Raw genomic sequence first — 43936 nt, 5'->3', positions numbered from 1 at the left:
GGATTGCTCTCTCGCGGGGTGGGGGTGGCTGGATTGCTCTCTCGCGGGGTGGGGGTGACTGGATTGCACTCTCGCGGGGTGGGGGTGACTGGATTGCACTCTCACGGGGGAGGGTGGGGGTGGGTGACGGCTTGGCGTCGGCGTGCGCCAGTAGGCTCGTCCCGGTCGCGCCCGCGGCCGGGTGCGCAGCGACGGAGGCTCGATGACCACGCAGGACACGGGGGTGGCGCCGGCTGTCGCGGTGCTCGGCGGTGGGGTCATGGGCGGCACGCTCGTGGCGGCCCTGCGGACGGGCGGCTGGCCCGGGGACCGCGTGACCGTCGCGGACCAGGACGCCGCCAAGGCGGACGCGCTCGCGCGGGAGCACGGCGTGCGCGCCGCCGGCAACCGCGACGCCGTCGCCGAGGCGGACGTCGTCCTGCTCGCGGTCAAGCCGGACGTGGTGCCCGCGGCGCTGGCGGACCTCGCGCCCGTGCTGCGCGACGGTGCGCTGGTCGTGAGCGTCGCGGCGGGCGTCCCGCTGCGGGTCTACGAGGACGCGCTGCCCGCGGGCACGCCCGTGGTGCGGGTCATGCCGAACACGCCGGCGCTGATCGGCAAGGGGGCGAGCGCGATCGCGCCGGGTGCCGCGGCGCGCGAGGAGCACCTGGCGCTGGTCGAGCGCGTGCTCGCGGCGACGGGGCTCGTGGAGCGGGTCGCCGAGAAGCACCTCGACGCCGTGACGGCCCTGTCCGGGTCCGGCCCCGCGTACGCGTTCTACGTGATCGACGCGCTGGCCGAGGCGGGCGTCCTGCTGGGCCTGCCCCGGGACCTCGCCTCCCGGCTCGCGGTCGCCACCGTCGAGGGCGCGGCCGCGATGGTCGCGCAGACGGGCGAGCACCCGGCGGTGCTGCGCGAGCGGGTCTCGTCGCCCGGGGGCACGACGGTCGCGGGCGTCGCCGCCCTCGACGCGCACGCGGTCCGCGCGGGCCTGGTGGCGGGTGTGCGTGCCGCCGCGGAGCGCTCGCGCGAGCTGGGCGCCGGCTGACCCGATGACGGTCGACCCTCGCACGGCGGGTGCCGCACGACCGGCCGCGGCGCACCGCTCGCGCGACGGTCGCCCTCCGGCGATGAACGACGTGGCCGCGCTCGCGGGCGTCAGCCACCAGACCGTCTCCCGCGTGCTCAACGAGCACCCGAGCGTGCGTCCGGCCACGCGGGAGCGCGTGCTCGAGGCGATCGCGACGCTCGGCTACCGGCCGAACCTCGCCGCGCGCGCCCTGGTGACCCGGCGCACCGGGACCCTCGGCGTCATCACGCCGGCGACCGCGCTGTTCGGGCCGACCAGCACGCTCGTGGCGTTCGAGCAGGCGGCCCGCGACGCGGGCTTCTACGTGTCGGTCGCGACGCTGCGCGCCTTCAGCGGGGACGAGGTGGTCGCTGCCGTCGAGCACTTCCTGGCGCAGGGCGTCGACGGGGTGGTCGTGGTCGCGCCGCGCAGCGGGACGGTCGACGCCGTGAGCGGCGTGCACCTGCCCGTGCCCGTCGTGCTCGTGTCGTCGGGCCGGGAGGGGGTCGAGCTGCCGACGGTGTCCGTGGACCAGGTGGCCGGCGGCAGGCTGGCGACCGAGCACCTCCTGGCGTCGGGTCGCCGGTCCGTCCTGCACGTCGCGGGCCCGCAGGACTGGTACGACGCCCGGGACCGGTGGCGCGGGTGGCAGGACGCGCTCGAGGCGGCCGGGGCGCCGGTCCGCGCGCACCCCGCGAGCGGGTGGTCGGCGGCCGACGGGCACGCCGTGGGTCTCGAGCTGCTGCGCGCGGGGCTGCCGGAGGCCGTGTTCGCCGCGAACGACCAGCTGGCGCTCGGTCTGCTCGCGGCATTCGGGCAGGCCGGTGTCCGCGTCCCGCAGGACGTCGCCGTGGTGGGGTTCGACGACGAGCCCGGCACCGCGTTCTACTCCCCGCCGCTCACGACGGTGCGGCAGGGCTTCGACGAGCTGGGGCGTCGTGCGGTGCAGGCCGTCGCGGACGCGCTGACCGGCGGGCAGCCGACCCAGCAGTCGATCGCACCGGAGCTGGTCGTCCGGCGGTCGTCGGCGTCGCGGGAGGCCGCCGACGGCGCCTGAGCGGCTGGCTTCTCCGTCATGTGATCGTTAACATCGGGGCACCGGGTCGACTGGACCCGGTGGCCGTGAGCACGACGCCGGGCGACGACGCCCGGAGAGGGAGCAGCACGCGATGGCGCACCACCACGACGACGCGGACACCCGCCGGGACGCCGCACGCGAGGCCGTCACGCAGGGACGGGCGACCCTCGGCATCGAGCTGGGGTCCACCCGCATCAAGGCGGTGCTGGTCGGTGACGACCACGCCGTGCTGGCGAGCGGCGGCCACGCGTGGGAGAACCAGCTCGACGGGCGGACCTGGACGTACTCGCTCGACGCCGTGTGGGAGGGGCTGCGCGCGGCCGTCGCCGACCTGGTCGGCGACACCGAGCAGCGGTACGGCGTGCGCCCGACGTCGCTGGCCGCCATCGGCGTCTCGGCGATGATGCACGGCTACCTCGCCTTCGACGGGGACGACGACCTGCTCGTGCCGTTCCGCACGTGGCGCAACACGTCCACCGGACCGGCCGCCGCCGAGCTCACCGAGCTGTTCGGCTACAACATCCCGCTGCGCTGGTCCGTGGCCCACCTGCACCAGGCCGTCCTCGACGCCGAGCCGCACGTGCCGGACGTCCGGTTCGTCACGACGCTCGCCGGCTACGTGCACTGGCGCCTGACGGGCCGCAAGGTCCTGGGCGTCGGTGACGCCTCGGGCATGTTCCCGGTCGACCCGGCGACGCACGACTACGACGCCGACCTGCTCGCACGCTACGACGCGCTCGCGGCCGACCGGCTGCCCGTCGACCACCTGCGCGACCTGCTGCCGCAGGTGCTCGTCGCGGGCCAGCAGGCCGGCGTGCTGACCGACGAGGGCGCGGCGCTGCTCGACCCGACGGGCACGCTGCGCGCCGGGACTCCGCTGTGCCCGCCCGAGGGCGACGCCGGCACCGGCATGGTCGCCACGGCGTCGGTGGCCCCCCGGACCGCCAACATCAGCGTCGGCACCAGCATCTTCGCGATGGTCGTGCTCGAGAAGCCGCTCGCGGCCGTGCACCACGAGATCGACCTCGTGACGACGCCCGCGGGCGACCTGGTCGCGATGGTCCACTGCAACAACGGCGCGAGCGAGCTGGGGGAGTGGGCCGGCGTGTTCGGCCGGTTCGCCACCGCGCTCGGGTCGCAGGCCGGGCCGGACGAGGTGTTCGGCGTCCTGCTGCGCGAGGCGCTCGAGGGCGAGGCCGACGGCGGCGGGCTGCTGGCGTACAACTACCTGGCCGGCGAGCCGGTCACCGGGCTGGAGGAGGGGCGCCCGCTGATCGTGCGGACCGCGGACAGCCGGCTGACCCTGGCCAACTTCGTGCGCACGCAGGTGTACGGCGCGTTCGGCACCCTGAGCCTGGGCATGCGGATCCTCGCGGGCGAGGGCGTCGAGGTCGACGCGATGTACGCGCACGGCGGCCTGTTCCGCACGGCGGGTGTCGCCCAGCGGCTGCTCGCGGCGGCCGTGGACACGCCCGTCGCGGTGGGCCGCACCGCCGGCGAGGGCGGCGCGTGGGGCATCGCGGTGCTCGCGGGCTACCTCGCGAGCGGCGCGTCGCAGGACCTGGGCACCTACCTGACGACGCAGGTCTTCGCGGACGCCGAGATCGAGGTCGTCGCGCCGGACCCTGCCGACGTCGCCGGCTACGCCGCCTGGCTCGAGCGCTACGAGGCCGGTCTGGCCGTCGAGCGCACCGCGACCGAGGTGCTCTGAGCGCCTTCCCCCGGACCACGCGCGGTACGACCGCGCACCGGCGCCCGTGCGCCGGACCACCCCGCCCGCCACCGCGGGCACCGATGCAGGAGGCCGGATGACCGCCACAGCACTGGACGCCTACGCGCCCGCCGTCCGTGAGGAGGTGGCGCGCGCCCGCGAGAAGGTCAGCGCGCTGCACGCCGAGCTGCCCCGCTGGGGCCTGGTCGTGTGGACGGCGGGCAACGTCTCGCAGCGTGTCGTCGTCGACCCCGCCGGTCCGAGCGAGCGCGACCTGCTCGTCATCAAGCCGTCGGGCGTGACGTACGACGAGCTGACGCCCGAGTCGATGGTCGTCTGCGACCTGCAGGCGAACCTCGTCGAGGGCACGCGCGCACCGTCGTCGGACACCGCGGCGCACGCGTACGTCTACACGCACCTGCCGCACGTCGGCGGCGTCGTGCACACGCACTCCACGTACGCGACGGCCTGGGCCGCCCGCGCCGAGCCGGTGCCGTGCGTGCTGACGATGATGGCCGACGAGTTCGGCGGGGACATCCCCGTAGGGCCGTTCGCGCTCATCGGGGACGACTCGATCGGCCGGGGGATCGTCGAGACGCTGCGCGACTCGCGCAGCCCGGCGGTCCTCATGCGCAACCACGGCCCGTTCACGATCGGCACGGACGCCAAGGCCGCCGTGAAGGCCGCGGTCATGGTCGAGGAGGTCGCGCGGACCGTCCACATCAGCCGGCAGCTCGGCGAGCCGCTGCCCATCGCGCAGAGCGACGTCGACTCGCTGTACGCCCGCTACCAGAACGTCTACGGCCAGCACTGATGCTGAGCCACGAGGGAGAACGACGATGAGCAAGGCCTACCCCGACCAGGAGATCTGGTTCCTCACCGGCTCGCAGGACCTGTACGGCGAGGAGACGCTGCAGCAGGTCGCCGCGCAGTCGCAGGAGGTCGCCGCGGCGCTCGACGCGTCGGGCGACGTCCCTGCGAAGGTCGTCTGGAAGCCCGTCCTGAAGGACTCCGACGCGATCCGCCGCGCGATGCTCGACGCCAACGGCGACGACCGCGTGCTGGGTGTCATCACGTGGATGCACACGTTCAGCCCGGCGAAGATGTGGATCACGGGCCTGGACCTGCTGCGCAAGCCGCTGCTGCACCTGCACACGCAGGCGAACGTCGAGCTGCCGTGGGACAGCATCGACATGGACTTCATGAACCTCAACCAGGCCGCGCACGGCGACCGCGAGTACGCGTACATCGCGACGCGCCTGGGCCTGGCCCGCACCACGGTGTCCGGTCACGTGTCGAACCCGGCCGTCACCGCGCGCATCGGCACGTGGGTGCGCGCCGCCGCCGGCTGGCAGGCCGCGCAGGACCTGAGCCTGGTGCGGTTCGGCGACAACATGCGCAACGTCGCCGTCACCGAGGGCGACAAGACCGAGGCCGAGATCCGCCTGGGCGTGTCGGTCAACACGTGGGCCGTGAACGACCTGGTCGCCGCGGTGGCGGCCGTGGACGACGCGAGCGTCGACGCACTCGTCGCGCAGTACGAGGACCTGTACGACGTGGTCCCCGAGCTGCGCCGCGGTGGCGACCGGCACGAGTCGCTGCGGTACGCGGCCCGGCAGGAGATCGCGATCGAGGGCTTCCTCACGGAGCGTGGCGCCATGGCCTTCACGACGAACTTCGAGGACCTCGGCGAGCTGCGGCAGCTGCCCGGCCTGGCCGTGCAGCGGCTCATGGCCAAGGGCTACGGGTTCGGTGCCGAGGGCGACTGGAAGACGGCCGTGCTGGTGCGCGTCGCCAAGGTGATGGGTGCCGGGCTGCCCGGCGGCGCCTCGCTCATGGAGGACTACACCTACGACCTCACCCCCGGTGCGGAGAAGATCCTCGGCGCGCACATGCTCGAGATCTGCCCGACCCTCACGACGTCGAAGCCGCGCGTGGAGATCCACCCGCTGGGCATCGGCGGCAAGGAGGACCCGGTCCGCATGGTGTTCGACACCGACGCAGGTCCCGCCGTCGTGGTGTCGCTCGCCGACATGCGCGAGCGGTTCCGGCTCACCGCCAACGTCGTCGACGTGGTCCCGCCGACGGCCGAGCTGCCGAACCTCCCGGTCGCCCGCGCCGTGTGGGAGCCCCGCCCGGACTTCACGACGTCGTCCGAGTGCTGGCTCACCGCCGGGGGAGCGCACCACACGGTGCTGACGACGGCCGTGGGCATCGAGGCGTGGGAGATCTTCGCCGAGCTGGCCCGCACCGAGCTGCTGGTCATCGACGAGTCGACCACCCGCCGCGGGTTCGCCGACCAGGTGCGGTGGAACCAGGTGTACTACCGGGTCGCGCAGGGCTTCTGACGCCCTGAGGTGATGACGAGGGCGGGTGCCCGGCCGTGGCCGGGTGCCCGCCCTCGTGGGTGAGGGTCGGCGCAGGGGCCGGCGAGAACCGGCGAAACGCCCCTGACGTGCGACTTCACCCCGCGCGGTGATGCGGGCGGGTCTGCGTCGACGTAGCGTCGGGAGAGTGCGTCAACGGTGACGCGCGGAAGGGAGCGTCGTCGTGCGAGCACACTCACGGACGCTGGTCTGGGCGGTGCGGGCCCTGCTGGTCTCGACGGTCGCCGTGCTGATCGTCGTCGTCGACGCGGTGCTGAGCAGCCCCTGACGGGGAACGCGTCACGGGACGTCGCGTCAGGTCGGAGCACCGGGCGAGCCCGGTGACCTGGGCCGACGTGCGCACCCGGGCGCCCGGACGGCCCTTCGTCACCCCGGCGGCCGAAAGATGGGCTTTTGGGTGATTCAGGCCGCATACTTGGCTCACGCGCGTTCGAGGGCGACACGCGCCGGGGGAGGAGCCGGGATGCACGCGCACCGGTGGGGACGCGCGGGGACCTGGGTCCTGCGCGCGCTCTTCGCCGCCCTGGGCGGGCTCGTCCTCGTGCTCCTCCAGGTCGCCCTGGGCGGCTCCGCCTCGGCGCAGGCCACCTCGACCGCGGTGGACGGCGACGGAGCGGACGCGGTCGCCGCGGACCGCTCCGGTCCGTTCGGCGAGGCCGCGGACGGTTCCGGTCGTGGCCGACCGCAGGACGTCCCGGCGGCACCCGGCGCTCCCGCCGACCATGACGCGGTGACCAGCGTCGTCGACGAGACGGTGGATGTGAGCGACCCTGCCGGCCCGGTCGAGCCGGTCGACCCGGTCGAGCCGGTCGACCCGGTCGAGCCGGTGGACCCGGTCGAGCCGGTGGACCCGGTGGACCCGGTGGACCCCGTCGAGCCGGTGGACCCGGTCGAGCCGGTCGAGCCGGTGGACCCGGTGGAGCCCGTCGAGCCGGTGATCGTGCCGGTCGACCCCCCGCCGGCGCCCGTCGAGCCCGTCCCCGAGCCCGTCCAGGTGGAGACGGACGACACGGAGCCGACGGACGGCGGGGCGTCCACGACGACCAGCGCCACGACGCGCGCCACCACGCGGTCGGGCGACACCGCCGCCACCGTGCTCCCGGCCACGGTCCCGAGCACGTCGCCCTCCGCCGTCAGGGCCCCTGAGGTCCTGCGCGAGCGTCATGACAGCCTGCGCCAGTTCGGCCCTGCCCCGCGGACCAGCACGCCGCGCGCGGCAGCTGATCCCGTCGCACCACCCGGCGACGTCGCGCTGCCGGCCGTCCCTTCCGACATCGACCCGCCGGATGCCGCGCGCTCGGCCCAGCAGACCCCGTGGGCGCCCACGCAGGGTCCCGCGGGCCCGAAGCCCGAGGCTCCGGCCGTGGTCACGGCCACCTCGTTCGTCGTCGGCGGCCAGGTCGCCGTCGCCAGCGCGACCGTGGCGACGACGACGACGTCGCACTGCTCTGCCACGCCGCACCTCGTCGCGGCGCTCCCCGGCCACGGAGCCCCCGGCACGGGATCGGTCACGCCACGCGCGGGGCCGGACGACGGTCCGGCGCCCGGTCGGCCGGTCGGTCTCGCGCACGCCGCGACCACCGCCGCCTCACCCGACGCCGGCCCGGACGTGCCCGCGCGCGACACCCTTCGGAACCCTGCCTGACCGGACGGACGCGCGCACGTGCTGCGTCGTCCCTCGCCCTCCGGGGCGCTCCGGTCCACAGGCAAGGAGTTCGATGATGTTCACGTTCCTTCGCCGAGCGGTGGCGACACTTCTCGTCGCCGGCGGCCTTGCGCTCGCCTCCACCGGTGCCCTTCTGGGCGCCGACGACTACACGATGCCCGGTGCACTCATGCTCGTCCTGACGGGCGTGGCGGTGCTCCTGATCCGGCACCGCAGCCGTCCGCTGCCCGCGGCGCCCGTGAGGCCTGCCGTCCGTCCGGGCGCGTGGGCGCCGCCGTCGGCGGTCACGCTGCGCGCGGCCCCGCACTGCGCGCTCCCCGCTCCCCGGGCGGCTCCAGAGGTGGACGTCCCTGCCGGTGGCACGACGGGGGCCCCGGCCGCGCCGTGGCGTCCGGCGCGCACGTCCGGCACGCGCTACGGGGTGCGCCACTGCGTGCTGCCCCGGGGCGCGGTGCCGCACCAGCGGCGCGCGTCCGACGGGTCCTGACGGCGACGGGCGGGGCAGCGGTGCCCCGCCCGCCGGACCCTCAGCGGGTCGCGTCGAGCCGGAGCCGCTCTGCCGCCACGTCGTAGTCGGCGACGGGCCAGTCGAGCCGCAGGTCGGCCAGCGCACGGTGGAGCAGCGCGCTCACGGCCAGCCGCGCGTACCACTTGCTGTCGGCGGGCACGACGTGCCACGGCGCCACGTCGGTGCTCGTGCGGTCGAGGACCTCCTGGTAGGCGGCCTCGTACGCAGGGCGTCTGCTGCGCACGTCCACGTCCGACGGGTTGTACTTCCAGTGCTTGTCGGGGCGCTCGAGCCGCTCGCTCAGGCGCTCGTACTGCTCCTCGGGCGAGACCCACAGGGCGACCTTGACGATCGTCGTCCCCGAGGCGGCCACCTGCGCCTCGAACCGGTTGATCTCGTCGTACCGCTTCTGCCACACCTCGGGTGCGACCGTCCCGTCCACGCGGACCACCAGGACGTCCTCGTAGTGCGACCGGTCGAAGACGCCGATGCTGCCGGCGGGGGGCAGCGCCCGACGGACGCGCCACAGGTAGTGGTGGCGACGCTCCTCGGGCGTCGGGACGCCGAACGAGCGCAGTGCGACCCCCTGCGGGTCGACCAGTCCCAGCACGTGGCGCACGATCCCGCCCTTGCCTGCCGTGTCGAGGCCCTGCAGGACGAGCAGGACGGATCTGCCACCGCCGGTGCGGCCGTGGGCGAAGAGCCGCTCCTGCAGGTCGGAGAGCTCCGCGGCGACGCCGGCGAGGGCCCGCTCACCGTCGGCCCGCGAGCCGTCGAACCCCGGGGTCGCGGCGGGGTCGAGGTCCGCGATCCGGAAGCCGGGACCGACGCGGAGCAGGTCCACGACGGCGTCCCGCCGTGCGAGGAGGCCGTCGGCGGCGGCGTGCGCCGCGGCGGCCTTCTTCGCCGCCTTCCGTTCGGCCTTGGCGGCCTTCCGCTCGGCCTTCTTCGCCGCCTTCCGCTCGGCCTTGGCGGCCTTGCGGTCGGTCTCAGCGGCCTTCGCGGCCGCCTTCTTCCCTGCCTTCGCCTCGCTCTTCGCCGTCGCCTTCTCGGCCTTCTTCTTCTTCGAGCCCTTCGCCATTGCGGTCCTCCTCGTTGCCACGTGGGGTGTGGGAGCTGCGGCGTGCGGAACTGCGGCGTGCGGAGCTGCGGCGTGCAGCCGGTCGGGTGCGCTCAGGGGCGTGCCGCGAAGCGCTCGAGCAGGTCGGCGTGCCCGCCGACGATGATGAGGTCGTTGGCCGAGATGCGGGTCTCGTCCGTCGCGTACTGGAAGTCGATGCCCGGCGACTTCACGCCGATGACCGTCACTCCGTAGCGCTCGTGCACCTTGGACTGCGCGAGCGTGAAGCCCTGCGTCTCCTTGGGCGGGCGCATCTTGACGACCGTGAACCCGTCCTCGACCTCGATGTAGTCGAGCATCTTGCCGCTGACCAGGTGGGCGACCCGGGAGCCGGCGTCGGCCTCGGGCAGCACCACGTGGTGCGCGCCGATGCGCTGCAGGATGCGCGCGTGCTCGGAGCTGATGGCCTTGGCCCAGATCTGCGGCACGCCGATGTCGACCAGGTTGCCCGTGATGAGCACCGAGGCCTCCAGGTAGGAGCCGACGCCGACGACCGCGACGGGGAAGTCGCGCGCGCCGAGCTGCTCGAGCGCGTCGGGGTTGACGGCGTCCGCCTCGACGAGGGGGATGCGCCCGGCCCACTGCGCGACGAGCTCGGGGTTCCGCTCGACGGCGAGCACGTCCTGGCCCAGGCGGTCGAGCGTCGCCGCGATGGCGGACCCGAAACGCCCCAGGCCGATGACCAGGACGCCCGAGTCCTTCTTGGGGGTGCGCGGCGCCGTGCGTGGGTCGGCGCCAGCGGAACGGGCCTCGCGGCCGTCCGCGCGCTTGCTGTCAGCCAATGATGGGCCTCTCCTCCGGGTAGCGGATGACGCGACGACGGTTGCGCAGCGCGAGCGCCGCCGCAAGCGTCATCGTGCCGGTCCGCCCGATGAACATGAGCACGACGAGCACGTACTTCGCCGGTGTCGGCAGGGTCGCGGTGATGCCGGTCGACAGCCCGGCGGTCGCGAACGCCGAGATGACCTCGAACAGGATGCGGTCGAGCGTGAGCCCCGTCATGGCCAGCATGAGCAGCGACGCGACGAGCACGATGGTCGCGGAGACGAAGCTGACGGCGATCGCGACCTGCAGCGTCTCGCGCGAGATGCGGCGGCCGAACGCCTCGACGTCGCGGTCGCCGCGGCCCTCGGCCACGATCGCGAGGAGCATGACGGCGAGCGTCGTGACCTTGATGCCTCCGGCGGTCGAGGCCGAGCCGCCGCCCACGAACATCAGGGCGTCGAGCACCAGCCAGGTCCCCTCGTGCATCTGCCCGACGTCGACGGTCGAGAACCCGCCGGACCGTGGCATGACGCCGGCGAACAGGGACGCGAGCGCGGTCCCGCCGGCGTCCAGCGGGCGGAACGTGCCAGGGTTGGTCCACTCGAACGCCGCGACGACCACGGACCCGAACACGACCAGGCCCAGGCTCGTGGTGATGGTCAGCTTCGAGTGCAGGCTCCAGCGGCGCGGCTCGCGCAGGTGGTTCGCGACGTTGAGGATCACCGGGAAGCCGAGCGAGCCGATGAACACGCCGATGATGATCGGCAGGAGCATCCACCAGTCGGAGACGAACGGGGCCAGGCCCTCCGGGGTCGGCACGAACCCTGCGCTGTTGAACGCCGAGACCGCGTAGAACAGCGCGTGCCACGCCGCGGTCCAGACCGGTTCGCCGTGCACCAGGAGCCGCGGGAAGAGCACGATCGCGATGGCCACCTCGAGCACCGTCGAGGTGATGATGACCGTGCGGACCAGGGAGCCGACCTCGCCGAGGCGGGTCACCTTCGTCTCGGACGAGACGAGCAGGCGCTGCGTCAGGCCGATGCGCCGCGACACGGCCATGCCGAGGAGCGACGCCAGGGTCATGACCCCCAGGCCACCGATCTTGATCGCCACGAGGATCACGGCGAGCCCCCAGCCCGACCAGTACTCGCCGGTCGGCACGACGACCAGACCGGTGACGGTCGTCGCGGAGGTCGCCGTGAAGAGCGCGTCGATGAGGGGTGCACGCCGGCCGCTCGCCGTCGCCCAGGGAGCGGACAGCAGCACGGTGATGCCCGCGATGACGAGCGCGAACACGCCCAGGGCGAGCCGGGCGGGTGACTGCCGGGCCGAACGGTCGACGTACTCGCGCACGCGCCACAGCAGGCCGGGCCCCGCCGCCATCCGACCTCCCCCTGCTCACCAGTGTGCCGACAGGCCACACTCTGGCACGAGCGGCCTGCGCGCACGCCCCCGGCGGGGCCCCGCCGGCCAGGTGTCCTGCCGGCTGCGGCGGCCCGTCGGGTCGACACGCGCGCCGCGGCGGTGGGAGCGTGGGCCCCATGACCGCCACCGACGCGACCCCCGCCGCGTCGGGCGGCGGGCCGGTGACGCTGCGCGCGGTGTGGTCCACCGAGCTGCTCGCGTACGACTTCGGGTTCGGTCACCCGATGACGTCGGACCGGATCGACCTGACGATCGCGCTCGCCGCGCAGCTCGGTGTCCTCGACGGGCCCGGCGTCGAGGTGGTGGGCGCCGAGCCGGCGTCGGACGCGTTGCTGGTGACCGTGCACGACCCCGAGTACGTCGCCGCGGTCCACGCGGCGGCCGAGCGCGGCGTGCCGGACCTGGTCCGCGGCCTCGGCACGCGCGACGACCCGCTGTTCCCGCAGATGCACGAGGCCGCGGCCCGCGTCGTGGCGGGGACCGTCGACGCGGCCCTGGCCGTGTGGGAGGCGCGCGCGGAGCACGCCGTGAACATCGGCGGTGGCATGCACCACGCCCGGCCGGGCGCGGCCTCGGGCTTCTGCGTCTACAACGACGCCGCGGTGGCGATCCGCGAGCTGCTCGACGCAGGTGCCGAGCGTGTCGCGTACGTCGACGTGGACGCCCACCACGGCGACGGCGTGCAGACCGTCTTCTGGGACGACCCCCGCGTGCTCACCGTGTCGGTGCACGAGACCGGGCACGCGCTCTTCCCCGGGACGGGGTACCCCACGGAGACCGGCGGGCCGCGCGCCGACGGGACGGCGGTCAACGTCGCGCTGCCGTCGCGGACCGGCGACGCGGGCTGGCTGCGGGCGATCGACGCGGTCGTGCCGGCGGTGGTGCGCGAGTTCGCGCCGGACGTGCTCGTGACGCAGCACGGTTGCGACACGCACCTCATGGACCCGCTCGCGACGCTGCGGGTGTCCGTCGACGCGCAGCGGGTCGTCTCGACGCTGCTGCACGATCTCGCCCACGAGGTGTGCGACGGGCGGTGGGTCGCGCTGGGCGGCGGCGGGTACGCGATCCTCGACGTCGTGCCGCGCACGTGGACGCACCTGCTGGGTGTGGCGGCGCACCGCCCCGTGGACCCGGTGACACGGGTCCCGCAGGTGTGGCTGGACGTCGTGCGGCAGCGGTACGGCCGCGAGGCCGTGCCGGTGATGACGGACGGCGCCCCGGCGACGTTCAAGCCGTGGTCGGGCGGCTACGACCCCGGCGACGACGTCGACCGCGCCGTCCGCGCCACCCGCGGGGCGGTGTTCCCGTCGCTGGGTCTGGACCCCGAACTCGACTGACCGTGCGCCGGGCGGGTGTCTCCTCTTTCCCACCCGTCACAGCCGCCACTACTGTGAGGTCAGCACCCGGTACGTCGGGTGCGCGACGCCGGCGCGCCCCGGCCATCGGGAGGGCCGGAGCATGGACGAGGAGCAGGGCGTGCCGCAGGGCCGCGTGCGGTTCCTCACGGTCGTCGAGGTCGCGGACCTCATGCGGGTCTCGCGGATGACCGTGTACCGGCTGGTGCACGCGGGTGAGCTGCCGGCGGTCCGCGTCGGGCGGTCGTTCCGCGTGCCGCAGGACGCGCTCGACGCCTACCTGCGTTCGTCGGCGACCGTCGAGCCGGAGAGCTTCGGCGAAGGGCGCCGCACCTCCTGAGCGCACCCGTCGCGCGGTGCGCGGTGGCGGGCGCGGTTCGCGGTCGCGGCGCGTGATCGCGTAAGGTGGGTGATCGGACTTCTGCGTGCGTGGGTGATTCGGGTGGGCCCGATGCGCACCGCGCGTCGATCGACCACCAACTCGCGGCCATGTCGGGTCGCGACCGGACACGAGTGAGGACCGCTATGGGCTCCGTCATCAAGAAGCGTCGCAAGCGCATGGCGAAGAAGAAGCACCGCAAGCTGCTGCGCAAGACGCGCCACCAGCGTCGTAACAAGAAGTGAGCTGAGCGCCGTTCGTCGGCGCGCAGTGCACCGCGGGCCCGGTCGTCGACCGGGCCCGACGTGTGTCCGCTGACGTTGCGGCCTGCACGACGACGACGTCGAGAGGGAGGTCCGCCATGGCGACGGCGGCACTGACACCGCCCATGGGGTGGAACAGCTGGGACTGCTACGGGACCACCGTCACCGAGGCGGAGGTGCTGGCCAACGCGCGGTTCATGGCCGAGCACCTCCTGCCGCACGGGTGGGACACCGTCGTCGTCGACATCGACTGGTCCGACCCGGCGGCGCGGCCGCACGGCTACACCGAGGACGCCGAGCTCGTGCTCGACGCCCACGGCTACCCGCAGCCCGCACCGGGACGGTTCCCGTCGGCCGCCGGCGGTCGCGGGTTCACCGACCTCGCCGCGCAGGTGCACGCTCTCGGCCTGCGCTTCGGCGTGCACGCGCTGCGCGGCATCCCGCGTCGCGCCGTCGCGGCTCGGCTGCCCGTCGCGGGCGCGTCCGACGGCGCGACCGCGGCCGACATCGCCGACACGGCCTCCACCTGCCCGTGGAACGGTCACATGTACGGGCTCGACCACGCCCACCCCGCGGCGCAGGTGTGGCTCGACGGCCTCGTGGCGCAGCTCGCGTCGTGGGGCGTGGACCTCGTCAAGGTCGACGACATGCTGGCGCCGTTCCACGCCGACGCGGTCGCGGCGTGGTCGCGCGCGATCGAGCGGTCGGGGCGCGACATCGTGCTGTCGCTGTCACCCGGCACGGCGCTGTCGACGGCGCACCTGCCGGTGCTGCGCACGCACGCGCAGATGTGGCGCGTGTGCGACGACCTGTGGGACCGGTGGGAGGACGTCCACGCGAACTTCGCGCGTTTGGCGCGCTGGGCGCCGTTCCAGCAGCCCGGTGGCTGGGCGGACGCCGACATGCTGCCGCTGGGCCGCATCGGGATCCGCGCCGAGCGCGGTGAGGACCGGGCGTCGCGCCTCACGCCCGACGAGCAGCGCACGCTCCTGACCCTCTGGGTCATGGCGCGCTCGCCGCTCATGATGGGCGGTGACCTGCCGACGTCGGACGCCGCCACGATCGCGCTGCTCACGACGCCCGCCGTGGGGCACGTCCTGCGGACGTCCACCGACGGTCGCGAGCTGCTGCGCGAGCCGGCAGGCGACGGCGACGTCGTCGTGTGGTCGGCGCGGTCCGCGGCGGAGCCGACGCGCTACGTCGCGGTCTTCTGGACGGGCACGGGGACCCGGACCCAGCCCCTCGCGCTGTCCGCGCTCGTGGGTGACGCCGCGGCCGCCCGCCGGTGGATCGTCCGGGACCTGTGGACGGGTGCCCCGCTGCCGGACCCGGCACCCGATCCGGGGCGGCTCGACGCGCAGCTCACGTTCGACGTGCCGTCGCACGGCGTGCGGTGGGTCGCGCTCGACCCCGTCTGACCCGGCGGCGGCACACCTCGGCTCAGAGCGGGCGCTCCAGCACGTAGTCGTCCTCGAGGCGGGTCCCGACCTGGAAGCGCTTGACCCCGACGACGGCGAACCCCTCGCGTGCGTAGAACGACTGGGCGCGGGCGTTGTGCTGGTTGACGCCCAGCCAGATGCCCGCGCCGCCCAGGGCCCGGGCGTGGTCGAACGACGTGCGCAGCAGCGTGGACGCCACGCCGGTGCCGTGGTGGTCGGGGTGGACGTAGCACTTCGAGAGCTCGATCGCCGGGCGGATGTGCACGGCCGCCCGGGCGTCGTCGTCGGTGGGCTCGCCCGCGACGAGCATGGTGTAGCCCAGGAGTTCGTCGTCGGGGGTCGCCGCGACGAGGACCGCACGTCCGGCGTCGGACGTGTGCTGCGTGAACCGCTCGGCGCTCAGGTGCTCGTCGACGAACGCGCGCTGGTCGTCCGCGGTCGAGCCGGGCGGGCACGCGAGGGGGAACGTCACGGCGGCGAGGGACGCGAGCGACGTCGCGTCGTGCGGGCGGGCGGTGCGCACGGCCCAGCTGCTCGTCCTCATCCTGCTCCCATGCGTCGTCGGACCGAGCGGCTGACGGCGCGCACGACGACGGCCACGGCCCAGGCGACCCCGGCGAGGCTCGCGGCGTTGACACCGCGACGCGCCTGGCGGCGACGGGACCGGAACTCGCGCACGGGCCAGCCGACCTCGGCGGCGTGCCGGCGCAGCCGCCGGTCCGGGTTGATGGCGCACGGGTGGCCGACGGCCGAGAGGATCGGCACGTCGTTGGTCGAGTCGCCGTACGCGTGACAGGCGCTCAGGTCGTACCCCTCGCGCTCGGCGAGCGCGCGGACGGCGCTCGCCTTGGCCTCGCCGTGCAGCAGGTCGCCGACCAGCCGGCCGGTGTAGAAGCCGTTCTCGTGCTCTGCGACCGTCCCCACCGCGCCCGACGTCCCGAGGCGGCGCGCGATGAGCTCACCGATCTCCACGGGGGTCGCGGTGACGAGCCACACGGCGTGGCCCTCGGCCAGGTGCGCGTCCAGCAGCGCGCGCGTGCCGGGGTAGATGCGCAGGCTGAGGACCTCGTCGTAGACGTCCTCGGCGATCGCCGTCACCTCGGCGACCGAGTGCCCCCGCATGATCTCGAGCGCACGGCTGCGCAGCTCGTCGATCTGGTGGCGGTTCTCACCGAACACGAGGTAGCGCGCCTGCTGCACCGCGAACCGGACGAGGTCCCGCTTGCGGAAGAACCCGCGCCCGTACAGGCCGACGGCGAGGTGGAACGAGGAGGCGCCCCGGATGATCGTGTTGTCGACGTCGAAGAACGCGGCGACGGTCGTGTTCTCCGGGACCAGCGCGGCCCGCGGGGTCTCGACCGTTGCGGCGACCACGGTGCGCTCGTCAGTACCGTCGCCCGCGTGCATCCGGCCACTCTAACGAGAGGGGCGCCACACGTCGCGGACCGGCGGCACCTGCGGGCGCGTGGCGGTCTAGCGTGGTCGTCCATGAGCGATGCGACGACGGCCCGGGTCGTCCTCTACGGGCGCACCGGCTGCCACCTGTGCGACGACGCGCGGGCGCTCGTGGAGCGCGTGTGCGCGGACGTCGGCGCGACGTGGGCGGAGGTCGACGTGGACCTGCCGGGGCCCGACGGGACGGTCCTCGCGGACGAGCTGGGGGAGATGGTGCCGGTCGTCGACGTGGACGGCGTGCGCCGCGGCTACTGGCGGATCGACGAGGCGCGACTGAGGCGGGCTCTCGCGACGGGCGGCGGCAGGCCCTAGCGTGTGACATCTGGCGCCGGGGCCGTGCCCGGCGCAGTGGGTTCGGAGGCTCGGGTGGACGATCGACGCACCGCTGGGCGACGGGACGGCGAGCGGCGTGCCGGTCGCGAGGGCCAGCCGGTGCCGCCCGCGACGGTCGGCCGACTGCCCGGCTACCTGCGTGCGCTCGAGGTGACGGCGTCGGAGGGTGCCGTCCTGACGTCGTCCGACGAGCTCGCGGCCCGCGCGGGGGTGACGCCGGCGCAGCTGCGCAAGGACCTGTCGTTCCTCGGGTCGTACGGCCGGCGCGGCGTCGGGTACGACGTGGGGCACCTGCGTGAGCAGATCACCGTGGTCCTGGGCCTCGCGGACGTGCGGCGGGTGCTCCTGGTCGGGGTGGGCAACCTGGGGCACGCGCTCGCGAACTACGCGGGCATCGCCGAGCGCGGGTTCGTCCTGGTGGGCCTGCTCGATGCGGACCCGGCGGTGGTCGGCACGACGGTGGCGGGCCTCGAGGTCGAGCACGTCGACGAGCTGCGAGCGGTGGTGCGGCGCACCGGTGCGACCATCGGCGTGCTGACGACGCCCTCGGCGGTCGCCCAGAGCGTGTGCGACGAGCTGGTCGCGGCCGGCGTGGTGGGGATCCTGACGTTCGCGCCCGGGGCGCTGCGCGTGCCTGCGCACGTGGACGTGCGCACCGTCGACGTCGCGTCCGAGCTGCAGATCCTGGCGTTCCACGACCGTGCGCGCAGCGTCGCCGGCGGGGCCTCGTGAGGGCCGTGCCGTGCTGCGGGGCAGGGGTGCGGAGGTCGGCGAGGTGGTGGGCGCGCCGCGAGGGCGCGACCGGTGCGGTCGCGCCCTCGCGGGGACGTGCGTGCCGGCGGCCGCCGGCGGGGCGGGTCAGGCCTTGATGGCGGAGACGTCCAGGTCGATGCGGACCTTGTCGGCGACCAGCACGCCGCCGGCCTGCAGGGCGGCGTTCCACGTCAGGCCGAAGTCCTTGCGCGAGATGGTGACGGTGGCCTCGAAGCCCGCGCGGGTGTTGCCGAAGGGGTCGACGGCGGTGCCGTTGAACTCGGTCTCGAGCTCCACCTCGCGGGTCACGCCGTGGAGCGTCAGGTCCCCGACGATGACGTGGGCCGAGCCGGCCGTGCGGACCGCGGTCGACGTGAACGTCCACTCGCCATGCGACTCGACCTCGAAGAAGTCGTTGCTCTTGAGGTGCCCGTCGCGGTTGGCGTCGCCCGTGTTGACGGTCGCCGGGTCGAGCGTGACGGTGACGGACGACGACTCGAGGTCCTCGCCGACGGTGAGGGCGCCGGAGGTCACCGCGACGGTGCCGCGGACCTTGGAGATGCCCGCGTGGCGGACCGTGAAGGACGCCTCCGTGTGCGAGGGGTCGATGTTCCAGGTGCCGGTGGTCAGGCCGGTGGGCAGCGCGGTCATGAGGTCCTCCGTGGTCAGGGCCGGACGAATCGTTGATTCGACAAGTATGTGTGATTGATATTTCTACTACAGTGGGGTGTCTGCCGCAACCCCACCGAGGAGGACGACGTGCCGACCCGCAGCACGACCGCCGATCGATGGGCCGACGACGCCGCTGCGTCCCAGCGTGGAGCCGCCCCGGCGGTCCCGCAGGCCGACCAGGAGGGCGTGCGTTGGCTCACCGAGCCCCAGCAGCGTCAGTGGCGGGCCTTCCGCGACGGCACCGCACTGCTCTTCGACGTCCTGGCCCGTGAGCTCGACGACGGGAGCGGCCTGTCGCTGGGCGAGTACGAGGTGCTCGTCCGGCTGTCCGAGGCTCCCGGGCACGCCCTGCGCATGTCCGAGCTGGCCGACGACCTCGCGCACTCCCGCAGCCGGCTCACCCACACCGTGGCACGCATGGAGCGGGACGGGATCGTGCGCCGGGAGCCCGCGCGCGACGACGCCCGCGGCGTGAACTGCGTGCTCACCGAGCGCGGCTGGCGCGTCCTCGTGGCGGCCGCTCCCGGGCACGTGGAGTCCGTCCGTGCACACCTGGTCGACGTGCTCGACGACGACCAGCTCGCGGCGCTCGGGACCGCCATGCAGGTCGTGATCGAGCACCTGCGCGCGCCGGCGGGCGGCGACGGCACGGCACCGGCCGACGGCGACGGCACGGCGCCGGCCGGCTGAGGTCGGGCGCACCGGGCATCCGCCAGACTTTGCGAGACTGTGCACATGGTCGCCACGACGGTCCACCTGCTGCGGCACGGTGAGGTCCACAACCCCGAAGGCCTGCTGTACGGCAGGCTGCCCGGCTACCGGCTCTCCGAGCGCGGGCAGCAGATGGCCGAGCTCGTCGCGCGCACGCTCGCGGGCGAGGAGGGCGCACCGGCTCGCGACGTCGTCGTCGTCACCGCGTCCCCGCTCCAGCGCGCGCAGGAGACCGCCGGACCGATCGCCGCGGCGTTCGGGCTGCCCGTCGGGACCGACGACCGGCTGATCGAGGCCGACAACCACTTCCAGGGCAAGAGGTTCGGAGTCGGCGACGGGTCGCTGCGCCACCCCGAGCACTGGCCGCACCTGCGCAACCCGTTCCGCCCCTCGTGGGGCGAGCCCTACGCCGAGCAGGTCGACCGCATGCTCGCCGCGGTCGACGCGGCCCGCGTGGCCGCGCGCGGCCACGAGGCCGTCCTGGTGAGCCACCAGCTGCCGATCTGGGTGACGCGACTCGCGCTCGAGAACCGCCGGCTGTGGCACGACCCCCGACGCCGCCAGTGCTCGCTCGCCTCGCTCACGTCCCTGCGGTTCGAGGACGACACGCTCGTCGGTGTGGGCTACGGCGAGCCCGCCGCCGCGCTGCTGCCCGGTGCGTCGCCCGTCGCCGGAGCCTGACGTGCGACGACGTCCCGCCCGGAACCGGACCGCGGTCGCCCTCGTGACGGCGGGGACCGCGGTCCTGCTCGCGCTCACTGGCTGTGCCGACGGCTCGGGTGACGGCGCCGCGCGGGACGGCGCCGCGCAGGACGTCGTCGACCAGGGCTACCAGTCGGGGGACGGGACGACGACGACGTGGGCGCGCGGCGACCGCGTGGGGCCGCTCGAGATCACGGGCACCGACTACGAGGGCACGGCGCACGACCTGACGCGGTGGCGCGGCGACGTCGTGCTGCTCAACACCTGGTACGCCGCGTGCCCGCCGTGCCGGGCGGAGGCCCCCGACCTCGCGGCGGTCGCGACCGAGTACGCCGACCAGGGGCTGCACGTGCTGGGCATCAACAGCCGTGACGCGGCCGGGACGGCCCAGGCGTTCCAGCGCCAGCTCGAGGTGCCGTACCCGTCGCTCGACGACACCGGCGGCGAGGCGATCGCCGCGCTGCAGGGCGTCGTGCCGGTCAACGCCGTGCCCACGACCATCCTGCTCGACCGTGAGGGCAGGGTCGCCGCGCGTGTGCTCGGCCTCGTCCGGCCCTCGACGCTGCGTGCGCTCGTCGAGGAGCTCCTGGCCGAGGACACCGCGTGAGCGCGGCCGTGCTCGGGGTCGGCTCGACCGTCGTCGAGGGCTCGCTGCTGCTCGCGGTGCCCGTCGCGCTGCTCGCCGGCCTCGTGTCGTTCGCCTCGCCGTGCGTCCTGCCGCTCGTCCCCGGCTACGTCGGGCTGCTCGGAGGGCTCGTCGGCGGGGAACGCCGCACGCCCGCTGCGCTGCTCGGCGTCGTGGACGCCACGGACGTCACCCGCATCGGGGCGCGGCCCGGGCGTGCCCGGACGCGCGGACGCGGCGCCGTCGCGGGGCCCGCAGGGGATGCTGCGCTGGAGGCTCCTGCCGCGAGCCACCCGCTCGCGGACGCGCCCATCGCCGTGCCGCTTCTGGGGGCCGGCGACGCCGTGCCGCTGCCGGTGCCCGCCGCCCGTCGCACGCTCGTGCTCGGCGTCTCGCTCTTCGTCCTCGGGTTCTCCGCGGTGTTCGTGGCCTTCGGGGCGCTCGCGGGCTCCCTCGGTGCCGCGCTCTGGCAGTGGCAGGACCCCGTGAGCCGCGTGCTCGGTGCGCTGACCGTGGTGCTCGGGCTGGCGTTCCTCGGGGCCGTCCCGTTCCTCGCGGGGGAGCGCCGCCTGCGGCTCGCCCCGCGCGCCGGGGTGTGGGGCGCGCCCCTGCTGGGGGTCGCGTTCGGCCTGGGCTGGACCCCGTGCATCGGCCCGACGCTCGCGGCGATCCTCACGCTGTCCCTCACCGGCGGGTCCGCGGGCCGCGGTGCGCTGCTCGCGGCCGCGTTCTGCGTCGGTCTGGGACTGCCCTTCGTGCTCGTGGGCCTCGGCCTGCAGCGGTCGCGGCACGCGCTGCGGTGGCTGCGGCGGCACCGGCTCGCCGTGCAGCGGGTCGGCGGCGGCGTGCTCGTCGTGCTCGGCCTGGCGCTGCTGACCGGCGCGTGGGGCACGTGGGCCGCGTGGCTGCAGGGTGTCCTGACCGGTGGCGACCCGTTCGTGCCCGCGCTGTGAGCGGCGACACGACCCCGGGCACCGTCGGGACGGGCTACCGCCCCGACGGCCTCGACGACGCCTTCACGGACGGCGGCGAGCAGCCGCCCACCGGCGAGCGCGGCTCCGACGCGCAGCTGCCCGCCCTCGGCCTGGTCGGCTGGCTGCGCTGGGCGTGGCGCCAGCTCACGAGCATGCGGGTCGCGCTCCTGCTGCTCGTGCTCCTGGCCGTCGCGGCCGTGCCGGGCACGATGTTCCCGCAGCGTCCCCAGGACCCCGCGGCCGTCGCCGCGTACCTCACGGAGCACGCGTCGACGGGTCCGTGGCTCGACCGCCTCGGGTTCTTCGACGTCTACGCCTCGGTCTGGTTCTCGGCCGTCTACCTGCTGCTGTTCGTGTCCCTCGTCGGCTGCATCGTGCCGCGGGCGCGGGTGCACGCCACGGCGCTGCGGGGCCGTCCGCCGCGGACGCCCCGCCGGTTGGGCCGGTTCCCCGCCCAGGGCGCGGGGACGTCAGCGGACGCGCCGCAGGCCGTCGCGGAGCGCGCCGCCGCGGTCCTGCGCCGCCGCCGGCTCGGCGTCCCGGCGTTCCGCGTCGACGTCCACGACGAGGGTGCGGGGACGTGGTCGGTGTCCGCCGAGCGTGGCTACCTGCGGGAGACCGGCAACCTGCTGTTCCACCTCGCCCTGCTGGGCCTGCTCGTCGCCATGGCGACCGGTCAGATGCTGCACTACCGCGGCCAGGCCATCGTCGTGCAGGGGACCGGCTTCGCCAACGTGCAGGCGTCGTACGACACGTTCGAGCGGGGGGCCGCGTTCGACCCCGCCGACCTCGTGCCGTTCACGATGCGCCTCGACGACTTCGAGGCCCGGTTCGACCCGCAGACCCTGCAGTCGCGCGACTTCACCGCGTACGTCACCGTCACCGAGCCCGGGGGCGAGCCCGAGCAGCGCACGGTCAAGGTGAACCACCCGACGGTCGCCGGCGACGCCAAGGTGTACCTGCAGGGCAACGGGTACGCGCCCGAGCTCACGGTGCGCGACGCAGCCGGTGAGGTCGCGTTCTCCGGCGCCGTGCCCTTCCTGCCGCAGGACGACGTGTACACGTCGCGTGGCGTCGTCAAGGTGCCCGACGTGTCGGGCGACCAGCCGCAGATCGGGCTCGTCGGGTTCCTGCTGCCCACGGCCGTCGAGCCTGCCGAGGGGCTGTGGCGCTCGATCGACCCGCAGCCCGGCGACCCGCTGCTCGTGCTGTCCGTGTGGTCGGGCAACCTCGGGCTCGACACGGGCGTGCCGCAGAACGTGTTCCGGCTCGACGAGTCGCGCATGGAGCAGGCCGTCGACGCGTCCGGCGACGCGGTGACGCTGTACGTGCGCCCCGGGGAGACGGTCGAGCTGCCCGACGGGCTGGGCACCCTGACGTTCGACTCGCTGCCCCGCTTCGTCGCGCTCGACCTGCGGCACGACCCGTCCCTCGGCTGGGTGCTGACGTTCGCCCTGCTCGCGGTGGGCGGGCTCATGGCCTCGCTGTTCGCCCCGCGGCGGCGCCTGTGGGTGCGTGCGACGCCGGGCGGTGCCACGGACGAAGGTCCCGAGGGCGCGACTACAGTGGTCTCGGCTGCCGGTCTCGCCCGGGGGGACGACGTCGGCCTGCAGCCCGAGCTCGATCACGTCCTCGCGGAGGTGCTCGGGGCATCACCGGTCCTGTCGGGCGGCACGACCGCGCACGACACGACCGTCCACGACACGACCGGTGCCGGCACGACCGGGCCCGGCACCCCGCAGGAGGACAGGACATGAACGTCGCCGAGCTGAGCGACCTGTTCGTCTGGTCGGCGGCCACCGCCCTGACCATCACGCTGATCGCGTACTCGGTCGAGCTGGCCCGCACCACCGAGGCGGCCCAGGCCGCGCGCACGGCACGCGAGCTCGTCGCCGTCGGCGGCGGCGCGTCGGGGACGGCCGCGACGACGCAGGTGGAGGAGACGGCCTCGCGCGGCCGGGCCCCGGGCATCGCACGCTCCACCCTCGTGCTCGGCACCCTCCTGCTGCTGGTCGGCATCGTGCTGCGAGGGGTCGCGGCCGGACGCTCGCCGACCGCCAACATGTACGAGTTCACGATCGTCGGGATGTTCTGCGCGCTCGTCGCGCTCGTCGTCCAGCAGCGTCGCCGCCCCATCGCGTTCGTCGGGGTCGTCGTGTCCGGCATCGCCGTGCTGGGGCTCGTCCTCGCGCTCAACGTCCTGCACGTGCAGGCGGACGCGGTGCAGCCCGCGCTGCAGCGGTACTGGCTCGTCATCCACGTCGGCGTCGCGATCATCGCGACGGGCATCTCCACCGTGGCGTTCGCCACGACCGTCCTGCAGGTGCTGCGCGACGCGCGCGACCAGGGCCGGTCCCGGCTCGAACGGCCGTGGGAGCGGCTCGACGGCCTGCGTCAGGCGTTCCACGGTGCCCGCGTCACCGGGCCCGCGTTCGCCTGGCTCGAGCAGGTGCCCGACGCGCGCCGCCTCGAGGCCTCGGCGTTCCGCCAGCACGCGGTCGCGTTCGTCCTGTGGACGCTGACCCTCATCGGCGGGTCGATCTGGGCCGAGGAGGCGTGGGGCCGGTACTGGGGCTGGGACCCCAAGGAGGTCGGCACGTTCGTCACGTGGGTCGTGTACGCGGCCTACCTGCACGCGCGCACCACCCGCGGCTGGGCCGGGCGCCGCGCCGCGTACCTCGTGTTCGTCGCCTACGGCGTCGTGATCGCGAACTTCACGGTCGTCAACCTGCTCCTGCCCGGCAACCACTCGTACTCCGGGCTCTGAGCCGCTCAGGCGGCCGGCGTGCCGTCCGCGGAGCCGGTGCCGTCCGTCCCCTCGTCGCGCGGTCCCTGCCCCTGCGCGCCGTCCTGACGCTCGCGCCGGCGGCGCTCCTGGTCGAGCCGGAACAGGAACTCCGGGTCGTCGTCCGGGGCGACGGGGCCGCCGCCGCGAGCCGCGGTGCCCTGGTGCGGGGTCCCGCGGCTCACCAGGAGCCACACGACGCCGCCGACGACCGGGACCAGCACGACGAGCAGCAGCCACAGCGGTACGGGCAGCCCGCGCCGCCTGCGCTCGTCGCTGCCCACCACGTCGAAGACGCAGTAGACGACGAAGGCGACGAAGAGCACGAGCGGCAGGTACCTGAGCACCTGTCCACCCTAGACGTGACGGCGGGCGCCTACGCTGGGGAGCGTGCCCGTCGTCATCTACTCGCTGCTCCGCGCCGCCCTGTTCCTCGCCGCCACCGGCCTGCTCTGGTGGGCCGGGATGCAGTCGTGGCTCGCGCCCGTCCTCGCCGCCGTGATCGCCTGGGGCCTGTCCTACGTCCTGCTGCCCCGGCAGCGTGACGCCGCCGCGCTGCACCTCGCGCAGCGCGGCGAGCAGCGCCGCGCGCGCGGCGGCCTCGCAGGCCGCGCCCGCGAGGACGCCGAGGCCGAGGACGCGGCGACGGGCGGCTCGGCAGAGGACCGCTGAGCGACGTCAGGACCGGTCGCCGGACGGCGTCAGAGCGACAGCCCCAGGCCGAGCAGCATGCCGAACGCGAGCTCGAGCAGCCCCGTGCCGCCGAGCACGGGGACGAGTGCGATGCCACGGGCACCCGCGAGCACGCCGCCGGCCAGCAGCGCGGCGGGCCCGAGCAGCAGCAGCACGAGCAGCGACCACGGGGCCACGACGGCGCACGCCGCGCCCAGCAGGACGGGCAGCACGACCATCACGGCGTACAGCCGCCGCGCGCGTCGGTCACCGATCCGCACCGCGAGCGTGCGCTTGCCGGCGAGCACGTCGGTCGGCACGTCACGCAGGTTGTTGACCATGAGCAGCGCGCAGGCCAGCAGCCCGATCGCGACGGCGCCGAGCACGGCGGGCCACGTGACGCGCCCTGCCTGCGTGTACGTCGTCCCCAGGACGGCGACCAGGCCGAAGAAGAGGAACACCCCGACCTCGCCGAGCCCCAGGTACCCGTACGGCCGCTTGCCGCCCGTGTAGGTCCACGCGGCGACCACGCACAGCGCGCCGACCGCGGCCAGCCACCAGGCGCTCGTCAGGACGATGAGCCACATGCCGAGCACGCCGGCCACCGCGATCGCCAGGAGCGCGGCGGTGCGCACCTGGCCCGGCGGGGCGGTGCCGGACGCCGTCAGGCGCAGCGGCCCGACGCGGTTCAGGTCGGTGCCGCGGACCCCGTCGGAGTAGTCGTTGGCGTAGTTCACCGCGACCTGCAGCGCGAGCGCCACGCCGGCGGCGAGCAGCGCGCGCCCGCCGTGGGCCGCGTCGACCTGCGCGGCGGCGCCGGTCCCGACCAGGACGGGCGCCACTGCGGCGGGCAGCGTGCGGGGGCGTGCACCGGCGAGCCATTCGGAGGCGGTGGCCATCGTGCTCCTGTCGTGTGAGGGCGTCGAGCGGGGGCCCGGCGGGTGGGTCAGGTGGACGGGGTCATCAGGCGCGTCGCGATCCGTGCGACCTCCCGGCGGTCCGGCTTGCCGGGGCCACGCAGCGGCAGCTCGTCGACCACCAGGACCTGGCGCGGTGCGCTGGCGGGCCCGAGCGCGGCGGCCACGGTCGTGCGGACCTGCGTCAGCGGCGGCGCCGTGCCGTCCTGCGTCACGACGACGGCGACGACCGACTGGCCCCAGTGCTGGTCGGGCACGCCGACCACGCAGACCTCGCGCACGCCGGGCAGCCCGCTGACGACGACCTCGACGGCGAGCGGGTCCACCTTGACGCCGCCGGTGACGAGCACGTCGTCCAGGCGTCCGAGCACGTGCAGCACGCCGCCGTCGAGCCGGCCGCGGTCGGCGGTCCGCAACCAGCGGCGCCCGGCGCGGCTCGTGAACGTGGTGGCGTCGAGGTCGGGTCGGTGCAGGTAGCCCGTCGCGAGGACCGGTCCCGCGAGCGCGATCCGCTGCTCGGCGTCCACCGTGACCGTCACACCGTCCAGAGGGTGCCCGTCGTACACGCAGCCGCCGCACGTCTCGGTCATCCCGTAGGTCGTGACGACGCGCAGCCCGGCGTCCCGCGCCCGCGCGAGCAGCGAGGGCGGGCACGCGGCCCCGCCGACGAGGACGGCGTCGAACGCGCGGGTCGCGGCCGTGGCGTCCGGGTCGTCGAGCACGCGGACGAGCTGCGTGGGGACGAGCGACGTGTAGTGCGGCCCCGGCCCGTCGGTCGCGGCGCGCACCGCCTGGGTGAACACGCGCGCCCGGAACGGGCCGGCGGGGATCGTCGCGAGGGGCCGGTCCGCGAGCAGCGCGCGCAGGATCACCTGGAGCCCGGCCACGTGGTGCACGGGCAGCGCGAGCAACCAGGACCCGGGACCACCCAAGCGGGCGGCCGTGGCGTCGCCGGACGCACGCAGCGCCGCGGCGGACAGCATGACGTCGCGGGGGCGGCCGGTCGATCCGGAGGTGCGCACGACCAGCGCGACCTCCGCGGGCACGTGCCCCGCGGCGCCGGGCGAGGGGTCGTCGAGAGCCCGCACCGCCGGGCCCGTGCCGTCCAGCGCCGCGGTCAGTGCGGGGACGAGCTCGCGCGCCCGAGCGGGCACGTCGCGCAGCGGCCGGTCCACCTGCACAGCGTAGGTCGTCCGTCCCGCCGTCCGCGCCGCCGCGTCCGGGAACGTGTGCCGTGGGGGTCGCGAGAGCCGGTACGGAACGCCGCTGCGGTTCTCGGCGGGCGGGACGAGCGTCGTAGAGTGTGGCGCGATCCGGCGGACCGGGGCGGTTCCGCCAGGGCGCGACGCCGGGTCGAGCGGTGGCAGATCGCCGCGGCGGCGGGGGACGGGAGCGATGATGGCAGCGACGGTGGCACGCAGGGGTTCGATGCGCAGGGGTCCGGTGCGCACGGGTCCGGCGCACGCGTGGCGGGGCCGCGCGGGTGCCCTGGTGGCCACCGGCGCGCTCCTCGCGCTCGCCGCGTGCGGGTCTCCGGCGGCGACGCCGGCACCCACGGTCACCGCGCGCGCGGACGTCGCCGCCGACAAGCAGGCCGTCCCCGCGCCCGAGGTGCCGGCGACGTGGCCGCTCACCGGTGTGGAGGGCGCGCCCGACCCGCGCCCGGCGATCGGCGTGAAGATCGAGAACACGTCCGCCGCGCGCCCGCAGTCGGGTCTCGACCAGGCCGACGTGGTCTGGGAGACCATCATCGAGTTCGAGGTCTCGCGCCTCGTCGCCGTCTTCCACTCCCAGGCCCCCGAGCAGGTCGGGCCGATCCGGTCGGTGCGCCCCATGGACCCGCAGATCATGGCGCCGCTGGGCGGCATGCTCGCGTTCTCGGGCGGGCAGCCGGGGATCGTCGAGCTGGTGGCTGCGTCGGGCGTGCAGCAGATCTCGCACGACGCCGGCGCGCCGGGGCTGGAGCGCGTGCGCACGCGCAAGGCCCCGCACAACGTGTACGGGTCGCTCGCCACGTGGTGGGGCATCGCCGAGCCCGGGCGCACCGCACCCGCCGAGCAGTTCGGGTTCGCGCGCAGCGCCGACCGCGCGGCGGCGGTGACCGCGGGGACGCCGGCAGGGACGCTCGCGTTCCGGCTCTCGGGCCAGTCGCAGCCGACGTGGACCTGGGACGCCGGCACGGGCACGTGGCTGCGGTCCGAGGGCTCGACGCCCGCGACGGCGGCGAACGGTGCCCGGCTGTCGGCCGTCAACGTCGTCGCGATCACCGCACCGCACCCGAACACGGGGTACGGCGCGCAGGGCGGTGCACCCGTCCCCACCTACGAGCTCGTCGGCTCCGGGGACGCGGTCGTCGCGACGGGCGGCAAGACCGTCGCCGCGCGGTGGCAGAAGGACGCCCAGGACCAGCCGATGCGGCTGCTCCTGCCCGACGGCTCCGAGGCGAGCCTCGCGCCGGGCAACACGTGGGTCGAGCTGGTCCCCGCCGGGAAGGGCTCGCTGACGATCTCCTGACGGCCCCGCGGCCTCGCCGCGATACCTGGGGAGGACAACGTCGGCCGTGCCGTCCTCCTCACGGTGGAGGCGGCGCGACCCAGGGGGGTGGGTCCGGCCGTCACGGACCGTCCTGCGGGCCGACGCGTCCGCGCCCCGGCACCGGCGACGCTGAGGGCATGGCCGCACACACCCCGCTCCCCGTCACCGTCCGCCCGGCGTCGTCGCGTCGCCACGAGCCCGAGGACCACTCGGTGCGCTCCGCCGTGGCCGTCGTGGTCGCCGGCGTCGTCCTGGTGGCGCTGCTGGTCGGCGGCGGCGCGATGGTCGCGACCCTCGTCGACCTGTCGTCCTGGGTGGGGACGTCCTGACGGCACGTCGGGACGACGCCCGACGGGCACCGCGTCAGTAGGCGTACGGGAACCCCGACCAGTCGGGGTCGCGTCGCTGCAGGAACGCGTCGCGTCCCTCGACGGCCTCGTCCGTCATGTACGCCAGGCGGGTCGCCTCACCGGCGAAGACCTGCTGACCGGCCAGCCCGTCGTCGGCCAGGTTGAACGCGAACTTCAGCATCCGCACGGCCTGCGGCGACTTCGTCGCCAGGATGCGCGCGTACTCCAGGCCCGCGTCCTCGAGGTCCGCGTGCGCGACGACGTCGTTCACGGCCCCCCACGCGAGGGCGTCGTCCGCCGAGTACTCCCGCGCCAGGAAGAAGATCTCCCGCGCGCGCTTCTGCCCCACCTGCCGCGCGAGCAGGGCCGACCCGTAGCCGCCGTCGAAGGACCCGACGTTCGCGTCGGTCTGCATGAAGCGCGCGTGCTCGCGGCTCGCGATCGTCAGGTCGGCCACGACGTGCAGGGAGTGCCCGCCGCCGGCGGCCCACCCGTTGACGAGCGCCACGACGACCTTCGGCATCGTCCGGATCAGGCGCTGCACCTCGAGGATGTGCAGGCGGCCCGCGCGTGCCGGGTCGACGGCCGCGGCCGTCTCGCCGTCGGCGTACCGGTAGCCGTCGCGACCGCGGATGCGCTGGTCCCCGCCGGAGCAGAACGCCCAGCCGCCGTCCTTGGGCGACGGGCCGTTGCCGGTCAGCAGCACCGTGCCGACGTCGGACGTCGTCCGGGCGTGGTCCAGGACCGCGTACAGCTCGTCGACGGTGTGCGGGCGGAACGCGTTGCGCACCTCGGGGCGGTCGAACGCCACCCGGACCACCGGCAGGTCACGCTCGGTGGCACCGGCCGCCGCCTGCTCGGCCGTGGGGCGCGCGCGTCCGCGGTGGTAGGTGATGTCGGTGAGGTGCTCGAACCCCGCGACCTCGCGCCACCGTGTCGGGTCGAACGTCTCCGAGACGCGCGCGGGCAGGGGGGCGGGGCTGCCGTTCTCACTCACGCCACCACCCTAACGACGCACCCGGGGCCGCCCCGCCACCTCGCTCGCGGCTGCACCGCCGGTCGGTGGAGGTGCGCGTGCGGCTTAACCTGGGGTCGTGGGTGCGGAGCCGGACGTCGTCGTGTGGGACGTGCCGTTGCGCACCCGGTTCCGCGGCCTGACCCGACGCGACGGCGTGCTCGTGCGCGGTGACGCGGGGTGGGGCGAGTTCAGCCCCTTCTGGGACTACGACGACGCCGCGGCCGTGCGCTGGTGGCGCGCGGCGCGCGAGGCGGCCGACGACGGCTGGCCGGCGCCCGTGCGCACGCACGTCCCCGTGAACGTGACGGTCCCCGCGGTCGACCCCGCGCACGCGCACCGCATCGTCACCGGCTCCGGGGGGTGCCGCACCGCGAAGGTCAAGGTGGCCGAGCCCGGGCAGCCCGCCGGTGCCGACGAGGCCCGGCTCGAGGCCGTGCGTGACGCGTTGGGCCCGGACGGCGCGATCCGTGTCGACGCCAACGCGGCCTGGGACGTCGACACGGCCGTGACACGCCTGGCGGCCCTCGACCGCGCCGCCGGTGGCCTGGAGTACGCCGAGCAGCCCGTGCCCGGGGTCGACGACCTGGCCGCCCTGCGGCGCCGGACGCACGTGCCGCTCGCGGCGGACGAGGCGGTGCGCCGCACGGACGACCCGCTCGCGGTGGTCCGGCGGCACGCGGCCGACGTGATCGTCCTGAAGGTGCAGCCGCTCGGCGGCGTGCGCGCCTGCCTGCGGCTGGCCGAGCAGGCGGGTCTGCCCGTGGTCGTGTCGTCGGCGCTCGAGACGTCGGTCGGGCTGGCCGCCGGGCTCGCGCTCGCCGGCGCCCTGCCGGAGCTGCCGTACGCGTGCGGTCTGGCCACCGCGGCGCTGCTCGCCGACGACCTCGTGAGCGACCCGCTGCTGCCGCACGACGGCGCGATCGAGGTCCGGCGGCCCGTGCCGTCCCTGGCGCTGGTGGACGCGGCGGCGGCACCGCCCGCGCTCGTGGCCCGCTGGGCCGGCAGGCTCACGGCCGTGCGGGCTCGGGCATGATGGCGGGCGTGACGCCCCCGCCCGAGGACCAGCCCGCCCGCCGCCGACGGCGGCGGGACGCGACGGTCGTGCCGGGCGACGGCGGGCGCCCGCCGTCGCCCGCCGTCGCGGCGGCCCGGGTCCTGGTGCAGGCGCTCGCGGCGCTCGGTGTGCGGGACGTCGTGCTCGCGCCCGGGTCGCGCAGCGCGCCCCTCGCGTACGCCTTCGCCGACGCGGCCCGCCCCGACGACGAGCGCCCCGCGGGCGCGCCCGCGATCCGGCTGCACGTGCGCGTCGACGAGCGGGACGCGGGGTTCCTCGCGCTCGGCCTGGCTAAGGCGTCCGTGCACGCGGGCGAGCGCGGACCGGGTGCCGCGCGCCCCGTCGCGGTCGTCACGACGTCCGGCACGGCCGTGGCGAACCTGCACCCGGCCGTCCTCGAGGCCCGTCACGCGGGACTGCCCCTCGTGCTGCTCACGGCCGACCGGCCGCACGAGCTGCGCGGGACCGGGGCCAACCAGACGACCGAGCAGGCGCAGCTGTTCGGGTCCTCGGTGCGGCTCGCCGTGGACGTCCCCGCACCGAGCGGCCTGCCGGGCGAGGACCGGGACCTGCGGCGTGCGGTGTCGCGGGCCCTGGCCGCCGCGACCGGGGCCCGCACGGGTGACCCGGGGCCGGTGCACCTTAACCTCGCGTTCCGCGAGCCGCTCGTCCCGGGCGACGAGCCGTGGCCCGCCGCCTCCGACGCCGGCCTGTCGCACGTCGCCGGTCGCGCCCAGCCCACGGAGCAGTGGGCCGCGTCGACGGGGGCCGTCCCGGTCGTCGTCGAGCCGGTCGACGAGGCGGGGGAGCGCGCGCGGCCGTCGCGGCGGGCGCGCGGCGCGGTCCCCACGGTCGTGGTGGCGGGCGACGGCGCGGGGCCCGGGGCGGCTCGCCTGGCCGAGGCGAACGGGTGGCCGCTGCTGGCCGAGCCGTCGTCCGGCGCCCGGCAGGGCCCGAACGCGGTCGGCGCCTACCGGCTCCTGCTCGCCGACGAGCGGCTCGGCGGGCGGGTGGGGCGTGTCGTCGTGCTCGGCCGCCCGACCCTGAGCCGCCCCGTCCAGGCGCTGCTCGCGCGTCCCGACGTCGACGTGCTGGTCGTCGCGCCCCGCGGCACGGACTGGCCCGACGCCGCGCGCAACGCCTCCCAGGTGCTGCTCGAGGTCCCGTGGCGCATGCGGCAGGGCCGGGTGGGTGCCCCGGCGGGATGGCTCGACGCGTGGCGCACCGCCGACGCCGCCGCGCAGGACGTGCTCGCCGGCATCCTCGACACCCCCGAGGACGCGCGCCGGTCGCGCAGCGGTCCCCGCGTCAGCGGGTGGGCGCTGGCGCGTGCGGTGGCGCGTGCGAGTGCGCCCGACGACGTGCTCGTCGTCGGCTCGTCCAACCCCGTGCGGGACCTCGACCTCGTCGCTCGCTGGGACCTGGCGCCGCTCGTGCTCGCCAACCGCGGCCTGGCCGGCATCGACGGCACGATCGCCACCGCCACGGGTGTGGCGCTCGGGCTGCCGCACCGGCGCGTGCGGGCCTACCTCGGTGACCTGACGTTCCTGCACGACGTGGGCGGGCTGCTACGGGGCCCGGCGGAGCCGTCGGTCGACCTGCAGCTCGTCGTCTCGAACGACGACGGCGGCTCGGTGTTCGCGACGCTGGAGCACGGCGACCCGGGACGTGCCGACGTGTTCGAGCGCGTGTTCGCGACGCCGCACGGGGTCGACGTCGCCGCGCTGTGCGCCGCGTACGGCGTGCGGCACACGCGGGTCGTCGACACCGACGGCCTGCTGCCCGCGCTCGCGGCGCCCGGGACGGGGACGAGCGTGGTCGAGGTGCGGGTGGACCGCGCGCACCGGCGCTCGCTGGGAGAACGCCTGGCCACCGAGGTCGCGGCGGCCGTCGACAAGGCACTGTCACCGCTGTCCTGAGCCCGGCGCGGACGACCCACCCGGGTTTTTCACAGGAAACTCCCAGCCCCCTGAGAGGCCGATCCCAGGGCGACGCGGTGTGATGGGAGCCGACAAGGAGGCACCCATGACCACTTCCACCCCCGAGCCGCGGCCCGCCGCCGGAACCACCGGACCGGACGTCCGCGCCACCCAGCCGCTGCCCGCGACCGGCGCCACCGCGCCCGCCGCCGAGCCGCGCCTGACCCCCGCGCAGCAGTGGGCGCGCTACGAGTCGGCCCAGCGCGGCACCGGCAACCCGGCCGGCGGCGCCGAGCACGCTCCGGGTGCCGCGTTCGGCGCCACCAGCGCCGCTCCGGGCCAGGTGCCCCCGGGCGCGACCCCGCCGTCCGACCCGTGGGCGGCGCCGGCGGACCCGCAGCGTCGCAAGAGCTCGCGGACCTGGGCGTGGATCGCGTCCGCCGCAGTCGTCGGGCTGCTCGTCGGTGGCGGGTCGGTGGCGACCCTCGACTACCTGGACCGGCCCGGCGCGTCCGACCGCTCGTCGTCGATCGCGGACCTCGGCCGCTCCGACAGCGACCAGGCGCCCGTCACGGGATCGAGCGTGGAGGACCCGGACTGGCAGCGCGTCGCCGCGGCCGTGCAGGGCTCCGTCGTCGCGATCGACGTGCAGACGCAGTCCGGCGGCGGGCAGGGCTCCGGCTTCGTCATCGACGACTCCGGGTACGTGCTGACCAACGACCACGTGGTCTCCGGTGCGCAGGGCAACGTCCGCGTGACGCTCACCGACGGCCGCATCTTCGAGGCCGAGGTGGTCGGCACGGACGCGGCCACGGACCTCGCGGTCGTGCGGATCCTCGACGCCCCTGACGACCTGCAGGCGGCCGCGCTCGGCAACTCCGACGACGTGAAGGTGGGCGACCCGGTGATGGCCGTGGGCAACCCCCTCGGTCTGGCGAACACGGTGACCACAGGCATCGTCTCGGCCGTCGACCGTCCTGTCTCCACGCAGGGCGTGGACGGTGCCGACGGTGCGGTGACGAACGCCATCCAGGTGGACGCCGCGGTCAACCCCGGCAACTCCGGGGGTCCGCTGTTCGACGCCACGGGCCGGGTCATCGGCATCACGTCGTCGATCGCGACGCTGAGCCAGCAGTCGGGATCGATCGGGCTGGGCTTCGCGATCCCCGTGAACCTCGCGAAGAACATCGCGTCGCAGCTCATCGACAACGGGCAGGCCGAGCACGCCTTCCTGGGCGTCACGCTGTCCGACGGCACGGCCACCGCCGACGGCATCACGCGTCGGGGCGCCGTCGTCGAGAGCGTCACCGAGGGCTCGCCCGCCGGGGAGGCGGGGGTCCAGGTCGGCGACGTCATCGTCGCGATCGGGGACGAGCCCGTGGGCGGCGCCGAGTCGCTCACCGCGTTCGTCCGTGCGATGTCCTCGGGTGACGAGGCCACGCTGACGGTCGTGCGGGACGGCAAGGCGATCGAGCTGGACGTCACGCTCGCCACGCGGCCGGACGACTTCGGCGCGGCCCCCCAGCCGGACCAGGGCGGCCAGGGCGAGGGCCAGGGCCAGGGTCAGGACGGCGGCGGTCTGCCCGGCGGCATGACGCCCGACGAGCTCTGGGAGTGGCTGCAGCAGCAGCAGGGCCAGGGCTGATCGGACTCGGGCGCGGCCCCCGGTGACGCGGGCCGCGCCCGGGCGCCGCGCCACGGTGCGCAGCGCCGACCGCGTCACGTCCGCGGTCCCGGCGCCGCGCCGTCGTGCGCGCACGGGCCCGCCGTGGGTCCCCCTCTCGCGGCGGGCCCTCGTGCGTCCCGCCGCACGTCCCGCCCTCGCGCGCCCGGCGCGGCGAGGTCAGGACAGCGCGTGACGCATGGGGTCGAGCTTCGCGCGCGACTCGGCGAGCTCCGCCGCCGGGTCGGATGCGGCGACGACGCCGCAGCCGGCGAACAGCCGCAGGCGCCGCGGGTCCTCGCGGTCCACCTCGGCGGAGCGCAGCGCGATGCCCCACTCGCCGTCGCCGTCGGCACCGAACCAGCCGACCGGGCCCGCGTACCGGCCGCGGTCCATGCCCTCGATGCGCGTGATCAGCGCGCGCGCGGCCTGAGTGGGGGTGCCGCACACCGCGGCGGTCGGGTGCAGGGCCGCGGCGAGCGCGAGCGAGGACGGGTGCGCGTCGTCCCCCTGCGGCGCCGTCAGGACGCCGGTGACGTCGGACGCGAGGTGCAGCACGTTCGGCAGCGGCAGGACGAACGGCACGTCGGGGACGTTCGACGACGAGCAGAACGGCGCGAGCGCCCGCGCGACCGACGTCACGGCGTACTCGTGCTCCTCGAGGTCCTTCGACGAGTGCGCGAGGATCGCGGCGCGGCCCATGTCGGCGTCGTCGTCACCCGTGCGACGGATCGTGCCCGCCAGCACCCGGGACGTGACGAGCCCGCGCTCCGAGCGCACGAGCAGCTCGGGCGTCGCGCCGATCATCCCGTCGACGCTGAAGGTCCAGCACGAGCGGTACCGGTCGGCGAGCCGCTGCAGGGCCCACCGCACGTCGAGCGGGTGCTCGGTGAGTGCGTGGACCTCGCGCGCGAGCACCACCTTGTCCACCTCGCCCGCGCGGATCGCGGCGATCCCGTGCGCGACCACGTCGAGCCAGGCGTCGGCGTCGACCGCGCCGTCGGTGTAGGTGACGTCGCCCGGCGAGGTCGGTGCGTGGCGGTGGGGCACGACGTCGCCCAGCCGCGGTGCCGGACCGAGCTCGCCGGCGGTGCTCAGGGTCGTCAGCCACGTCCGCCCGTCGCGGCGGCCCACGACGACGCGCGGCACGACGACGACGCCTCCAGCGGGGGAGTCGTCGTCGAACGCGAACGAACCGAAGGCGACCGGTCCGGTGCCCGGTAGCCGGACCTCGTCGCGGACGATCGCGTGCTCGAGGACCTGCCGCCACGCGCGCTCGGCGGCCGCGAACCTGTCGGCGCCCTGCACCTCGACGCGGACGGCCTCGCCCCACGCCACGAGCCCGTCGCCGCGACGCACCCACGCGAGGGGGGCGTCGGGACCGAGCAGGTCGAGCAGGTCGGCGGCGTCCGGGGCGTCACCCGTGGGGAGGTCGCACTCGACCGTGCGCACCAGCAGGGGGCGGGGGACGCCGCCGGTGACGGGGGTCTCGGGCGACGTGCTCATCGTCGTCCAGGGTAGGCCCTCGCGGGGCGCTGACCGGGTGCGGAGCAGTGCGACGCTCGTCTCAGCGCCGGCGCCCCGCGGGGGCGGTCCAGGGGTGGCCGCGGCGGTCAGCGCGGCTTGCGGGCCACCACGACGTCGCGCTCGATGGCCTGGTCCACGCGGTGCGCCAGGCCGAGGAACGCCGGGCCGTCGAGCGGCTCGAGCCCGGCGTCACGGAGCATCGCGACCAGGTCCTCGCGCGGGAGCACCTTGGTGTTCCACGACAGGCCCATCGCGCCGCCGCGGCGCAGCACGGTGGTCCACACGGGGATCGCGTCGGCGAGCAGGTCCCGCGGGGAGCGCGACGGCGTGCGCGGCCCGGTCACCGACCCGTGCTGGATGCCGTACGGGGCGTCCGCGACGACGACGTCGAAGAAGCCGGCGCGGTACATCCGGGCCGTGTCGAGCGTGTCACCCTGCGTGATCTCGAGCGTCTGCACGTCCCCCGCGCGGAACTCGTCCTTGGTGGCGGCCAGCTCGAAGGTCGTGCGGCGGCCCAGGTTGCGGCCGGCGACCCGCACGCGGCTCGAGCTCGACCGGTGCTTGAGGCGCTTGTCCTGCAGCCACCGCGCCGCGAACGCGGTGTACGCCTCGACGTCGCGCCGGTCGACGTCCACGCCGTACGCGTCCCAGCCGTACATCAGGGCCTGGTTGAGGGTCGTCCCGCGCCCGCACATCGGGTCGAGCACGCGGACGCGCGAGCCGAGGAACCCCTCGACCGGGAGCGCTGCCGCCGCCGTGAGGTTGAGCAGCAGACGGGTGAGCTGCTCGTTGGTCTTGCCGATGTACTTGAGGATCGTCAGCAGGTCGTCGTCGTACCGGTCGAGACGCGGCGCGTCGAGCGGCACGAGCGACCCGTCGTCCCGCAGCTCGAACAGCGCGAACAGCGACGACAGGTTGGCCAGCACGCGCAGGTCGTCCGCCGTGAGGTCGGGCGCGTCGAGCACGAGGTACGGGACGCCGCCCAGCCTGCGCTCGACGGGACCGCCCCCGGCGGCGACGCGGCCGCCCAGCAGCAGGTCGTCGAGCGCGAGCAGCTCGTTGCTCAGCAGGCGTGCGGCGTTCTGCGTGTACACCCGGTTCGCCGAGGGCTGGACGAGGATCGCGTACTGCGGCATGGGTGGTGACGCCCCCGGGGGTCGGATCGGCGGCGCGACCCGGCGGCGCGCCCACGCCGCACGCTACCCGAGCACGGTGCGCGCCCGACCGCCCGGACCTGCGACCATGGGCGCATGCCTCGCGCCGCCCTCGACAAGGACCCCCGCGACGTCGCCGCCATGTTCGACGCGGTCGCGCACCGGTACGACGTGACGAACGACGTCATCTCCCTGGGGCAGGACCGCGCCTGGCGCAGGGCCACGCTCGCGGCGCTCGGCGCCCAGCGCGGCGAGACGGTGCTGGATCTCGCCGCGGGCACCGGGACGTCGAGCGAGCCCCTCGCGGACGCGGGCGTGCACGTGGTGCCGTGCGACCTGTCGACGGGCATGCTGCGCGTCGGTCGTCGCCGTCGCCCCGACCTGCCGTTCGTGGCGGGTGACGCGCTGCACCTGCCGTTCGCCGACGAGTCCTTCGACGCGGTGACCATGTCGTTCGGCCTGCGCAACGTGTCCGACGTCGACGCCGCGCTGCGCGAGCTGCTGCGCGTCACCCGGCCCGGCGGGCGCCTCGTGGTGTGCGAGTTCTCCCGGCCCACGTTCGCGCCGTTCCGCACGGTCTACACCAACTACCTCATGCGGGCCCTGCCGCCCGTCGCGCGGGCCGTCTCCAAGGAGCCGGACGCCTACGTGTACCTCGCGGAGTCGATCCGCAGCTGGCCGGACCAGCGCGAGCTGGGTCTGCTGGTGCGGGCGGCGGGGTGGGACAAGGTGGCCTTCCGCAACCTGTCGGGCGGCATCGTCGCCCTGCACCGCGCGACCCGGCCCTGACCCGCGAGGTGTGCGGTGCGCGGCGCTCGCGCCGGGTCGCGCCGGGTCCGGGGAGGATGGGTCACGCTGGCGTCCCGTGCAGGGAGCGGGGACCGCGGGCGGTGCGTCGTCACCGCTCGGGGGCCGGGCGCGGGACCAACGTCCGGCGCTGTCGCTGAGGTAAGCCAACCCTTCGCAGACATGCCCGGACGGGCTGGTTACACTCGCCGGGGTTGCACGTGAACAACGTCACAAGTGGGGTGGCACGGTGGTCGGGACGAACGATGACGCGGACGTCGTCGTCGTCGGCGCCGGTCCCGCCGGTGCCTCCGCCGCGTTCCACTGCGCCGCCGCGGGGCTGGACGTCCTGCTGCTGGAGAAGGCGACCTTCCCGCGCGACAAGATCTGCGGGGACGGCCTGACGCCCCGCGCCGTGGCCGAGCTCGTGCGCATGGGCGTGCCGATCCGCGAGCAGGACGGCTGGATCCGCAACCGCGGCCTGCGCGTCATCGGTGGCGGTCACCGCCTCGAGCTGCCGTGGCCCGAGCTGTCGAGCTACCCGTCGTACGGCCTGGCACGGGCGCGCACGTCGTTCGACCAGGTCCTCGCCGAGCACGCGCGCGCCGGCGGGGCGAAGCTGGTCGAGGGCACCTCCGTGACGGCCCCCGTGCGCGACGAGCGCACCGGTCGCGTCGTCGGGGTGCGGGCCCGGCCCGTCGCGGCCGACGGACGGCGCACGGTCGACGCGGGCGACGAGGTCGAGTACCGCGCGCCCGTCGTGATCGCCGCCGACGGCGTCTCGGCGCGGCTCGCGACGGCCGTCGGCCGCGCCAAGCGCGACGACCGGCCGATGGGCGTGGCCGTCCGCACGTACTTCCGCACGCCCCGGCACGACGACCCCTGGATGGAGTCGCACCTCGAGCTGTGGGACGGCCCGCCGGGCCGCTCGAACCTCATGCCCGGGTACGGCTGGATCTTCTCCCTCGGCGACGGCACGGCGAACGTCGGCCTGGGCTCGGTGAGCTCGACCGCGGCGGCCACCAAGGTGGACTACAAGGACCTGTTCGCCCGCTGGATGGCCAACGCGCCGCGCGAGTGGGAGTTCACCCCGGAGAACCAGGTCGCCCCCGTGCGCGGCGCGGCGCTGCCGATGGGCTTCAACCGTGGCCCGCTCTACGCCGACGGGCTGCTGCTCGCCGGCGACGCCGCCGGGATGGTGAGCCCGTTCAACGGCGAGGGGATCGCCTACGGCCTGCAGGCGGGTAGGGTCGCGGCGGACGCGATCGCGCAGGGTCTGGCGCGCGGTTCGGCCGCTGGACGGGAGCGGGCGCTGGCGACGTACCAGCAGCGCATGAAGGACGATCTCGGCGGGTACTACACGCTCGGTCGGGTGTTCGTGCGACTCATCGAGCACCCCCAGGTGATGCACCTGTGCACGCGCTACGGGCTGCCGCGCCCGCTGCTCATGAAGTTCGTGCTCAAGCTCCTGTCCGACTGCTACGAACCCCGCGGCGGCGACCTGGTCGACCGCGTCATCGCCGCTCTCGCCCGGCTGGCGCCCGATGCGTGAGGCGGCGAGCATGACCCACGTGACGCAGGGCCGCACCGGCCGGACGTCTTCGACGAGGAGGACCGCTCGATGAGCAACCCGTACGTCCCGCTCCTGGTGATGATCGGGATCGCGGCCGTCCTCGCCCTGGGTGGGGTCGGCGCGAGCGCGATCCTCGGCCCCAAGCGGTACAACCGCGCCAAGCTCGAGGCCTACGAGTGCGGGATCGAGCCCACGCCCCACGCGATCGGCGGCGGGCGGTTCCCGATCAAGTACTACCTGGTCGCCATGACCTTCATCATCTTCGACATCGAGGTCGTCTTCCTCTACCCCTGGGCCGTGGGCTTCGCGGAGCTCGCGACGTTCGGCCTGGTGGCGATGATGGTGTTCCTGCTGGTCATCACGGTCCCGTTCGTCTACGAGTGGAAGCGCGGCGGTCTGGAGTGGGACTGACCCTCGAGGGCCCGGCACTGCCGGGTCCCGCACCTGCCAGCACGTGCAGCCGACCGACACCGAGGAGGGACTGACATGGGGATCGAGGAAGCGCCCTCGGGCTTCCTGCTGACGACGGTCGAGGACCTCGTCGGCTACTTCCGCAAGGCATCGCTGTGGCCGGTGACCTTCGGGCTCGCGTGCTGCGCGATCGAGATGATGGCCGCCGGTACCAGCCGGTACGACATCTCCCGGTTCGGCATGGAGGTCTTCCGCGCGTCGCCGCGCCAGTCGGACCTCATGATCGTCGCGGGACGTGTCAGCCAGAAGATGGCGCCCGTCGTCCGCCAGGTCTACGACCAGATGGCCGGCCCGAAGTGGGTGCTGTCGATGGGCGTGTGCGCGTCGTCCGGCGGCATGTTCAACAACTACGCGATCGTCCAGGGCGTCGACCACATCGTGCCGGTGGACATCTACCTGCCCGGCTGCCCGCCGCGGCCCGAGATGCTGCTGCACGCGATCCTCGCGCTGCACCAGCAGATCCAGGACGAGCCGCTGGGCGTGAACCGCCAGGAGGCGGCGCGCAAGGCGCAGGAGGCCGCGATGGCCGCGACGCCGACGTCGCACATGACGGGACTGCTGCGATGAGCGACGAGACGAAGCCCTCCGAGGGCACCGACCCCACGAAGGGCACCAAGCCCGTCGCGCAGGCCACGCCCGCGGAGGACGCCACGTCCCCCGTCGCCGACCGGCCGACGGAGGGCACGAAGCCGACCGCCGAGAAGGCGGACGCGTCCGCCGCGGCCAAGCCGGGGGAGCCCGCGCCCGCCGGGACGCAGCGCACGAGCGCCGCGGCCCTCGAGGCCGGGTCGCAGAACGTCCCGGCCGGTCCCGACCCGACGAGCCCGCGCACGCCGCTCGACATCGTCGACGTCCGCACCGGCATGTTCGGCGTGGCCGACACGGGTGACACCTCCGGGTTCGGCGGTCTGGTCCGGACCGTCGCGATGCCCGGGCCCAGCCAGCGCCCGTACGGCGGCTGGTTCGACGAGGTCGTCGACGTCCTCACCGAGGTGCTCGACGAGTCCGGCACCGGGTTCGCGAACGCCGTGGAGTCCGTCGTCGTCGACCGCGGCGAGCTGACCCTGAACATCGCCCGCGAGCACCTCGTCGAGGTCGCGCAGGCGCTGCGGGACGACCCGGACCTGCGCTTCGAGCTCTCGCTCGGGGTGTCGGGGGTCCACTTCCCGCACGACGCGGGACGCGAGCTGCACGCGGCCTACCACGTGGTGTCCGTGACGCACGGCCGCCGGCTGCGCCTCGAGGTCGCGGCGCCCGAGGGCGACCCGCACATCCCGTCCACGGTGGCGGTCTACCCCGCCAACGACTGGCACGAGCGCGAGACCTGGGACTTCTTCGGGATCGTGTTCGACGGCCACCCCGGCCTGGCGCGCATCGAGATGCCCGACGACTGGCCGGGCCACCCGCAGCGCAAGGACTACCCCCTCGGCGGGATCCCGGTCGAGTACAAGGGCGCGACCATCCCGCCCCCGGACCAGCGGAGGTCGTACAGCTGATGACCGCCCCCACCTCGCAGACCCCCCACGCGACCCGTCACGTCCCGCTCGAGGACACCGAGGGCGTGCCCTCGTTCGAGGCGTCCGGCGGCGACTGGTCCGACATCGCCGAGGAGGCCGCGCGCCTCGGCGACGAGCGCATCGTGGTCAACATGGGCCCCCAGCACCCGTCGACCCACGGCGTGCTCCGGCTCATGCTCGAGATCGACGGCGAGACCGTCACCGAGGCACGTGCCGGCATCGGCTACCTGCACACGGGCATCGAGAAGAACATGGAGTTCCGCACCTGGACCCAGGGCGTGACCTTCTGCACCCGCATGGACTACGTCGCGCCCCTCTTCCAGGAGGCGGCGTACTGCCTGGCGATCGAGAAGCTCCTCGGGATCACGGACGACGTGCCCGAGCGCGCGTCGGTCATCCGCGTGCTGATGATGGAGCTCAACCGCATCTCGTCGCACCTGGTCTTCCTGGCCACGGGCGGCAACGAGCTGGGTGCCACGACGATCATGATCCTGGGCTTCACCGCCCGCGAGGAGATCCTCAAGGTCTTCGAGATGATCTCGGGACTGCGCATGAACCACGTGTACATCCGCCCCGGCGGTGTCGCGCAGGACGTGCCCCCGGGCGCGATCGACTCCGTGCGCGAGGCGATGACGAAGGTCCGCGGCTACTTCAAGCAGCTCGAGGACCTCATGCTGGCGAACCCGATCCTGCAGGCGCGCATGAAGGACGTCGGCGCGCTGAGCCTGGCGGCCTGCATGTCCCTCGGCGTCACCGGGCCGCTGCTGCGCGCGACGGGCCTGCCGTACGACGTGCGCAAGACCGACCCGTACTGCGGGTACGAGACGTACGACTTCGACGTCCCGACGCAGGACGCCGCGGACTCGTGGGCACGCCTGATCGTGCGGATCGAGGAGTGCTACCAGTCGATGCGGATCGTCGAGCAGTGCCTCGAGCGGCTGGCGAAGCCGGGACCGGTGATGGTCGCCGACAAGAAGATCGCGTGGCCGGCGCAGCTGGCCATCGGCACCGACGGCATGGGCAACTCCCTCGACCACATCAAGGAGATCATGGGCACCTCCATGGAGGCCCTGATCCACCACTTCAAGCTGGTGACCGAGGGCTTCCGCGTGCCGGCGGGCCAGGTCTTCCAGACCGTCGAGCACCCGCGCGGCGAGCTGGGGGTGCACCTGGTGTCCGACGGCGGCACCAAGCCGTACCGGGCGCACTTCCGTGACCCGTCGTTCAACAACCTGCAGGCCGTCTCCATGATGTGCGAGGGCGGGCAGGTCGCCGACGTCGTCGTCGCCGTCGCGTCGATCGACCCGGTGCTGGGAGGGGTGGACCGCTGATGTCCGTCGAGCACGCGGGCGCAGCAGCGCCCCACGAGCACGGCCGTGTCCCGGGTGAGCGGCACGCCGTCGGGTACGACGAGGAGACGCGCGCGCGGCTGACCGCCGACGCGCAGGAGATCATCGCCCGCTACCCGCAGGCACGCTCCGCCCTGCTGCCGATGCTGCACCTGGTGCAGTCGGAGGACGGCTACGTGAGCCCGCGCGGGATCGCGTTCTGCGCCACGACGCTGGGCATCTCGACCGCCGAGGTCTCCGCCGTCGCGACCTTCTACACGCAGTACAAGCGGCACCCCAACGGCACGTACACCGTCGGGGTGTGCACCAACACGCTGTGCGCGGTCATGGGCGGCGACGCGATCTGGGAGGAGCTCAGCGAGCACCTCGGGATCGGTCACGACGAGACGACCGCCGACGGTGCGGTCACCCTCGAGCGCATCGAGTGCAACGCGGCCTGCGACTACGCGCCGGTCGTGATGGTCAACTGGGAGTTCTTCGACAACCAGACGCCGGCCTCGGCCGTCGAGGTGGTCGACCGGCTGGTCGAGGGCGCGCCCGTCGCGCCGACCCGCGGGGCGTCGTCCGTCTGCACGTTCAAGGAGATGAGCCGCGTCCTGGCGGGCTTCCCCGACGGACGCGCCGACGAGGGCGTGGGCGCCGGTCCGGCGACCGTGCGCGGCACCGTGCTGGCCCGGGAGCGTGGCTGGACGGCCCCGTCGTTCGACGCGGACGAGCGCACCGCCGCGACGGGCGCCACCCACGGCGAGCCGGACGTGGGCGAGGCGCAGTCCAGCGCCGACCGCCCGGAGACCACCCCTGCCGACGTCTCGCCCGCCGGTGAGCAGCGCAAGCAGAAGTCCGACGACGCGAAGGAGTCGTGATGACGACCCTGACCCCCGTGCTGTCCGCGCACTGGGACGCGGACCGGTCGTGGAAGCTCGACCGGTACGTGGCCGACGGCGGCTACCGCGGTCTGCGTCGCGCGCTGACCATGGCGCCCGCCGACGTCGTGACGGCCGTCAAGGACTCCGGCCTGCGCGGTCGTGGTGGCGCAGGCTTCCCGACCGGCATGAAGTGGGGCTTCCTGCCCGCGCCGGACGGTGGCCCGCGGTACCTCGTGGTCAACGCCGACGAGTCCGAGCCGGGCACCTGCAAGGACATCCCGCTGATGCTGGCGAGCCCGCAGGACCTCATCGAGGGCGTGATCATCACGTCCTACGCGATCGGCTGCCACCACGCTTTCATCTACGTGCGCGGCGAGGTCGTGCACGTCTACCGCCGGCTGCTCGAGGCCG

The 43936-nt window shown here is 74.8% G+C and carries 44 protein-coding genes and 1 pseudogene; 33 read left to right on the top strand and 12 right to left on the bottom strand.

Annotated features, from left to right (window positions below; translation table 11 throughout):
* Positions 1 to 202: 202 nt before the first annotated feature.
* From proC to IR158_RS02100, 7 genes are all read left to right on the top strand, one after another.
* The gene (gene proC, locus IR158_RS02130) at positions 203 to 1027 is read left to right on the top strand and encodes a pyrroline-5-carboxylate reductase (RefSeq protein ID WP_291808856.1); all 825 of its coding nucleotides are present in this window, start codon (positions 203 to 205) and stop codon (positions 1025 to 1027) included.
* A 4-nt stretch (positions 1028 to 1031) separates the two neighbouring features.
* Positions 1032 to 2105, top strand: a complete 1074-nt coding sequence (locus IR158_RS02125; protein ID WP_366928397.1) for a LacI family DNA-binding transcriptional regulator — start codon at positions 1032 to 1034, stop codon at positions 2103 to 2105.
* A 112-nt stretch (positions 2106 to 2217) separates the two neighbouring features.
* Positions 2218 to 3837, top strand: a complete 1620-nt coding sequence (locus IR158_RS02120; protein WP_291808854.1) for an FGGY-family carbohydrate kinase — start codon at positions 2218 to 2220, stop codon at positions 3835 to 3837.
* Between the two features lie 97 nt (positions 3838 to 3934).
* Entirely contained in the window at positions 3935 to 4651 is a 717-nt protein-coding gene (locus IR158_RS02115; RefSeq protein WP_291808851.1) for an L-ribulose-5-phosphate 4-epimerase, read from the top strand.
* Between the two features lie 25 nt (positions 4652 to 4676).
* The gene (gene araA, locus IR158_RS02110) at positions 4677 to 6185 is read left to right on the top strand and encodes an L-arabinose isomerase (protein ID WP_291808848.1); all 1509 of its coding nucleotides are present in this window, start codon (positions 4677 to 4679) and stop codon (positions 6183 to 6185) included.
* A 502-nt stretch (positions 6186 to 6687) separates the two neighbouring features.
* Positions 6688 to 7869 carry a hypothetical protein gene (locus tag IR158_RS02105; protein WP_291808845.1) on the top strand — a complete coding sequence of 394 codons (1182 nt, stop codon included), beginning with the start codon at positions 6688 to 6690 and terminating at the stop codon, positions 7867 to 7869.
* Positions 7870 to 7945: 76 nt separating this feature from the next.
* Positions 7946 to 8377 (top strand): hypothetical protein, encoded by a 432-nt coding sequence (locus IR158_RS02100; RefSeq protein ID WP_291808843.1) that lies wholly within the window; start codon positions 7946 to 7948, stop codon positions 8375 to 8377.
* A gap of 40 nt (positions 8378 to 8417) precedes the next feature.
* Here the strand turns inward: IR158_RS02100 and IR158_RS02095 are convergent, their stop codons facing one another.
* From IR158_RS02095 to IR158_RS02085, 3 genes are all read right to left on the bottom strand, one after another.
* Complete coding sequence (locus IR158_RS02095) at positions 8418 to 9479, bottom strand: PPK2 family polyphosphate kinase (protein WP_291808840.1); 1062 nt, start codon at positions 9477 to 9479, stop codon at positions 8418 to 8420.
* A gap of 92 nt (positions 9480 to 9571) precedes the next feature.
* On the bottom strand, positions 9572 to 10204 hold the full coding sequence (locus tag IR158_RS02090; protein ID WP_291808857.1) for a TrkA family potassium uptake protein: 633 nt from the start codon (positions 10202 to 10204) through the stop codon (positions 9572 to 9574).
* A gap of 88 nt (positions 10205 to 10292) precedes the next feature.
* Positions 10293 to 11666, bottom strand: coding sequence for a potassium transporter TrkG (locus IR158_RS02085; RefSeq protein WP_291808837.1), 1374 nt, complete (start codon positions 11664 to 11666; stop codon positions 10293 to 10295).
* 158 nt (positions 11667 to 11824) lie between these two features.
* Here IR158_RS02085 and IR158_RS02080 point away from each other — a divergent pair, with 158 nt between their 5' ends.
* The 4 genes from IR158_RS02080 (at position 11825) to IR158_RS02065 (ending at position 15123) form a co-directional block, all read left to right on the top strand.
* Positions 11825 to 13045, top strand: a complete 1221-nt coding sequence (locus tag IR158_RS02080) for an acetoin utilization protein AcuC (protein WP_291808834.1) — start codon at positions 11825 to 11827, stop codon at positions 13043 to 13045.
* 121 nt (positions 13046 to 13166) lie between these two features.
* Entirely contained in the window at positions 13167 to 13403 is a 237-nt protein-coding gene (locus IR158_RS02075) for a helix-turn-helix domain-containing protein (RefSeq protein WP_291808831.1), read from the top strand.
* 185 nt (positions 13404 to 13588) lie between these two features.
* Positions 13589 to 13687, top strand: coding sequence for an AURKAIP1/COX24 domain-containing protein (locus tag IR158_RS02070; RefSeq protein ID WP_003792170.1), 99 nt, complete (start codon positions 13589 to 13591; stop codon positions 13685 to 13687).
* Positions 13688 to 13803: 116 nt separating this feature from the next.
* The gene (locus tag IR158_RS02065; RefSeq protein WP_291808828.1) at positions 13804 to 15123 is read left to right on the top strand and encodes a glycoside hydrolase family 27 protein; all 1320 of its coding nucleotides are present in this window, start codon (positions 13804 to 13806) and stop codon (positions 15121 to 15123) included.
* Between the two features lie 22 nt (positions 15124 to 15145).
* Here IR158_RS02065 and IR158_RS02060 read toward each other — a convergent pair whose 3' ends face one another.
* Both IR158_RS02060 and IR158_RS02055 read right to left on the bottom strand, forming a co-directional pair.
* On the bottom strand, positions 15146 to 15688 hold the full coding sequence (locus IR158_RS02060; RefSeq protein WP_291808824.1) for a GNAT family N-acetyltransferase: 543 nt from the start codon (positions 15686 to 15688) through the stop codon (positions 15146 to 15148).
* The gene (locus tag IR158_RS02055) at positions 15685 to 16551 is read right to left on the bottom strand and encodes an HAD-IB family hydrolase (protein ID WP_291808822.1); all 867 of its coding nucleotides are present in this window, start codon (positions 16549 to 16551) and stop codon (positions 15685 to 15687) included. The genes IR158_RS02060 and IR158_RS02055 overlap by 4 nt, the downstream gene beginning before the upstream one ends.
* A gap of 81 nt (positions 16552 to 16632) precedes the next feature.
* Between IR158_RS02055 and IR158_RS02050 the strand changes: the two genes are divergently transcribed.
* Together IR158_RS02050 and IR158_RS02045 are read left to right on the top strand one after the other, a co-directional pair.
* Entirely contained in the window at positions 16633 to 16911 is a 279-nt protein-coding gene (locus IR158_RS02050; RefSeq protein WP_291808820.1) for a glutaredoxin family protein, read from the top strand.
* A gap of 54 nt (positions 16912 to 16965) precedes the next feature.
* Positions 16966 to 17664, top strand: coding sequence for a redox-sensing transcriptional repressor Rex (locus IR158_RS02045; protein WP_291808818.1), 699 nt, complete (start codon positions 16966 to 16968; stop codon positions 17662 to 17664).
* Between the two features lie 126 nt (positions 17665 to 17790).
* Here the strand turns inward: IR158_RS02045 and IR158_RS02040 are convergent, their stop codons facing one another.
* A complete protein-coding gene (locus tag IR158_RS02040) occupies positions 17791 to 18336 on the bottom strand; it encodes a YceI family protein (protein ID WP_291808816.1) in 546 nt (181 codons plus the stop codon).
* Between the two features lie 108 nt (positions 18337 to 18444).
* On the opposite strand from IR158_RS02040, the gene IR158_RS02035 reads away from it, so the two are divergent.
* From IR158_RS02035 to ccsB, 6 genes are read left to right on the top strand one after another with little or no spacing between them, the layout of a single operon-like run.
* On the top strand, positions 18445 to 19047 hold the full coding sequence (locus IR158_RS02035) for a MarR family transcriptional regulator (protein WP_291808815.1): 603 nt from the start codon (positions 18445 to 18447) through the stop codon (positions 19045 to 19047).
* Between the two features lie 45 nt (positions 19048 to 19092).
* Complete coding sequence (locus tag IR158_RS02030) at positions 19093 to 19749, top strand: histidine phosphatase family protein (protein ID WP_291808813.1); 657 nt, start codon at positions 19093 to 19095, stop codon at positions 19747 to 19749.
* A 1-nt stretch (position 19750) separates the two neighbouring features.
* On the top strand, positions 19751 to 20377 hold the full coding sequence (locus tag IR158_RS02025; RefSeq protein WP_291808810.1) for a TlpA disulfide reductase family protein: 627 nt from the start codon (positions 19751 to 19753) through the stop codon (positions 20375 to 20377).
* The gene (locus IR158_RS02020) at positions 20374 to 21348 is read left to right on the top strand and encodes a cytochrome c biogenesis protein CcdA (protein ID WP_291808808.1); all 975 of its coding nucleotides are present in this window, start codon (positions 20374 to 20376) and stop codon (positions 21346 to 21348) included. Before IR158_RS02025 ends, IR158_RS02020 begins: the two co-directional genes overlap by 4 nt.
* Entirely contained in the window at positions 21345 to 23126 is a 1782-nt protein-coding gene (locus IR158_RS02015; protein ID WP_291808804.1) for a cytochrome c biogenesis protein ResB, read from the top strand. Before IR158_RS02020 ends, IR158_RS02015 begins: the two co-directional genes overlap by 4 nt.
* Positions 23123 to 24136 carry a c-type cytochrome biogenesis protein CcsB gene (gene ccsB, locus IR158_RS02010; RefSeq protein ID WP_291808802.1) on the top strand — a complete coding sequence of 338 codons (1014 nt, stop codon included), beginning with the start codon at positions 23123 to 23125 and terminating at the stop codon, positions 24134 to 24136. The genes IR158_RS02015 and ccsB overlap by 4 nt, the downstream gene beginning before the upstream one ends.
* Before the next feature lie 5 nt (positions 24137 to 24141).
* On the opposite strand, the gene IR158_RS02005 is transcribed toward ccsB, so the two are convergent.
* Entirely contained in the window at positions 24142 to 24501 is a 360-nt protein-coding gene (locus tag IR158_RS02005) for a PLDc N-terminal domain-containing protein (protein WP_291808799.1), read from the bottom strand.
* A gap of 43 nt (positions 24502 to 24544) precedes the next feature.
* Between IR158_RS02005 and IR158_RS02000 the strand changes: the two genes are divergently transcribed.
* Positions 24545 to 24826 carry a DUF4229 domain-containing protein gene (locus tag IR158_RS02000; RefSeq protein ID WP_291808797.1) on the top strand — a complete coding sequence of 94 codons (282 nt, stop codon included), beginning with the start codon at positions 24545 to 24547 and terminating at the stop codon, positions 24824 to 24826.
* A gap of 29 nt (positions 24827 to 24855) precedes the next feature.
* On the opposite strand, the gene IR158_RS01995 is transcribed toward IR158_RS02000, so the two are convergent.
* Together IR158_RS01995 and menE are read right to left on the bottom strand one after the other, a co-directional pair.
* On the bottom strand, positions 24856 to 25725 hold the full coding sequence (locus IR158_RS01995) for a 1,4-dihydroxy-2-naphthoate polyprenyltransferase (protein ID WP_291808795.1): 870 nt from the start codon (positions 25723 to 25725) through the stop codon (positions 24856 to 24858).
* Positions 25726 to 25772: 47 nt separating this feature from the next.
* Positions 25773 to 26918 carry an o-succinylbenzoate--CoA ligase gene (gene menE / locus IR158_RS01990; protein ID WP_291808792.1) on the bottom strand — a complete coding sequence of 382 codons (1146 nt, stop codon included), beginning with the start codon at positions 26916 to 26918 and terminating at the stop codon, positions 25773 to 25775.
* Positions 26919 to 27171: 253 nt separating this feature from the next.
* Here menE and IR158_RS01985 point away from each other — a divergent pair, with 253 nt between their 5' ends.
* Together IR158_RS01985 and IR158_RS01980 are read left to right on the top strand one after the other, a co-directional pair.
* The gene (locus IR158_RS01985) at positions 27172 to 28257 is read left to right on the top strand and encodes a DUF3048 domain-containing protein (protein ID WP_291808789.1); all 1086 of its coding nucleotides are present in this window, start codon (positions 27172 to 27174) and stop codon (positions 28255 to 28257) included.
* 158 nt (positions 28258 to 28415) lie between these two features.
* Positions 28416 to 28607, top strand: coding sequence for a hypothetical protein (locus tag IR158_RS01980; protein ID WP_291808786.1), 192 nt, complete (start codon positions 28416 to 28418; stop codon positions 28605 to 28607).
* 34 nt (positions 28608 to 28641) lie between these two features.
* Here IR158_RS01980 and IR158_RS01975 read toward each other — a convergent pair whose 3' ends face one another.
* A complete protein-coding gene (locus tag IR158_RS01975; protein ID WP_227576192.1) occupies positions 28642 to 29625 on the bottom strand; it encodes a 1,4-dihydroxy-2-naphthoyl-CoA synthase in 984 nt (327 codons plus the stop codon).
* Between the two features lie 97 nt (positions 29626 to 29722).
* Here IR158_RS01975 and IR158_RS01970 point away from each other — a divergent pair, with 97 nt between their 5' ends.
* From IR158_RS01970 to IR158_RS01960, 3 genes are all read left to right on the top strand, one after another.
* Positions 29723 to 30679, top strand: a complete 957-nt coding sequence (locus IR158_RS01970; protein ID WP_291808780.1) for an o-succinylbenzoate synthase — start codon at positions 29723 to 29725, stop codon at positions 30677 to 30679.
* Positions 30676 to 32619 (top strand): 2-succinyl-5-enolpyruvyl-6-hydroxy-3-cyclohexene-1-carboxylic-acid synthase, encoded by a 1944-nt coding sequence (menD, locus tag IR158_RS01965; RefSeq protein WP_291808777.1) that lies wholly within the window; start codon positions 30676 to 30678, stop codon positions 32617 to 32619. The genes IR158_RS01970 and menD overlap by 4 nt, the downstream gene beginning before the upstream one ends.
* 106 nt (positions 32620 to 32725) lie before the next feature.
* A complete protein-coding gene (locus IR158_RS01960; RefSeq protein ID WP_291808774.1) occupies positions 32726 to 34264 on the top strand; it encodes a trypsin-like peptidase domain-containing protein in 1539 nt (512 codons plus the stop codon).
* 198 nt (positions 34265 to 34462) lie between these two features.
* Here IR158_RS01960 and IR158_RS01955 read toward each other — a convergent pair whose 3' ends face one another.
* Both IR158_RS01955 and IR158_RS01950 read right to left on the bottom strand, forming a co-directional pair.
* Positions 34463 to 35788, bottom strand: coding sequence for an isochorismate synthase MenF (locus IR158_RS01955; RefSeq protein WP_291808772.1), 1326 nt, complete (start codon positions 35786 to 35788; stop codon positions 34463 to 34465).
* Positions 35789 to 35895: 107 nt separating this feature from the next.
* Positions 35896 to 36945: an SAM-dependent methyltransferase gene (locus IR158_RS01950; RefSeq protein ID WP_291808770.1), complete on the bottom strand. Its 1050-nt coding sequence runs from the start codon at positions 36943 to 36945 to the stop codon at positions 35896 to 35898.
* Between the two features lie 114 nt (positions 36946 to 37059).
* On the opposite strand from IR158_RS01950, the gene IR158_RS01945 reads away from it, so the two are divergent.
* The 8 genes and pseudogenes from IR158_RS01945 to IR158_RS01910 form a co-directional block, all read left to right on the top strand.
* On the top strand, positions 37060 to 37752 hold the full coding sequence (locus IR158_RS01945) for a demethylmenaquinone methyltransferase (RefSeq protein ID WP_291808767.1): 693 nt from the start codon (positions 37060 to 37062) through the stop codon (positions 37750 to 37752).
* A 247-nt stretch (positions 37753 to 37999) separates the two neighbouring features.
* Positions 38000 to 39301 carry a geranylgeranyl reductase family protein gene (locus tag IR158_RS01940; protein ID WP_291808764.1) on the top strand — a complete coding sequence of 434 codons (1302 nt, stop codon included), beginning with the start codon at positions 38000 to 38002 and terminating at the stop codon, positions 39299 to 39301.
* Between the two features lie 69 nt (positions 39302 to 39370).
* A complete protein-coding gene (locus IR158_RS01935; RefSeq protein WP_291808763.1) occupies positions 39371 to 39733 on the top strand; it encodes an NADH-quinone oxidoreductase subunit A in 363 nt (120 codons plus the stop codon).
* Positions 39734 to 39808: 75 nt separating this feature from the next.
* Positions 39809 to 40360: an NADH-quinone oxidoreductase subunit B family protein gene (locus IR158_RS01930; RefSeq protein WP_291808761.1), complete on the top strand. Its 552-nt coding sequence runs from the start codon at positions 39809 to 39811 to the stop codon at positions 40358 to 40360.
* Positions 40357 to 41289: an NADH-quinone oxidoreductase subunit C gene (locus IR158_RS01925; RefSeq protein WP_291808758.1), complete on the top strand. Its 933-nt coding sequence runs from the start codon at positions 40357 to 40359 to the stop codon at positions 41287 to 41289. The genes IR158_RS01930 and IR158_RS01925 overlap by 4 nt, the downstream gene beginning before the upstream one ends.
* Positions 41289 to 42641, top strand: coding sequence for an NADH-quinone oxidoreductase subunit D (locus tag IR158_RS01920; RefSeq protein ID WP_291808756.1), 1353 nt, complete (start codon positions 41289 to 41291; stop codon positions 42639 to 42641). The genes IR158_RS01925 and IR158_RS01920 overlap by 1 nt, the downstream gene beginning before the upstream one ends.
* Complete coding sequence (gene nuoE, locus IR158_RS01915) at positions 42641 to 43522, top strand: NADH-quinone oxidoreductase subunit NuoE (RefSeq protein ID WP_291808754.1); 882 nt, start codon at positions 42641 to 42643, stop codon at positions 43520 to 43522. The genes IR158_RS01920 and nuoE overlap by 1 nt, the downstream gene beginning before the upstream one ends.
* Positions 43522 to 43936, top strand: a pseudogene (locus tag IR158_RS01910) (NADH-quinone oxidoreductase subunit F); the annotation flags it as partial. The gene nuoE and the pseudogene IR158_RS01910, both read left to right, overlap by 1 nt.

The sequence above is a fragment of the Cellulomonas sp. genome, from assembly GCF_015234515.1.
In the GTDB taxonomy this organism is placed as follows: Bacteria; Actinomycetota; Actinomycetes; order Actinomycetales; family Cellulomonadaceae; genus Cellulomonas.
This window is presented reverse-complemented; position numbering and strand designations above follow the sequence as displayed.

Bases quoted from the DNA above. Each gene is read 5' to 3' on its own strand.
- proC (WP_291808856.1), top strand. From the start codon at position 203: ATGACCACGCAGGACACGGGGGTGGCGCCGGCTGTCGCGGTGCTCGGC.
- IR158_RS02125 (WP_366928397.1), top strand. From the start codon at position 1,032: ATGACGGTCGACCCTCGCACGGCGGGTGCCGCACGACCGGCCGCGGCG.
- IR158_RS02120 (WP_291808854.1), top strand. From the start codon at position 2,218: ATGGCGCACCACCACGACGACGCGGACACCCGCCGGGACGCCGCACGC.
- IR158_RS02115 (WP_291808851.1), top strand. From the start codon at position 3,935: ATGACCGCCACAGCACTGGACGCCTACGCGCCCGCCGTCCGTGAGGAG.
- araA (WP_291808848.1), top strand. From the start codon at position 4,677: ATGAGCAAGGCCTACCCCGACCAGGAGATCTGGTTCCTCACCGGCTCG.
- IR158_RS02105 (WP_291808845.1), top strand. From the start codon at position 6,688: ATGCACGCGCACCGGTGGGGACGCGCGGGGACCTGGGTCCTGCGCGCG.
- IR158_RS02100 (WP_291808843.1), top strand. From the start codon at position 7,946: ATGTTCACGTTCCTTCGCCGAGCGGTGGCGACACTTCTCGTCGCCGGC.
- IR158_RS02095 (WP_291808840.1), bottom strand. From the start codon at position 9,479: ATGGCGAAGGGCTCGAAGAAGAAGAAGGCCGAGAAGGCGACGGCGAAG.
- IR158_RS02085 (WP_291808837.1), bottom strand. From the start codon at position 11,666: ATGGCGGCGGGGCCCGGCCTGCTGTGGCGCGTGCGCGAGTACGTCGAC.
- IR158_RS02080 (WP_291808834.1), top strand. From the start codon at position 11,825: ATGACCGCCACCGACGCGACCCCCGCCGCGTCGGGCGGCGGGCCGGTG.
- IR158_RS02075 (WP_291808831.1), top strand. From the start codon at position 13,167: ATGGACGAGGAGCAGGGCGTGCCGCAGGGCCGCGTGCGGTTCCTCACG.
- IR158_RS02070 (WP_003792170.1), top strand. From the start codon at position 13,589: ATGGGCTCCGTCATCAAGAAGCGTCGCAAGCGCATGGCGAAGAAGAAG.
- IR158_RS02065 (WP_291808828.1), top strand. From the start codon at position 13,804: ATGGCGACGGCGGCACTGACACCGCCCATGGGGTGGAACAGCTGGGAC.
- IR158_RS02060 (WP_291808824.1), bottom strand. From the start codon at position 15,688: ATGAGGACGAGCAGCTGGGCCGTGCGCACCGCCCGCCCGCACGACGCG.
- IR158_RS02055 (WP_291808822.1), bottom strand. From the start codon at position 16,551: ATGCACGCGGGCGACGGTACTGACGAGCGCACCGTGGTCGCCGCAACG.
- IR158_RS02050 (WP_291808820.1), top strand. From the start codon at position 16,633: ATGAGCGATGCGACGACGGCCCGGGTCGTCCTCTACGGGCGCACCGGC.
- IR158_RS02040 (WP_291808816.1), bottom strand. From the start codon at position 18,336: ATGACCGCGCTGCCCACCGGCCTGACCACCGGCACCTGGAACATCGAC.
- IR158_RS02030 (WP_291808813.1), top strand. From the start codon at position 19,093: ATGGTCGCCACGACGGTCCACCTGCTGCGGCACGGTGAGGTCCACAAC.
- ccsB (WP_291808802.1), top strand. From the start codon at position 23,123: ATGAACGTCGCCGAGCTGAGCGACCTGTTCGTCTGGTCGGCGGCCACC.
- IR158_RS01995 (WP_291808795.1), bottom strand. From the start codon at position 25,725: ATGGCCACCGCCTCCGAATGGCTCGCCGGTGCACGCCCCCGCACGCTG.
- IR158_RS01985 (WP_291808789.1), top strand. From the start codon at position 27,172: ATGCGCAGGGGTCCGGTGCGCACGGGTCCGGCGCACGCGTGGCGGGGC.
- IR158_RS01980 (WP_291808786.1), top strand. From the start codon at position 28,416: ATGGCCGCACACACCCCGCTCCCCGTCACCGTCCGCCCGGCGTCGTCG.
- menD (WP_291808777.1), top strand. From the start codon at position 30,676: ATGATGGCGGGCGTGACGCCCCCGCCCGAGGACCAGCCCGCCCGCCGC.
- IR158_RS01960 (WP_291808774.1), top strand. From the start codon at position 32,726: ATGACCACTTCCACCCCCGAGCCGCGGCCCGCCGCCGGAACCACCGGA.
- IR158_RS01955 (WP_291808772.1), bottom strand. From the start codon at position 35,788: ATGAGCACGTCGCCCGAGACCCCCGTCACCGGCGGCGTCCCCCGCCCC.
- IR158_RS01950 (WP_291808770.1), bottom strand. From the start codon at position 36,945: ATGCCGCAGTACGCGATCCTCGTCCAGCCCTCGGCGAACCGGGTGTAC.
- IR158_RS01945 (WP_291808767.1), top strand. From the start codon at position 37,060: ATGCCTCGCGCCGCCCTCGACAAGGACCCCCGCGACGTCGCCGCCATG.
- IR158_RS01935 (WP_291808763.1), top strand. From the start codon at position 39,371: ATGAGCAACCCGTACGTCCCGCTCCTGGTGATGATCGGGATCGCGGCC.
- IR158_RS01930 (WP_291808761.1), top strand. From the start codon at position 39,809: ATGGGGATCGAGGAAGCGCCCTCGGGCTTCCTGCTGACGACGGTCGAG.
- IR158_RS01925 (WP_291808758.1), top strand. From the start codon at position 40,357: ATGAGCGACGAGACGAAGCCCTCCGAGGGCACCGACCCCACGAAGGGC.
- IR158_RS01920 (WP_291808756.1), top strand. From the start codon at position 41,289: ATGACCGCCCCCACCTCGCAGACCCCCCACGCGACCCGTCACGTCCCG.
- nuoE (WP_291808754.1), top strand. From the start codon at position 42,641: ATGTCCGTCGAGCACGCGGGCGCAGCAGCGCCCCACGAGCACGGCCGT.